The following is a 43,194-nucleotide window of genomic DNA, read 5'->3' on the forward strand; positions in this document are numbered from 1 at the left end:
ACACGAATTGCTTGATTCAGTTGTTAAAGAGCGGTTGGTTAAGATCTTTCGTCTCAACCGAGGCGCGCATTCTACAGCAGCCTCATTTGCTGTCAAGTGGTTATTTTCAGAAGTTTTCGAAGATTTCTTCAACAACTTCAACCACTTGCGCTTGCGATCTCTCGTAAGCGGGAGGCGAATTCTACAGCGTTACACGCTGCTGTCAACACCTCTTTTTCAACTTCCTTTTGGCTTCGATGAACTGAAGCAACTTGCTGCCGAAAACTGCATAACTCATTGTTTACCAAGGAGTTTTCCGTTTAGACTGCGCCGGAAGTGGGGCGAATTATAGACAGATATAATTCGCCGTCAACACCTATTTTCAGACTTGTTCGGATTTCAGCGTAATACGCGCAAATGCCTTCTTCCCCGCCTGGCAAACGTGAGTCGCGCCCAGCTCGTATATAAAGGTGCGATCAACCACCTCACCATCTATACGTACACCGCCCGAACCCAAGAGATCACGCGCGACCGCCGAATTCTTCACCAGGCCAGCCTTATTAAGCACAGCCGCAATCGGCATCGCCTCGGCAGCAGTCAATTCAATCTCCGGCAGATCGTCAGGCAGCTCGCCGTCTTTCATGCGATTACCTGCCGCGCGGTGAGCGCTGGCCGCAGCCTCCTCACCATGGAAACGCGCAACGATTTCTTCAGCCAGCTTAATCTTCACATCGCGAGGATTAGCGCCCGCCTCGACATCCGCACGCAGCGCATTGATCTCGTCCATCGAGCGGAAGCTCAACAGCTCGAAGTAGCGCCACATCAGCGCATCCGGAATAGACACCAACTTGCCGTACATCACACCTGGTGCTTCCTGGATACCGACATAGTTCCCCAGAGACTTGGACATCTTCTTGACGCCATCCAAGCCTTCCAACAGCGGCATGGTCAGAATGCACTGAGCCTCCTGACCATAGGCGCGTTGCAATTCACGCCCCATCAGCAGGTTGAACTTCTGATCGGTGCCACCCAACTCAACGTCCGCGCGCAGCGCCACCGAGTCGTACCCTTGAACCAGCGGGTAAAGGAACTCATGGATGGCGATTGGCTGATTGGTCGAGTAGCGCTTGTCGAAGTCATCGCGCTCGAGCATGCGTGCCACGGTGTACTGGGACGTCAGACGAATGAAATCTGCCGGCCCCATTTTGTCCATCCAAGTGGAGTTGAACGCCACCTCAGTCTTGGCTGGATCAAGGATCTTGAATACCTGGGTCTTGTAGGTCTCGGCATTATCGAGCACCTGCTCACGAGTCAGCGGCGGGCGCGTAGCGCTCTTGCCGCTTGGATCACCGATCATCCCAGTGAAGTCACCTATAAGGAAGATGACCTGATGGCCCAACTCCTGAAACTGACGCAGCTTATTAATAAGCACGGTATGACCCAGGTGCAGATCCGGCGCAGTCGGATCAAAGCCAGCCTTGATACGCAGGGGTTGGCCACGCTTGAGCTTTTCGATCAGCTCGGCCTCGACCAACAGTTCTTCCGCACCACGTTTTATCAGCGCTAGCTGCTCTTCAACCGACTTCATAACAGACCCGCAAGGCTCAGATTCAAAAGGGAACCAACCATACAAGATCAGGGACTAATTACAAGTTTTGCCCTGCGCACGGACACCGTTCAGCAAGCCCAGCGTTCGCGAGCTTGCGCCACAGATGATTTGGTTATATTTTATACAGTTATTTCATCTTCATCATGTCATTCATCTTTTCCATTTCATCTTCAAAGTCAAAATTACTTATGACCACTGAACCGTCTAAAGCGCCGCCGCTTTACCCGAAGACCCACCTGCTCGCCGCAAGTGGTATCGCCGCCCTTCTCAGCCTGGCACTGCTGGTATTCCCTTCCAGTGACGTTGAAGCCAAACGAACATCCCTGAGCCTCGATCTGGAAAGCCCAGTTGAACAACTGACACAAGATCAAGACGCTTCCGACGCTCAACAAGCCACAAATGCTCCGGCCGAATCACCTTTCGCACAGATCGAAAGCGCTCCAGAAGACACTCAACAAGCCACCCAGGAAGCACCTGCGGCAGCCGCAGCCAAGAATCCCCAGCACCGCGAAGTCATCGTGGGCAAAGGCGACACACTATCTACCCTGTTCGAAAAGGTTGGATTGCCTGCCGCCGCTGTAAATGAAGTGCTCGCCAGCGATAAGCAAGCCAGGCAATTCACTCAGCTCAAACGTGGCCAAAAGCTCGAGTTTGAGCTGACGCCAGACGGCCAGCTGAACAACCTGCACACCAGTATCAGCGACTTGGAAAGCATCAGCCTGAGCAAAGGCGCCAAAGGCTTCGCATTCAACCGAATCACTACCAAACCCGTCATGCGTTCCGCCTACGTACATGGCGTGATCAACAGCTCCCTGTCGCAATCGGCCGCGCGTGCGGGCCTGTCGCACAGCATGACCATGGACATGGCCAGCGTTTTTGGCTACGACATCGACTTCGCCCAGGACATCCGTCAAGGCGATGAGTTCGACGTGATCTACGAGCAGAAAGTAGCCAACGGAAAAGTCGTGGGCACTGGTAACATCCTGTCTGCACGCTTCACCAACCGTGGCAAAACCTACACCGCCGTGCGCTACACCAACAAACAAGGCAACAGCAGCTACTACACAGCTGATGGCAACAGCATGCGCAAGGCTTTCATCCGTACCCCCGTTGACTTTGCTCGTATTAGCTCGCGTTTCTCCATGGGCCGCAAGCATCCAATTCTGAACAAAATTCGCGCACACAAGGGCGTCGACTATGCCGCGCCGCGTGGCACGCCAATCAAAGCGGCGGGCGACGGCAAGGTCTTGTTGGCAGGGCGCCGGGGTGGCTACGGCAATACGGTGATCATCCAGCACGGCAACACTTACCGCACGCTGTACGGCCACATGCAAGGCTTTGCCAAGGGCGTCAAGACTGGCGGCAACGTGAAACAGGGGCAAGTGATCGGCTACATCGGCACTACCGGCCTCTCCACCGGCCCGCACTTGCACTACGAGTTCCAGGTCAACGGCGTACACGTCGACCCATTGGGCCAGAAGCTGCCGATGGCTGACCCGATTGCCAAGGCCGAACGCGCGCGCTTCATGCAGCAGAGCCAGCCGCTGATGGCACGCATGGATCAAGAGCGCTCCACCATGCTGGCTTCGGCGAAGCGTTAAGGTATGCCGCTCTATATCGGTGTGATGTCCGGGACCAGCCTCGACGGCCTGGATATCGCCCTTATCGAACAAGGCGCGGCGGTCAATCTGATCGCCACCCATTACATCCCGATGCCTGACGCCTTGCGCACAGAACTGCTGAGCCTATGCGCCAGTGGCCCGGATGAAATCGCCCGCTCGGCAATTGCACAGCAACAATGGGTAACGCTCGCTGTGCAAGGCATCCACGCCTTGCTGGATCAACAGAACCTCAAGCCTCAGGACATTCGGGCGATTGGTAGCCATGGTCAGACGATTCGCCATGAACCCGCCCGAGGCTTTACCGTTCAGATCGGCAACCCTGCCCTTCTCACCGAGCTGACAGACATCACCGTCGTCAGCGACTTCCGCAGCCGCGATGTCGCTGCCGGCGGCCAAGGCGCTCCATTGGTTCCAGCCTTTCATGAAGCCTTGTTCGGCGAGCAGACGGGCAAACGCGCGGTATTGAATGTCGGCGGGTTCAGCAACCTCAGCCTGATCGAGACGGGCGAGCCTGTCGCCGGTTTCGACTGCGGCCCGGGGAACGTCCTCCTCGATGCCTGGATTAACCTGCAGCGCGGCGAACACTTTGATCGGAACGGGCAATGGGCGGCCAGCGGCAAGGTCCAACCCCAACTGCTCAATACGTTGCTCAGCGATCCGTTCTTCATGACCAAAGGCCCAAAAAGTACGGGCCGCGAAGTGTTCAACCTGGCCTGGCTGCAGCAGCACCTTGGCCGTTTGCCCGCCTTTGAACCCCAAGACGTACAGGCCACCCTGCTGGAGCTGACCGCCCTGACCATCGTCGAGTCCCTGCAAAGCGCCCAGACTGACACAACAACCTTGCTGATCTGCGGGGGCGGCGCCCATAACGGGGCACTGATGAGCCGGCTGACAACGTTGCTGCCTTCCACTCATGTCAGCACTACAGCGGCCTACGGCGTAGATCCTGACTGGGTAGAAGCAATGGCCTTCGCCTGGCTGGCACATTGCTGCCTGGAAGGCATCGCCGCCAATCGCCCCAGCGTCACTGGCGCACGTGGGCTTCGAGTGCTTGGCGCGATCTACCCCGCCTGACCCCAGACAGCAAAACGCCGCTTGGCCCGTAAAAGCCAAGCGGCGTTTTTGTACCTGCTACCGATCAGATCGAGAACGAAGACCCGCAACCACATGTCGTGGTGGCATTAGGGTTCTTGATCACGAAACGCGAGCCTTCCAGACCTTCCTGATAATCCACCTCGGCACCTGCCAGGTATTGGAAGCTCATCGGATCCACGACCAGGCTCACACCCTCGCGCTCAACGATAGTGTCGTCATCGGCCACATCTTCATCGAAGGTAAAACCGTACTGAAACCCTGAACAACCGCCGCCCGTAACGAATACGCGCAGCTTCAAGCGATCATTACCCTCTTCATCGACCAGGCTCTTCACCTTGTGCGCAGCACCGTGGGTGAATTGCAAAGCCGTGGGGGTGAAGGATTCAACGCTCATGCTGATAATCTCCCGGCGTAGCGCCGCCATATGCGTAATGGCCGGTATTATCCGCTTCTCCTAGAAAAGCGGTCAACTATTGTTACGGTATATCAATCCGCCCAGCGACCATTAAAAATGCAAAAGGCCCGATCAACGGGCCTTTTGCGCAACGGTAAGCCCGCGCTAAGGCAACATCCCCGCGTGGGACAGGCCCAACTTCTCGTCCAGGCCGAACAGGATGTTCATGTTCTGCACCGCCTGGCCCGAAGCGCCCTTGACCAGGTTATCGATCACCGACAACACCACCACCAGGTCGCCATCCTGCGGACGATGCACCGCAATACGGCACACATTGGCACCACGCACGCTACGCGTTTCCGGATGGCTACCGGCCGGCATCACATCGACGAACGGCTCATTGGCATAACGCTTTTCAAACAGCGACTGCAGGTCTACCGAGCGATCGGTGACGGTCGCATACAGCGTGGAGTGAATCCCGCGGATCATCGGTGTCAGGTGCGGCACGAAGGTCAGTCCCACATCCTGGCCGGCAGCGCGACGCAAACCCTGGCGGATTTCCGGCAAGTGCCTATGACCTTTTACCGCATAGGCTTTCATGCTTTCCGACGTTTCGGAGTAAAGCGAACCTACCGCCGCACCACGGCCCGCACCACTGACGCCCGACTTGCAGTCCGCGATCAGGCGCGACGCATCCGCCAAGCCAGCCTCCAGCAATGGCAGAAAGCCCAATTGCGTCGCCGTCGGATAGCAACCCGGCACGGCAATCAGGCGCGCTTGCTTGATCTGCTCACGATTGACTTCCGGCAGGCCGTAAACCGCCTCTTCCAACAGCTGCGGCGCACCATGGGGCTGACCGTACCATTTGGCCCACTCATCGGCGTCTTGCAGACGGAAGTCTGCCGACAAGTCGATAACCTTGGTGCCGGCCGCCAGCAGCTCGCCGGCCAACGCATGAGCCACACCGTGAGGCGTGGCGAAGAACACCACGTCGCAGGCAGCCAGGGTCTTGGTGTCCGGCACACTGAACGCCAGGCCGTCATAGTGGCCTCGCAGGTTCGGGTACATATCGGCCACGGCCAGCCCGGCTTCGGATCGGGAAGTGATGACCACCACCTCAGCCTGCGGATGCTGAGCCAACAGACGCAGCAATTCGACACCGGTGTAACCCGTGCCGCCGACGATACCGACCTTGACCATAAACCTGCCCTCAACGAACCCACTGGAAAGCCGTCGATAATAGGGGCCGTATCGTCCTGCGACAACCGTCAACGTGACGTACGGGCGCATGAGCCACTACTATCTTCGCTACCGTGAACCTGGGAATAACTAAAATGCTCTATCTATGGGTCAAAGCCTTCCATATCGTCAGCATCGTTTGCTGGTTTGCCGGGCTGTTCTACCTGCCGCGCCTGTTCGTCTACCACGCCCAAAGCGAAGACACCGTCAGCAAGGAGCGCTTCAGCATCATGGAGCGCAAGTTGTACCGTGGCATCATGGGCCCGGCGATGGTTGCCACACTGGTCTTCGGCATCTGGATGCTGGCCCTCAACCCAGGCATTTTCCAGTCGGGGGCCTGGATCCACGCCAAGCTGACCCTGGTCGTCCTGCTGATCGGCTATCACCACATGTGCGGCGCACAGGTAAAACGCTTCGCCCGTGGCGAAAACACCCGCAGCCATGTCTTTTATCGCTGGTTCAATGAGGTCCCGGTTCTGATATTGCTGGCTATCGTAATTTTGGTCGTGGTCAAACCGTTCTAACGTCAATTACTCGGGGAACCTCCAATGTCGCTGCCCGCTCTGCTGGAACAACGTCTGCGCCTGCCCGTGGTGGCCGCGCCGATGTTTCTGATCTCCAATCCGCAACTGGTCCTGGCCTGCTGTCGCAACGGGGTAGTGGGGAGTTTCCCGGCGCTCAACCAACGCGAAAGCAGCGGCTTCAAGGCCTGGCTGGAAGAAATCGAAGCGGGCTTGGCGCTGCTGGACAATCCTGCGCCCTATGCCGTGAACCTGATCGTGCACAACAGCAACCCGCGGCTGGAGGCTGACCTGGCGATCTGCGTCGAGCACAAGGTGCCCATCGTCATCACCAGCCTCGGTGCGGTAAAGGAACTGGTGGACGCGGTTCACAGCTACGGCGGCCTGGTATTTCATGACGTTACTACCCGACGCCATGCGGAAAAAGCCGCTGAAGCCGGCGTAGACGGCCTGATTGCCGTAGCCGCTGGCGCGGGTGGCCACGCAGGCACCTGGAGCCCCTTTTCGCTGATTGCCGAAATTCGCCAGTTCTTCGACAAAACCCTGCTGCTGGCGGGCTGCCTTAACCATGGGCACGAAATTCTTGCCGCCCAGATGCTGGGGGCAGACCTGGCATATTTCGGTACGCGCTTTATCGGCACCACCGAAAGTCAGGCACCGGATGCCTATAAGGAGATGCTGCTCACATCCCGCGCTGCCGACATCGTGCACACTCCTGCAGTCTCCGGCGTACCTGCAAGCTTTATGCGCCAGAGCCTGGAAAATGCCGGTTTTGACCTTGCTGCGCTTCAAGGCAAGGGTGAAGTCAATTTCGGTTCCAAGCTCAAGCCATTGAGCGATGAGGCCAAAGCGTGGAAAACTGTATGGTCTGCTGGCCAAGGCGTCGGTGAGATCAATGATGTACCCACTGTGGATGAGCTCATAGCGCGCCTGGATGCCGAATACCGCAAAGCACGCGAGCACGCCGCGCAACTGCGCTGGCCACGCTGACCCACTGCAGGGCCTGCCAACTGGACAGGCCTGCATACTCTCCCTGATTAAGTGACAAGGATGCCCGCATGAGCGACAGCCGTTTCAAGATTGTGTTTGACGGAGCCTTGCGCCCAGGTGTCGAAAGCACCACCGCCAAGCTGAACCTCGCCGAGTTATTCAAAAGCGATGTCGAAGCAATCGAAAAACTCTTCACCGGCCGCCCCGTCGCGCTCAAGCGCGACCTGTCCCAGCCCGACGCGCAAACTTACCTGACGGCACTGCACAATGCCGGGATCGACGCTCGCATCGAGGCCGAACAACCCGTGGCGTTCAACCTTGCAGAAACCCACGAGACGGACTCGTCAACCTCTGACCGCGCCGCTGCGTCACCTTATGCACCGCCACGCGCCGCAGTTGGCGACGACCTGCCGGAGTTCGCCACCCTAAAGGTGTTCACCATCCACGGGCGCATCGGGCGCCTGCGCTACCTGGCTTGGACGCTGGCACTGACCGTCGCGATGCTGGTGGCAGCGGGCATCATCAGTACGGTGGGCTTCGCGGTGGCGACAGCCTCGCCAACCATCGCCATCATTATTGGCTCGCTGCTGGGTTTCGCGCTGTTTGTGGCATTGGTAGTGGTGAGCGTGCAAATCGGCGTGCAGCGCCTGCATGACCTGGGCTGGTCTGGCTGGCTGTACCTGCTCAACCTGGTTCCGCTGGTAAACAGCGTATTCCCACTGTTGTTGCTGGTATTGCCAGGCAATACGGGCGCCAACCAGTACGGCGCGCCACCACCACGCAACTCCACTGCGGTGAAAATCCTGGCCTCGCTGTGGCTGGCGTTCATTCCCTTGATGCTCATCATCGTCGTCACCCTGGGCATGAATGGCTACCTGGACCAGCTTGAAGCCAACATGGACAGCAGCTACGAAAGCAGCTCCATTACCTCCGACGCAGACGCCGATCAAAGCGCTATCGTTGACGAAGCCGAAGCGCAAAGTGCTGACGATGCAGCCGAACCTGTAGACTCTCCAGAACAGTGAAGAAACGCCCGCCGCCTGTGACGCACTGTCATAGGCCGGTGGCGTTGCGATGGAGAAAGGCATGACCCGTTACGCTCTGATCACCGGCGCCTCCAGTGGCATCGGCCTGGCATTGGCCGAGGCCTTGGCACGGCGCGGCCGTAGCTTGATTCTGGTGGCCCGCCAGCGTGATCAGTTGGAAAGCATTGCATTGGAGTTGACCCAACGCTTCGGCGTCGAGGTGCTGTTTCGTGCCTGTGATTTGGGCGAGCCGCTGCGTTTGTCCGGCTTTTTGCTGGAGCTCGAAGAGGGTGAGCGACAGATCGACCTGCTGGTCAACTGCGCCGGCATCGGCACCAGCGGGCCGTTCCTGGCCCAGGACTGGATGACCGAGCAGGACCTCATCGAGGTCAACATCCTGGCCTTGACCCGCATGTGCCACGCACTGGGCAATGCGATGGCCCTGCATGGCGGCGGGCAAATCCTCAATGTGGCTTCGGTCGCCGCCTTCCAGCCTGGGCCGTGGATGAGTAGCTACTACGCCAGCAAAGCCTACGTATTGCACTTCTCCGAAGGGCTGCGTGAAGAATTGAAGACCTGCGGCATCAAGGTTTCAGTGCTGTGCCCCGGCCCCACGCGCACCGCATTCTTCGGCACCGCGCAGATGGATACGGCGAAACTCGACCGCAGCCAGCAACTGATGAGCCCGGAAGAAGTCGCGCTGTACACCGTGCGGGCGCTGGAAAAGAACAAGGCCATCATCATTCCCGGGCGCCGCAATCGTTGGCTGACGTTCAGCCCACGCCTGAGCCCCCGCTGGCTCACCCGCAAAATTGCCGGCGCCATCAACAAGGCCTATTGCCCACGCTGATGGCCTACGTACACTCACCTCACCTTTCACGATGGAGATACAGCTGTGGATACTCTGTTCACCAAGATCATCAACAGGGAAATACCGGCGAAGATCATCTATGAAGATGACCAAGTCCTGGCTTTTCACGATATCGCCCCGCAGGCGCCAGTGCATTTCCTGGTTATCCCGAAAAAGCCCATTCGTACCCTCAACGACCTGACCGAGGACGACAAGGCGCTGGCCGGCCATATCCTGTTCACCGCCCAACGCCTGGCCGTGGAACAAGGCTGCGAAAAAGGCTTTCGTGTGGTGATGAATTGCAATGAAGACGGCGGGCAAACCGTTTACCACATCCATATGCACGTGCTGGGTCAGCGCCAGATGAACTGGCCACCGGGCTGAGTGCACAAGGGCAAATTGACTCAGCACAAACGCTGGACGCTCTCTTGCGGTAAACTGGCCGCCGAGATTCTTCCCGGAGGTCAGCATGACTACCCAACGTCACTACTCGCCGATTGACCGTCTGTTGCTGCAAGCCGACACGGCCATGCGCACCCTGCTGCCGTTCAGCGGCCAGCCCTACCGTCCCTCGCCCGCCATCGTGCAGCCGGATGTACAGCTGAGCGACACCGATACCCGTCACGTCGCTGGCCTGATGCGCATTAACCATACCGGTGAAGTCTGTGCCCAGGCGTTGTACCAGGGCCAGGCGCTGACCGCCAAGTTGCCACAGGTACGCACGGCGATGGAGCATGCGGCCGAGGAAGAGATCGACCATCTGGCCTGGTGCGAACAACGCATCCGCCAGTTGGGCAGCCATCCCAGCGTGCTCAACCCACTTTTTTATGGCTTGTCGTTTGGTATCGGCGCGGCTGCCGGGCTGATCAGCGACAAAGTCAGCCTGGGGTTTGTGGCCGCGACAGAACATCAGGTGTGCAAGCACCTGGACGAACACCTGGAGCAACTGCCGGCCGAAGACGAAAAGTCACGGGCCATTCTTGAGCAGATGCGCATCGATGAAGAACACCACGCAGAGAGCGCGCTGGACGCGGGCGGCTTCCGCTTTCCAGCCCCGGTACGGTTCGGCATGAGCCTGCTGGCCAAGGTCATGACCAAAAGCACCTATCGAATCTGAACCGAAAAAAAGGGCGCCCGAAGCGCCCTTTCTTTTGCCTGCTGCAATCAACCCAACTCGATGATTTCGTAGTCGTGGGTAATGACCACGCCCGCGGCCCCCAGCATGATCGATGCTGAGCAGTACTTCTCGGCCGACAGCTCGATGGCCCGCTTGACCTGGGCTTCTTTCAGCGCCCGGCCCTTGACCACGAAATGCATATGGATCTTGGTAAAAACCTTGGGGTCTTCAGTGGCGCGCTCGGCTTCCAGGAAGGCTTCGCAGCTTTCCACGGCTTGCCGGGACTTCTTCAAGATGCTGACCACGTCGAAATTGCTGCAACCGCCCACACCCAGCAGCAACATTTCCATGGGGCGTACACCCAGGTTCCGACCGCCGGCTTCCGGCGGGCCATCCATAACCACCACGTGGCCGCTGCCCGACTCACCGAGGAACATGGCTTCGCCCGCCCATTGGATGCGTGCCTTCATCGCCCAGACTCCACTGCTAAAAAAGGGTCGCCAGCTTAGCACAGGGCCTTGAAACAGCAGCGCCCTGCATAAAATCGATAAATGACAGCGTTTGCCCGCTAAATTGGCTAATCGCGACAGAAGGTGTCTGGTAAGCTGGCGCCAAATGAATGGCGCATTGCCATGTCTTGTACGGCGTGTATCAATGAGATGCCGCTGGATAAAAACAACGCCAACGACACCGCGCAGTCTTTTTCGGGATACAACCATGGTTGCTCTTACTCCCACATCCAAGATCAAGAACCTCGACAAGCTGCTGCTGCACTGCCAGCGCCGGCGTCATCCGGCCAAGCACAACATCATCTGCGCCGGCGAGCGTTCGGAAACACTGTTCTTCATCATCAAAGGCTCGGTCACCATCCTGATCGAGGATGAGGATGGCCGTGAGATGATCATTGCCTACCTCAACGCCGGAGACTTCTTCGGTGAGTTGGGTTTGTTTGAACAAGCAGGCAAAGAGCAGGAACGTAGTGCTTGGGTACGGGCCAAAGTTGAGTGCGAAGTGGCCGAAATCAGCTATGCGAAATTTCGCGAATTGGCCCAGCATGATCCGGACATCTTGTACGCCCTGAGCGGTCAGATCGCCCAGCGCCTGCGCGACACCACCCGCAAAGTCGGCGACCTGGCGTTCTTTGATGTCACCGGCCGCGTCGCTCGCTGCCTGCTGGAGCTATGCAAGCAACCCGATGCCATGACCCATCCCGACGGCATGCAGATCAAAGTCACGCGCCAGGAGATCGGACGTATTGTCGGGTGTTCGCGGGAAATGGTCGGCCGCGTGCTCAAGGATTTGGAAGAACGCAACCTGGTGCACGTCAAAGGCAAGACGATGGTGGTGTTCGGTACTCGCTAGAGCGGCAGGAAGCCAGCCAGCATCTGCCGATACAACGTGTCGAGCCGACGGATCGCGTCCGGCGCGGGAAACGCTTCGTGCAGTGCGATATGGCTATCGGCGCGAACCCGCTGCTCCAAGCCGCAGGCTTGATTGAAGCGGTTGACCGCCGCAATCAATTCCTCACGATCATTCTCCAGCAACATCGCCCCGTGCACCAACCCGACCGGGCGGCCACCGCTTTGCCGCCAACGCTGGGCAGTGCCCACCATTTTGCGGCCATTGAGGTTGACGTTGTAACGACCGTCGCAAAACGCACCGTCAATTTCGCCGACGGACGCATCGCCACCCAACTCGATCAACAGATCACAGATCGGTTGGCACAAGCGCTGATAGCCGGTTTCGATGCGCCCCTGGTCGCCTTCGCTACGGGGCGGGGCATAGACCAGGGCGATGTTGACCGTGGCACCGGACTGCGGCACCGGCTCACCGCCGGTTTCACGCAGCAATACCGGCCAACCCGCATCGGCCGAGACCTGGCTCGCCGCCGCGAATGCCGGCAGCCGGCTCAAACGGCGCGGCATGACCAGCGCTTGGTCACTGGGCTGCCAGAACAGCAATCCGAATACCTGCTCACCCGCGCAAACCGCTGCCAATAGGTCTTGCTCGGCGGCAAGGCCTGCTTCGACAGTCATGATCACGGGCTGGAGCATCGAACACCTACCTACCTGAATAAACACAAAACCAATGTGGGCGCTGGCTTGCCTGCGATAGCGGTGTGTCAGCTACACAGAGGTTGGCTGACTCGCTGCTATCGCAGGCAAGCCAGCGCCTACAGTTCCGAACGTATTTCAAATCAGTCTAGTGTCGAACCGCTGATCGTCGTACCGCGCTCCGGGAAGAACAAACGCTGCAATTCCGCCCCCGGGTTCTCGGCGCGCATAAAGGTCTCGCCCACCAGGAACGAGTACACACCACTGATTTCCATCAATTCCACATCGGCGCGATTGACGATGCCACTCTCGGTAATCACCAAGCGATCGCGCGGAATACGCGGCAGCAGGTCGAGGGTAGTTTCCAGGCTGACGTCGAAGGTATGCAGGTTACGGTTGTTGACGCCCACCAGCGGAGTATCGAGGGTCTTCAATGCGCGCTCCAGCTCGTCACCGTCATGCACTTCGACCAGCACGTCCAGGCCGACGCTTTTGGCCACGGCCGCCAGCTCCGCCATCTTCACGTCATCCAATGCCGAGACAATCAGCAAAACGCAGTCGGCACCCAAGGCACGAGCTTCGACGATTTGGTACGGGTCGACCATGAAGTCCTTGCGGATCACCGGCAGCTTGCACGCAGCGCGCGCCTGTTGCAGGAACGGGTCGGAACCCTGGAAGTAGTCAATATCCGTCAGCACAGACAAGCAGGTTGCCCCACCCTTCTCGTAACTGACGGCGATCTCAGCGGGTACGAAGTGTTCGCGAATCACGCCTTTGCTCGGCGAGGCTTTCTTGACCTCGGCGATCACGGCCGGCTGCTTGAGCTTGGCCTGGGCGATCAAGGCATTGGCAAAGCCGCGTGGCGCATCGGCGGTTTTCGCCCGCGCTTCCAACTCGGCCAGGCTCACACGGGCGCGGCGCTCAGCCACTTCTTCAGCCTTGCGGGCCAGGATCTTTTCCAGAACGGTTGGCACACTCATCCTTCATTCTCCATCTTGAATACGGCGGTGAATGCTCCCAGCTCTTCGAGCTTCTCACGAGCCAGGCCGGTGTGCAGCGCATCGTGGGCCAAGGCGACACCTTCCTTGAGACTATAGGCATGGTCGGCGGCGTAAAGGGCTGCGCCAGCGTTGAGCACAATCATTTCCGCAGCTTTCTGACCGTTTTCGGTCTTGCGACGCCCCAGGGCATCACGAATCAATTCCAACGAAGCTGCCGGGCTTTCCACCGCCAGGCCGTGCAAGCTCTGGCTTTTCATACCAAGGTCTTCGGGCTCGACCCAATATTCGGTGACCTCGTCGTTCTTCAGCTCCGCCACGAAGGTCGGCGCCGCCAGGCTGAACTCGTCGAGGCCATCCTTGGAATGCACCACCAGCACATGCTTGCTGCCCAGGCGTTGCAAGACTTCGGCCAGCGGCCGGCACAGCGCCTGGCTGAACACGCCTACCACCTGGTGCTTCACACCGGCCGGATTCGTAAGCGGGCCGAGCATGTTGAACAGGGTACGCAAGCCAAGGTCCTTACGCGGGCCGGCAGCGTGTTTCATTGCGCCATGATGGGACTGGGCAAACATGAAGCCGATACCAACGCTGTCAATGCAGCGCGCTACTTGCACCGGCGTGAGGTTCAGGTAAATACCGGCCGCTTCCAGCAAGTCGGCACTGCCGCTCTTGCCAGACACTGCACGGTTACCGTGCTTGGCGACGGTGCAACCAGCGGCGGCCACCACAAAAGATGAGGCGGTCGACACGTTGAAAATATTCGCACCGTCACCGCCGGTGCCCACCACATCGACGACGCCGTCGAGAGTCTTGAGCTCGACCTTGTCCGCCAGCTCACGCATCACCGACACCGCACCGACTATTTCGTCGATGCTTTCGCTCTTCATGCGCATCGCCATCATAAAGGCGCCGATCTGGGCATCGGTGCATTGGCCGGTCATGATCTCGCGCATCACATCGCTCATTTCCGCGGTGCTAAGGTCCAGATGGCCGACGATACGGCTCAGGGCAGTCTTGATATCCATGAAAAGTCCTTAGCGCGTGCCGCCGCTCTGCTTGAGAAAGTTGGCGAACAGCTCGTAGCCCTGCTCGGTCAGGATTGATTCAGGGTGAAATTGCACCCCTTCGATGTTCAGCGTCTTGTGACGCAAGCCCATGATCTCGTCGACCGAGCCGTCTTCCAATTGGGTCCAGGCGGTCAATTCCAGGCATTCGGGCAAGGTTTCACGCTTGACCACCAGTGAGTGGTAACGGGTCACGGTCACCGGCAGGTTCAGGCCGTGGAACACACCCAGGTCACGATGGAACACCGGGCTGGTCTTGCCGTGCATGACCTCCCGCGCGCGCACCACATCACCGCCAAACGCCTGGCCGATGGACTGGTGGCCCAGGCAGACGCCCAGGATCGGCAGCTTGCCGGCGAAATACTGGATAGCTTCCAGAGAGATGCCCGCTTCGGTCGGCGTGCACGGGCCAGGTGAGACGACGATGCGCTCGGGGTTCAACGCGGCGATTTCGGCAACAGTGAGTTCATCGTTGCGCACCACCTTGACCTCGGCACCCAGCTCGCCCAGGTACTGCACAACGTTGTAGGTAAAGGAGTCGTAGTTATCAATCATCAGCAACATGTGGGTTCAAACCTCTTGAATTCACTGATTTCAAATGACCGCCTTCCAAGAGTGTGACCCGCTGCCAGACGCACGTTCCGGTTGCCAGGGTGAGTTGGCAAGGGGCGTCAGGCAACGGGTGAAGAAGGCAAATCGGTACAGGTCCGGCCAGGCCGGCAGAGAAAAATGTCAGGCGCGCCAACGCCAACGGGCGTGTGCCTTGACTACTCGCATCAAGAGTTTGCTGATGATCAACACGGGGAGGGTCTCATTCATACGTTCAGGCACAGTAACGTAGGCTCGCCAGCGGTGCAATATGGAGCCGCAAATACGGGGGCCAACGTAGGCAGATTCCACATATCCCTACAGAAAATGCTAGAAATTTTGCTAGTGTTTCACTTCCAACATAAAAACAACCGAATGGAATCTTGCATGCTCAGACCAGCGTTTTTCACGCCCCTTGCCGGCTGCCTCCTGTCATTGGCCTGCGCCCAGGCGTTCGCAGCCCCGTCACCTTATTCAACTATGGTGGTTTTCGGCGACAGCCTGGCTGATGCAGGCCAGTTTCCCGACGGTTCGGCCGGTGCCACGTTGCGCTTTACCAATCGAACCGGGGCGAACTTCCAGGGTGAGTACGGCCCGGTCTCCTCAACCCTATTGGGTGCCAAATTGGGGGTAGCCCCCAATGACCTGAATGCCTCCACCTCACCCGTTCGCGCAGCCCAAGGTTTGCCAGACGGGAACAACTGGGCAGTGGGTGGTTACCGTACCGACAATATCCTCGACTCTATTACCTCAGTCTCCGATGCTGCGATTCCCCCCGGCAATGCCGGTGGTGGCACCGTGTTGCGCAGCCGGCAGGGCTATTTGCCGGCCAATGGTGGGAGAGCTGACCCGAACGCGCTCTACTTCCTTTCCGGTGGGGGCAACGACTTCCTCCAAGGCCGGGTACTCAGCCCCGCTCAAGCGGTCGCCGCAGGTGGGCGTCTGGCGGACAGCGCCCAGGCTCTGCAACAGGCCGGCGCACGCTACATCATGGTCTGGATGCTACCCGACCTGGGGCTGACGCCGGCCATCAACGGCACCCCACAGCAAGCAGCGACCTCGGCCCTGAGCAATATTTTCAACCAGTCCCTGGTACAGCGCCTGTCACAAGTGGATGCGCAGGTTATCCCGCTGAACATCCCGCTGTTGTTGAACGAGGCTTTCGCCGATCCGGCCCGCTTCGGCCTCGCCACCGGCCAGAACCTGACCGGCACCTGCTTCAGCGGCAACAGTTGCACCGCCAACCCAACCTACGGCATCGGCGGTACCAATCCGGACCCGACCAAGCTGATCTACAACGACTCGGTCCACCCTACTGTGGCCGGGCAACGCTTGATTGCCGACTACGCCTATTCGCTACTCGCCGCGCCGTGGGAACTGACCTTGCTGCCGGAAATGGCCCAAGGCACATTGCGCGCCCACCAGGACGAGTTGCGTAACCAATGGCAAGCAGACAACGGCAGTTGGCAAGCCGTCGGCCAATGGCGCGCCATAGTGGCCGGCGACGGCCAACGCCTGGATTTCGATGATCAGAGCAGCTCGGCCAGTGGCGACGGCAGCGGCTACAACCTGAATATCGGTGGCAGCTACCGGCTCGATGAAAACTGGCGCGTGGGCGTTGCCGCTGGCCTGTATCGGCAGACCCTCGAAGCCGGTGCCAATGATTCGGACTACAAGCTCAACAGCTATATGGGCACGGCTTTCGCTCAGTATCAGCAAAATCACTGGTGGGCCGATGCCGCATTGACCGGCGGCAAGCTGGACTTCGACAGCCTCAAGCGCAAGTTCGCCCTGGGTGTCAGTGAAGGCTCGGAGAAAGGTGATACCGATGGCTGGCTCTGGGCACTGAGCGGCCGCGTGGGGTATGACATCGCCACACCGGGCGGCGACTGGCACCTGTCGCCGTTCATCAGCGCCGATTACGCGCGGGTTGAAGTCAATGGTTACTCGGAGAAAAACAGCCGCTCCACCGCCCTGACCTTTGATGATCAACAACGCGACTCCAAGCGCCTGGGCGTCGGCCTGCAAGGCAGCTACCGCATCGCGCCGCAAACCCAGGTTTTTGGCGAAGTTGCACACGAGCATGAGTTTGAAAATGACACCCAGAAGGTGAACATTTCGCTCAACAGCGTCCAGGGAATCGACTTCAAGCTGGACGGCTATACGCCTCGCAGTAACTCTGACCGCTTGAGCCTGGGTGTCAGCCACAAGCTGACTCAGGACCTGGCACTGCGCGCGGCGTATAACCTGAGGAAGGATGACAATTTGACCCAGCAAAGCATCAATGTCGGGGTCAGTCTGGATTTCTAAATACTGCGCAAAACAAATGTGGGAGCTGGCTTGCCTGCGATGGCGGTGGATCAGTCACTGAATATCTCAAGTGACACACCGCCATCGCGGGCAAGCCCGCTCCCACATTTTTTATTCCAGCTTCAGTCTTGTGGCGTTTGCTCTGCCAATGCCACGGCACGGAACATCGCTCGGCGCTTGTTCAGGGTTTCTTCCCACTCAAGGGCCGGCACCGAGTCCGCCACAATCCCACCACCAGCCTGCACATGCAGTTCGCCATCCTTGATCACGGCCGTGCGGATCGCAATGGCGGTGTCCATATTGCCGTTCCAGGCAAAATACCCGACGGCGCCGCCGTAGACACCACGCTTGACCGGCTCCAGTTCGTCGATGATTTCCATCGCACGGATCTTCGGCGCCCCCGACAATGTGCCCGCCGGCAAAATCGCCCGCAGTGCGTCCATCGCCGTCAGCCCGGCCTTCAGCTCGCCGGTGACGTTGGACACGATATGCATCACATTGGAATACCGCTCAATGACCATCTTCTCGGTCAGTTTCACCGAGCCGATTTCCGAGACACGCCCGGTGTCGTTGCGCCCCAGGTCGATCAGCATCAGGTGTTCGGCGATTTCCTTGTCGTCGCTGAGCAGGTCTTCTTCCAGCGCCACGTCGGCTTCTTCGGTCGCGCCACGGGGGCGCGTGCCGGCAATCGGGCGCACGGTGATCAGGTTGTCTTCAACCCGCACCAGCACTTCCGGCGAACTGCCGACGACGTGGAAATCGCCAAAATTGAAGAAGTACATATACGGCGTCGGGTTGAAGCAACGCAGTGCGCGGTACAGGTCAATCGGCGCCGCCTTGAAGTCGATGGACATGCGTTGCGATGGCACCACTTGCATGCAGTCACCGGCGAGGATGTATTCCTTGATGGTATCGACGGCACGCTCGTAGTCATCCTGGGTAAAGCTTGAGCGGAACACCGGGTCGGCCGCGGGTGGGCGGCTGAGGTCCAGGCCGCGACGCGGGGTGATCGGCTGGCGGAGTTTCTCAAGCAGCGCTTCCAGGTTGGCCTGGCCTTGCTCGAAGGCATCAGCCTGGGCAGGGTCGGCAAGGACAATCGCATGCATCTTGCCGGCGAGGTTGTCGAACACCACCACCGCGTCGGACACCATCAGCAAAATGTCCGGCACGCCCAGCGGGTCCGGGTTCGGGCATTTGCCCAAGCGCTTCTCCACATAGCGCACGCAGTCATAGCCGAAGTACCCCACCAGGCCGCCATTGAAGCGCGGCAGGCCAGCGATGGTCGGCACGTTGTAGCGCGCCTTGAAGGTTTCGACAAAAGCCAGCGGGTCTTCTACGTCATGGCTTTCGATCTCCACGCCATCATGGGTGATGCTCACATGATGGTCGTGTACCCGCAGCACCGTGCGGCATGGCAGGCCAATGATCGAGTAACGACCCCACTTCTCACCGCCCTGTACCGACTCGAGCAGGTAGGAGTTGGGCTCGTCGGCCAGCTTCAAGTAGATCGACAGCGGCGTATCGAAGTCGGCCAGGGTTTCGCAAGCCATGGGGATACGGTTATAGCCGGCAGCGGCCAAACGCAGGAATTCTTCGCGGGTCATGAGGTGCCTCGTGGTGTGAGGGTCAAACAGTCAGGTAGGCAAACGTGCCGCAAACGCGGCCAGGATCAGTCAGGCGCGCCAACGCCAGCGGGCCAGGGCCTTGATGACTTTCATCCAGAGTTTGCGAGTGACCACCACGATGGAATTTCCAGAAGGGGACGAATCAATGTCGGGCAACGTTATCTCAGCGCCAGCGCCCAGGCAACCGGGGATTAGCAGTCGCAGGTCATCAATGACCAGCGCTGGGGACTCCTCCGCAATCGGCCGGCCATGGTTGTAACCATAACTCAAGGCCACACACTGCACGCCCGCCGCTTTGGCCGCCAGCACATCACTGCGTGAATCGCCGACAAACAGCGACTGAGATGCCGGAATATTGGCCATTTTCATTACGAAAAACAGCGCCGCAGGGTCGGGTTTTTTCTGCGGCAAGGTATCGCCGCCGATGATCCAGCGGAAGTAGCGACCGATTTTCATCTGGTCCAACAACGGCGCAACGAAGCGCTCCGGCTTGTTGGTGATCAGGGCCATTTCCACGCCCTGCTTGCTCAACCACTTGAGGGTGTCGCGCACACCGGGGTAAACCACGGTCAGTTCGTGGCTGCTTTCATAAGCGGCATTGAACAGTTCCAAGGCATGCTCTGCCTCTACCTCATCCACACCCGTGGCATCGATGTCGTTGGCCAGGGCCCGGCGCACCAACATCGGTGCGCCATTGCCGACCCATTCGCGCACCGACTCGACACCTGCCGGCTTGCGCCCCAGCTTGAGCAGCATCTGGTCCACCGCGGCCGCCAGGTCAGGCACCGAGTCGATCAAGGTACCGTCCAGATCGAACATCACCAGCCGTGGCAATTTGCCGGGGAACAACTGCTCAAAACCGCTCATGGACGCGCCAGCGCCAGTTCGGCACGCATCTTGTCGATGACGGCCTGGTAGTCCGGGGCGTTGAAGATAGCAGAGCCGGCCACGAAGGTATCGGCGCCCGCTGCGGCGATCTCACGGATATTGTTGACGTTGACCCCGCCGTCGATTTCCAGGCGAATGTCACGCCCCGACGCATCAATCAGCGCACGGGCCTCACGCAGCTTGTTCAAGGTGCCAGGGATGAACTTCTGCCCGCCGAAGCCTGGGTTGACGCTCATCAGCAAGACCATGTCGACCTTGTCCATCACGTACTCAAGCACGCTCAGCGGAGTAGCCGGGTTGAATACCAGGCCCGCCTTGCAGCCGCCTTCGCGGATCAGTTGCAGTGTGCGGTCAACGTGCAGCGTGGCTTCAGGGTGGAAGGTGATGTAAGTCGCACCCGCCTCGATGAAGTCACCGACGATACGGTCCACCGGGCTGACCATCAAGTGCGCATCAATCGGCGCAGTGATGCCGTACTTGCGCAACGCGGCGCACACCATCGGGCCGATGGTCAGGTTGGGTACGTAGTGGTTGTCCATGACATCGAAGTGCACGAAGTCGGCACCGGCGGCCAACACCTTGTCCACTTCCTCACCCAGGCGGGCGAAGTCGGCAGAGAGAATCGATGGAGCAATGACGAAGGGCTGCATGACGCACCTTTTTTGAGCTAAATCACGATGGCGCGCATTGTATACCTCATGCTTTGCTGCGCGCACCGTGACCTATCTCAACGGTTAGTAAGCTGCGCGGTAGATTTTTTCGATATCGGCGGCGCTGAGCTTGCGCGGGTTGTTGCGCATCAAGCGCTCAATGCCTGCGGCTTCACTGGCCATGGCCGGGATGGCGTCCTCGGGCACGCCGAAACTGCGCAGGCCGGACGGGATCTCCACCGCCGCACACAGCCGCGTCATCGCCGCTACAGCCTGGTCAGCAGCGTCATTCACACTCAGCCCGGCGATATTGACGCCCATGGCCTGGGCGATGTCCTGCATGCGCTCGACGCAGGCCAATTTGTTCCAGTGCATCACATACGGCAACAACAGCGCATTGCTTACGCCATGGGCAATGTTGAAGCGCCCACCCAACGGGTACGCCAGCGCATGCACGGCACCGACGCCAGCGTTGCCAAAGGCCATGCCGGCCATCAGGCTGGCGGTGGCCATGTCGTCACGGGCCTGCAGGTTGGCCGGGTTGGCGTAAGCCTTGGGCAACGCGCTGGCAATCAGCTTGATCGCACCGATGGCCAGGGCGTCGGTAATCGGCGAGGCATTCAGCGACAGGTAGGACTCGATGGCGTGCACCAAGGCGTCCACGCCACTGGCGGCCGTGACACCGCGTGGGCAGGTCAAGGTCATTTGCGGGCTGATCAGCGCAACGTCCGGCAGCAAGTAATCGCTGACGATGCCTTTTTTCAGCTGCGCCGCCTTGTCGGACAGTATCGCTACATTGGTCACCTCCGAGCCGGTGCCGGCCGTGGTGGGGATGGCGATCAACGGCGGGCCTTTGCGCGGCACCTGATCGACGCCAAACAAGTCCGCCAGTGCGCCGTGATAACCGGCATAGGCCGCCACGCTCTTGGCGATGTCAATGGCACTGCCGCCGCCCACACCGATCAGGCCGTCATGCCCGCCTTCGCGGTACGCACGCATGCAGTCTTCGACGATGGCAATTTCCGGATCGGGCAGCACGCGGTCGAAGATTTCGTAGGCTCGATCACCCAGATGCTCCAGGGCCAGCGCCACGGTGCCGGACTGGACCAGCGCGGCGTCGGTGACGATCAACGGATTATCCACATCCAGGCGCGTGAGTTCGGCAGCCAGTTGTTCGATGGCACCTGCGCCGGTCAGCAGTTTGTGGGCGATCTTGAATGAGGAAGTACTCATGTGCGCGGCCTCTTATGAATGATGGGCTGGCACAAGAATAGCCGCACCTGGCGTGTTGTCTGCCATTCATTGGCTGAATGGCCGCGCCGCGCTCATCAAGGCAGCCAACAAACCGCCGATAACCTGTTGGTAATGAGAACCGCGCCTCATACCCCTGACAAATACCGACCAACCCATTAGGCTGCTGGAATCACTTCTGGCCGGGAATCAACGATGCTTTTTCTTCACCGTTCGGCACTGCCAGCACTGTGCCTGTCACTCCTGTTTACCAGTGTCTTGCCTGTTCAGGCCGAGGATGCGCCCTCGCCTGCCGTCGAAAAACCGGCTGAACGCCAGCCACTGTCCGAGCGTAGCCAACAAGAAGCCAGTGCGCTCGAACGGCAGGTGCCGCTGCAAGAGCAACAGCAATTGCAGGCGGGTAGCGAGTCGTTCCTGGCGCTGTGGAAACCCGCCAACAGCGCCGAAGCCGAGGGTGTGGTGATCCTCATACCAGGTGCTGGGGAGAACGCGGACTGGCCGCAAGCAATCGCGCCTCTGCGGCGTAAGTTGCCGGACGCCGCCTGGGGCACCCTCAGCCTGTCATTGCCTGACGTCAGTGTGGATACCCTGCCGCCACGGCTCATCGAACCGCCGAAAGCGGCGGTCGATACCAGCAGCAAGGAAGGCAGCACCGCTGCCAAGCCGGTCGAACAGGCCGCCAGTGCCGAGGCCGAAGGCACTGACCCGGCGGTGGTGCCGGGGGCGGATGAACAGGACAAGACCGACGCCAAGCGCATCTTCGACCGCATCGACGCCGCCGTCGCCTTCGCCCAGACCCAAAGCGCCCGCAGTGTGGTGTTGCTCGGCCATGGAACCGGGGCCTGGTGGGCGGCCCGCTACCTGAGCGAGAAACAACCCTCCCAGGTGCAGAGGTTGGTGATGGTGGCCGGCAAGACGCCCGCAGCTCGCCAACCGGACCTGCAGCAACTGGCGCCGGCCTTGAAGGTACCCACGGCGGACGTGTTCTATCAAGAAGGCGCCCTGGAACGCAAAAACGCCCAGGAACGACTCCAGGCGGCCAAGCGCTCGAAGAATGACAGCTATAAACAGGTGTCGCTCACGGCGTTGCCCGGTAATAGCGCGGCGGAGCAAGAGCAGTTGTACCGCAGGGTTCGCGGGTGGTTGAGCCCGCAGGGCGGCGCAGACTGACACTCCGCTATAGGGGGCAACATCGCTTTCTGTAGGAGCGAGCTCGCTCGCGAAAAACGTCAACGATAATGCGTGCTTCCTGAATAAACGCGGCGCCTGGGAGTTTTTCGCGAGCAAGCTCGCTCCTACAATTAGGGCTTGCCACTGCCACATAGAGTTGAGTGGCGATAGCCTCAGCGAAAATCGCGCCGCTCACGAATCAACGCATAGGCGTTATGCAACTCACGGGTTCGTTCAGTCGCTTCCCGCACTTGCGCGGGGCTGGCTCCCGTGCCGGCGATCTTGTCCGGATGGTGACGGCTGAGCAGGCGGCGGTAGGCGTGCTTGATCACCGAAGGCTCAGTGGTTGCCGTCACCCCCAGGATACGCAACGCCTCCTGATAGGCCCCCCCACGATTGGCCACTGGCTTGCGCTCCGGCGCGTAATCGGTCGCCAATGCCTGCAGCTGCTGCGGCGTCCAGCCCAGCCACTTGCCCCACTGGTCGATCAGGTCGCGCTCGGCAGCATCCGCCCGACCGTCCGCCCACGCCATGCGCCAACAGGCGCGCAGCACGCCTTCCGCCGCATGGGGCTGCGTCTTGAGCACCCGCAGGTAACTGCGTACACGGTCACTGCCGGACTTGCCACGGTTGAAGGCGCTGATCGCGCGGCGCTGGGCCGGCTCACTCATATCCAGTGCGCGCATTTCCTGGCGCGCTTGCTGGATATGTCCGTCGACAACCCGGCCATTACTCTTGGCCAGGCGTCCCAGCAGCACAAACAACAGTTCGTCGTTGCGCAAGGCCGGACGCCCACTCAGGCGTTCACGTAACTGCGCCCAACTGTGCAATTGCAAGCGACGATCCAAGGCCTGCCCCAGCAATGCCCCCAACAATGCCCCCGGAATACTGGCAATGGCAAAGCCAGCCCCGGCGCCGATCAGCGTCCCTGGCCACAACATCCTAGCGTCCCTTTGTCAGCAAGGTTTCGACCTGCGCCAGTCGCTCCAGCGTCCCCACATCCACCCAGCGTCCCGCCATGTGCTCCCCCGTTACCAGACCTTTGGCCATCGCCTCGCGCAACAGCGGGGCCAGCTTGAAGGCACCGGCGCTGCAACCCGCGAACAACTTGGGGTCGAGCACTGAAATGCCACTGAAGGTCAGGTTATCGGCACCGGGCGCGGCATCATGAAGCACACCGTGATCCAGGTAGAAATCCCCACCCGACGGGTGGTGCGCTGGGTTGTCGACCATCACCAAGTGCGCCAGCCCCCGGATCGGCTGCTTGAGCTGGGTGAAATCGTAGTCAGTCCAGATATCGCCATTGACCACCAGAAACGGTTCGTCGCCCAACAGCGGCAACGCCTGAAATATGCCGCCCCCCGTTTCCAGCGGTTCACCTTCCGGGGAGTAGCGGATGCGCAGACCGAACTGGGCACCGTCGCCCAGGTAGCTTTCGATCTGCTCGCCGAGCCAGGCGTGGTTGATCACGATCTCGGTAAAGCCGGCCTTCGCCAAGGCTTCAAGGTGATACTCGATCAGCCGCTTGCCGCCGGCTTGCACGAGCGGCTTGGGCGTATGCAGGGTGAGCGGGCGCATGCGCTCGCCCTTGCCCGCCGCCAGGATCATCGCCTTCATACGCTGGCCTCGGCAGGTTCGCGCAGGCTGGCGAGCAATTCGCCCAGGTCACTCAACTCAGGTCTGTCGGCCAGCACCGCTTCTATATAAGTGAAGAAGCGCGGCACGTCGGCCAGGTAGCGTGGCTTGCCGTCGCGGTGGCAGATACGCGAAAAAATGCCGATAACCTTGAGGTGACGCTGCACGCCCATCAGGTCGCTGGCACGCAGGAACTCTTCAAAGTCGTCCTGTACGGGAATCCCCAGCTGCCCGGCGCGCTGCCAATAGCCGCGCTGCCATTCACGAACGCGGGCCTGGGGCCAACTGAGGAAGGCGTCCTTGAACAGGCAGGTAATGTCATAGGTCACCGGGCCGTAGACCGCGTCCTGAAAATCCAGCACGCCTGGGCTTGGCTCACTGACCATTAGGTTGCGCGGCATGTAGTCGCGGTGCACCAGCACCTTGGGCTGGGCCAGCGCGCTGTCGATCAACTGCTGGCTGGCACGTTGCCAGAGGGCTTGTTGCTCAGGGTCGAGGTCGATGCCCAGGTGACGGCGCACGTACCATTCCGGGAACAGTTCCAGCTCGCGACGCAATAAGGCCACGTCATAGCTGGGCAACGACGCATCCATCGGCAATTGCTGGAAAGCCAGCAGCGCTTCGATGGCATCGGCAAATAATTGATCAGCATTTTCACCGTCAATCACGTCCAGATAGGTTTTTCTGCCCAGATCATTGAGCAAAAGAAAGCCACGGGGCAAATCTTCTGCATAAATTTTTGGCACATTTATTCCCGATTTCGCGAGCAAATGCGCAATATCGACGAAAGGTTTGCAGTTTTCCTGGGGGGGTGGCGCGTCCATGACGACGAACGTATGGGCACCGCCCTCCCATCGAAAATAACGCCTGAAACTCGCGTCGCTGCTGGCCGCGGTCAATGTGGCCGGGGGCACGGGGCCCCAGTCCTGAGCGTTGAAGAGGATCGGCAACTGCTCATCCAGCCAGACTTCCAGCTGTTGTAAACGTAGATCTTGCTCGGGCATTACAAGGGTCTCCGACGGCGCTAGCCGTCAAGCGGGGCATGCTTTATTATCACGCATCTTGTGCGACACGCGTAGCGTGTCTCCAGGTTGGCGGTGAGACGTCACCGTCAATGGTTTTCCCTAAGAAAACCGATAGCCCGGTAGCCAATCCGGGAAACAAAACAGCCCAGGGGTCCCACTGCTTAGAAGGACTCGTTGTCGCTGCGGCGACAATAGCGAACCCCAAAGCCGCTTAGCACTCAGAAGCGCGGCTATGGTCCGAATTTCGGACTGGGAGTGCCTACTTCACTACTGATGAGGTCTCTATGCGGAAACGTCTAGCCCTTAAAGCTGATGTATCGGCAAGTCAGACAGATATCTCCAAAGCTCTCGATGACGTCTTGTATCGACTGACTTGGAAATTTGCGGGAATGATATCGGCCTTTACGGTCGTCATTATTTGCGCCGTCTTCTACATCAGATAGCGAATCCACTCAGGCCCTAGGCCTACCCTTGCGGGATGAATCCCCGCAGGGATTCCTCCTGCCTTAAAACAGGAGGAAATACTCTTTGAGCGTGCTGCCTTGCAGTCCTCCGCTCACATCAAACCGGAGACACGAGCGAAAACTCTGTCTGTCATTGTCCAACTATCTTATTTTGAGATAGCAGCGGACTCGTTGTGCGACCAACGATAGCCTAGGAAAACATGCGTCACTGGTAACGGTGGGGTGTGAAGCTTTTCCGACAATGTAGTCCCCATCAGGGTGTGCTTTTGCCGTGAGGCAAAGTACAGACGCTCGGAGCAGTACCGGGTCGAGACGCTAGGCTGGTTGGCATGGGTAACGTAAGTGAACTGCTGATAAACGCCGTAATGATAAACATGCCAAAACTGCTGTCAGGCATGGACCAAAAGGTATGGGGCCAGTTATTCCTGTGGGATGTGGGAATACGTCGCTACAAGGCCTCCGGTGAAAAGGCAGACCCTAAACCAATCGTGTGACAGGTAGGGAACGTGGTAAGCCCGTATGGCCGCCTTCGGGCAGGTGAACCGCAAGGGGATCTGTTGGCTGTGCGGGTATGGGATCGCAGAAAAAGCGAACGCCGAGCTGTAATGGCGCGGATAGGGGTTGGAACATTACCCCACGGGAAACCGGGCAGACTTCTGCGTGGTCTTTTATCGCATGAACGCTGAGTAAACCTGTCTCAATCATCTTCGAAGTCCGGCAGTAATGGGCTTCTTATTCATCCACTCCTGACGGGAGCGTCCATTCCCGTCAGGGGATGCGTACGTCTTCTGCTCGGGAAACTTGAGAGGAAGGCAGCATGTTAGTACCTAGCCAACTGGCCGGGTCTGCGCCTTCCGGCGTTCCGCAGCATTGGCATGACATCGATTGGTGTCGTGTGCAGCAGAACGTACGGGCGATGCAGATACGGATTGCGAAGGCTTGTCGGGAAGGCAACTGGCGCCGGGTGAAAGCCCTGCAACGGATGTTAACCCGCTCTCGTTCGGCCAGATACTTGGCCATACGGCGAGTCACTGAAAACCAGGGCAAGCGCACGGCGGGAGTCGACCGCGTGCTCTGGGATACACCCGATGCCAAATGGAAAGCGGCAAATGGGTTGAAGCGCCACGGGTATAAGCCACGGCCACTACGGCGTGTGTTTATCCCGAAATCGAATGGAAAAGAACGCCCTCTGGGCATTCCAACCATGACTGACAGAGCTATGCAGGCGCTATACCTGCTAGCCCTGGCACCTATCGCTGAGACCACCGGCGATCCAAACAGCTACGGCTTTCGGATCGAACGCTCCACGGCGGATGCGATGGGACAGTTGTTCGTTTGTCTATCCAAGAAGGCTTCGGCCCAATGGGTATTGGAAGCGGACATCAAAGGCTGCTTTGATCACATCAACCATGACTGGCTGATCGAAAATGTCCCAACGGACAAAGAAATCCTCCGAAAATGGTTGAAAGCTGGAGTGATTCACAAAGGCCAGCTACAGGCAACGAATGCCGGTACACCACAGGGCGGGATTATCTCGCCCACCTTGGCTAATTTGGTGCTGGATGGACTGGAATCACAGCTCAAGCAACATCTGGGCGTGACGAAGGCGAAGAAGCTGAAAATTAACGTGGTGCGATATGCGGATGATTTTGTGATTACCGGTAGCTCGAAAGAGATGCTCGAAAATGAGATCAAACCTTGGGTTGAGCAGTTTCTCGCGGTGCGAGGATTGCAGCTGTCGCTTGAGAAAACCCACGTCGTCCACATAGATGAAGGCTTCGACTTCCTTGGTTGGAATTTCCGCAAATACGGCGGAAAACTCCTGATCAAACCTGCCAAAAAGAACGTGAAAGCGTTCTATAGGAAGGTAAAAGAGGTCATCAGCACTAACAAAGCGGTGAAACAGGAGGAGTTGATCCGCCTGCTTAATCCGATACTGCGAGGCTGGGCGCTGTATCACCAGCCTGTGGTCGCCAAGAAGGCGTACAGCCGCATGGACCACCAAATATTCCAAGCGCTTTGGCGTTGGGCGAAAAGGCGGCACCCAAACAAAAGTCTCGATTGGGTAAGGGAGAAGTATTTCCAAACCTACGAAAATCGAAGCTGGGTGTTTGCCACCACGGTCATAACGGAGTCAGGAGGCAAAGAGGCAATTCGGTTATACGCCCTAGAGGCCACGCCGATTGAGAGGCACAGGAAGATCAGCGGGGATTTCAATCCGTTTGATCCCTCTATGGAAGAAATGGGAGAGGCATTGCGGATGTCCCGGATGCTCGGGAAATTGAAGTACCGCAAACAAATTCTTCATCTATTTCAATCCCAAAAAGGACTGTGCGTACTATGCAAAAGCCCAATATCTAGGGAGACTGGGTGGCACGACCACCACATCATTTATCGCTCACAAGGCGGTGGTGACTCGCTGGACAACCGGGTACTATTGCATCCCATTTGCCACCAGCAGCTTCACGCTCGTGGACTAACAGTGTACAAACCGGCTCCCCCAAGGGGGGGCTTCGTAAAGACTTGAGCCGTATGCGCTGAAAGGCGCACGTACGGTTTTTAGGGGGGAGCAGACCAGAAATGGTCTGTTCCTACCCAACTTTCAGACCATCGAGAGGCGTGCGGCCCAAACCGCGGGCAGATGGCACGCAGGAAGCCCGGACTAATAAGATGGCATTGAAATCCCCCGCGTTTCGTAGAAAATTTCCGTTGCTGGTAACCGGCAGTCTGCTGGCCTTGCAACCTTTCGCCACCTCATTCGTGGTCGCCGCGGAACAGTATGACTGCTCAGTCTCTGCTTCGGGTGCCTGGGATTGCGCGCCGAAGACCGCCGCCGCCCCATTGCCACCGCGCCCGGTGCATGACGGTGCTGCCGTCAGCTCGGCCAACAGCACGCCGCAAGGCAAAGCTGGCGGCAGCGTCGACGCCGAACCCAAGACCATGCTGGTCACCGAAGCCAAGGGCCGTGGCCTGCGTTCGCGCAGTGCCGACTACAGCCACCTTGACTGGGTACCTCGCGACAAGCTGACCGCAGCACAGCTGGCCGAAACCGGCCCTTACTGCGGCGGCGCCTACATCGAGCCGACTCGTCCTGGCATGAACGACAAGACGAACAAGAGCGATGCGCCGACCTTCATCGGCGCCAAGGCTTCTCGTTACGAGCAGGAGCAGCAGGTCGCTACCCTGGCCGGTGACGTGGTCATGCGCCAGGGCAGCATGCAGTTGGAGTCGGACGAAGCCAGCCTGTACCAGGCGGAGAACCGTGGCGAACTGAATGGCAAGGTGCGCCTGCGCGATAACGGCGCCCTGATCGTGGGTGACCATGCCCAGGTCCAGCTCGACACCGGTGCCGCCCAGATCGACAACGCCGAATACGTGATGCACAAGTCACGCATCCGCGGTAACGCGCTGTACGCCAAGCGTGCAGAAAACGCGATCATCCGTCTCAAGGACGGTACGTACACCACCTGCGAGCCGGACAGCAACGCCTGGCAGCTCAAGGGCAACAACATTACGTTGAACCCGGCCACCGGTTTCGGTACGGCGACCAACGCGACGTTGCGGGTCAAGAACATCCCGATCCTGTACACCCCGTACATCTACTTCCCGATCGATGACCGTCGTCAATCCGGCTTCCTGCCGCCGAGCTTCAGCACCGGCAGTGAGACTGGCTTTACATTGGTAACGCCGTACTACTTCAACCTGGCACCGAACTACGATGCCACGTTGTACCCGCAGTACATGACCAAGCGCGGCTTGTTGATGGAGGGCGAATTCCGCTATCTGACCAAGTCGAGTGAAGGGCAGTTTGGTGGGGCGTATCTCAATGATGATAGCGACGAGCGGAAGAAGCAGACTGATTACGAAAAGACCCGCTATATGCTCAATTGGCAGCATAAAGGTGGGCTGGATTCGCGTCTGACGACCCAGGTCGATTACACCAAGATCAGTGATCCGTTCTACTTCCAGGATTTGAAGTCGTATCAGGAAGGCATCCAGAGCCAGGACTTCCTGAACCAGCAGGGCTCCGTGACCTATAATGGTGATAACTATCAAGCTCGCGTGAACCTGCAGTCATATCAACTGGCGACGATTTCGCAGATCACTCCGTATGACCGTTTGCCGCAGATCACCTTCAATGGTCAGTTGCCGTACCATCCGGGGGGGCTCAACTTCTCCTACGAGACTGAAGCCGTAAGATTTGACCGAGACCTTCGAAACGGTAATGTGGTTAACGAAGACGGCGGGCCGTTCAATCCTGATGGCACTATAGGTGAACGACGCCTGGACACCTACGTAAACGGCCTGACCCGTGCAAACGGAACACGCTTGAACGTAGCTCCCGCTGTCGAGTACCCAATGAACTGGAGCTATGGCTTTATTACGCCGAAGCTCAAATACGTCTATACCAAATATGATCTTGACCTGGACAGCAAAGGCAAGGATGACATTGTCGCCGCGCAACTGGCCGCTACCCGGCCCGGCGCAGCGCCTTACGCTGGCGGAGTGTTCAAGAGTTCGCAAGATCGCGCTGTTCCTATCGCGAGCGTCGACAGCGGGCTGTACTTCGACCGCAAAACTAACTGGTTCGGTAAAGACTATAACCAGACCCTTGAGCCGCGAGCCTTCTACCTCTACGTACCGAACAAAGACCAAAGCGATATTCCGGTTTTCGACACCAGTGAATATTCGTTCAGCTATGCCTCTCTATTCCGTGATAACCGCTTTGCCGGTAACGATCGGATTGGAGACGAGAACAAGTTATCCCTGGGCGTAACCAGCCGCTGGATCGAAGAAAATGGCTTTGAACGCCAGCGTGTTTCCGTGGGTCAAGCACTGTACTTCAAGGATCGCGAGGTTCAACTGCCAGGAGTCCTGGCCGCTGACCGAGATGACTCCCAAACAGATGTCTCGCCTATCGCTTTGGAATACGCTTTCCGCTTCAACCGCGATTGGCGCGCCACGGCCGACTACAACTGGGACACCGAAAGCCATGCCCCACGCTCCGGTAGTGCGATGTTCCACTATCAGCCAGAAGACAACCCGAACAAGGTCGTCAACCTCGGCTATCGCTACCGCAATGACCAAGTGGTCTACAACCAACTGACCGGCAAATGGCAGTTCGGTGGGGACTACGGCACGCCAGGTCAAGAGAACTACGTGAAGGATTACTACAAAATCCAGCAACACGACTTCTCGATGATGTGGCCGATCATTCCGCAGTGGAATTTGATCACTCGCTGGCAGTATGACTATGCACGCAACCGCACCCTGGAAGCCTTCGGTGGTTTCGAGTACGACAACTGCTGCTGGAAACTGCGCGTCATCAACCGCTACTGGGTTTCCAACGACGAGTACAGCCAGATCGCCCCGCTCAACGAAAAGGGTGACCACGGGCTCTTCTTCCAGATCGTCCTCAAAGGACTCGGCGGCCTGACCGGCGCCAAGGTAGAGAGCTTCCTCGACAAAGGCATTGAAGGTTATCGTGAACGTGAAGACAAAGCTTTCTGAGTGTTTGCGCCCGCTAGTGCTGGGCGCGCTGTTCCTGGGTACTGTTTCGGCACACGCCGCAGTTCAACAGCTGGATAAAGTAGCGGCCATCGTCGACAACGACGTGATCATGCAGAGCCAGCTGGACCAGCGGGTCAAGGAAGTTCAGCAGACCATCGCCAAACGTGGCGGTGGGGTGCCACCGACCAGCGTCCTGGAATCTCAGGTACTGGAACGCCTGATCGTCGAAAACCTGCAACTGCAGATTGGCGAACGTTCCGGCATCCGTATTTCGGACGAAGAACTGAACCAGGCTGTTGGCACCATTGCTCAACGCAACAACATGAGCATTGATCAGTTCCGCGCCGCCCTGGCCCACGATGGCCTGTCCTATGAGGACGCCCGTGACCAGATCAAGCGCGAAATGATCATCAGCCGTGTGCGCCAGCGCCGTGTGGCCGAACGGGTTCAGGTGTCCGAGCAGGAAGTGAAGAACTTCCTGGCTTCGGACCTGGGCAAGATGCAGCTCTCCGAAGAGTTGCACTTGGCCAATATCCTGATTCCAACCCCGGACGGGGCCAACTCTGAGCAGCTCAATGCCGCTGCCGCTAAAACCCAGGCGATCTACGAGCGCCTGAAAGCGGGTGCAGATTTTGCCCAGATGGCCATTGCTCAGTCCGGCAGCGATAACGCCCTCGAAGGCGGTGACATGGGCTGGCGTAAAGCCGCTCAATTGCCACCTCCGTTTGATCGCGAATTGAGCGCCATGGAAGTCGGCGGCATCACCCAGCCAGCCCGCACCCCGGGTGGTTTCATCATCCTCAAGCTGCTGGAACGTCGCGGCGGCGAAACCTCGTTGAAAGACGAAGTTCATGTTCGTCACATCCTGGTCAAACCGAGCGAAATCCGCACCGAAGCACAAACCAAGGAACTGGCCCAGAAGATCTATGACCGCATTGAAAGCGGTGAAGACTTCGCCACCCTGGCTAAAAGCTTCTCGGAAGACCCGGGCTCTGCCCTTAACGGCGGCGACCTGAACTGGATCGACCCGAGGGCACTGGTGCCCGAGTTCCAGCAGGTCATGGCCGACACGCCACAAGGTGTATTGTCCAAGCCGTTCAAGACCCAATACGGTTGGCATGTCCTGGAAGTCCTTGGCCGTCGCGCCACGGACAACACCACCCAGGCCCGCGAGCAACAAGCCCTGACCGTGTTGCGTAACCGCAAATACGACGAAGAGCTGCAAACCTGGCTGCGTCAGATCCGTGACGAAGCGTATGTAGAGAACAAGCTGCCAGGCGCCGAGCAAACAGGCACCGACCAGGCAACCCAGTGAAACCCCAGCGTTTCGCAGTGACACCCGGCGAGCCGGCCGGCATTGGTCCAGACCTGTGCCTGCTGCTCGCCTCGCAACCCCAGCCACACCCCCTGATTGCCATTACCAGCCGCGACCTGCTCCTTGAGCGGGCCGCGCAGCTGGGTATGGCCGTCAACCTGCTGGACGTGGCGCCAGGCAACTGGCCCGACCTGGCGGCCCCCGCTGGTAGCCTGTATGTGTGGGACACCCCGCTACAGGCCAAGGTGGTTGCCGGGCAGTTGAACACGGCCAACGCGGCATTTGTGCTGCAGACGTTGACCCGTGCGGGCCAGGGCTGTATCGACGGCGACTTTGCCGGCATGATCACCGCACCGGTGCACAAAGGCGTGATCAACGAATCCGGCATCGCCTTTTCCGGCCATACCGAATTCCTCGCGGAACTGACCCATACCGCTCAAGTGGTGATGATGCTCGCCACCCGTGGCCTGCGTGTGGCGCTGGTGACCACCCACTTGCCGCTGCGTGAAATCGCCGATGCCATCACTGCCGAGCGTGTGGAGCGTGTCACGCGCATCCTGCACAGCGACCTGCAACACAAATTCGGCATTGCCCAACCGCGCATCCTGGTCTGCGGGCTCAACCCCCACGCCGGTGAAGGCGGCCACTTGGGCCATGAAGAAATCGACATCATTGAACCAACACTAGAGCGCCTGCGCCAAGAAGGCATGGACCTACGCGGCCCATTGCCTGCAGACACTCTGTTCACCCCCAAATATCTGGAGCACTGCGATGCAGTGCTGGCGATGTACCATGACCAGGGGCTGCCCGTGCTGAAATACAAAGGCTTCGGCGCCGCAGTCAACGTGACACTGGGCCTGCCGATCATCCGCACCTCCGTCGACCATGGCACCGCCCTGGACCTCGCAGGCAGCGGCAAGATCGATACCGGCAGCCTGCACGTGGCCCTGGAAACCGCCTATCAGATGGCCGAGACCCGTATATGACTGAGCATTACCAACACCGGGCGCGCAAGCGTTTCGGGCAGAACTTCCTGCACGACGCTGGCGTGATCGATCGCATCCTGCGCTCAATCCACGCCAAGCCAGAAGACCGCCTGCTGGAAATCGGCCCGGGCCAGGGCGCGCTGACCCAGGGCCTGCTGGCCAGCGGCGGGCAACTGGACGTCGTGGAACTGGACAAGGACCTGATCCCGATCCTCAACCAGCAGTTCGCCGGCAAAGCCAACTTCAACCTGCACCAGGGCGACGCGCTGAAGTTCGACTTCAACAGCCTTGGCGCTGCGCCCAACAGCCTGCGGGTGGTGGGTAACCTGCCGTACAACATTTCCACGCCGCTGATTTTCCACCTGCTGAACAACGCCGGAATCATCCGCGACATGCACTTCATGCTGCAAAAGGAAGTGGTGGAGCGCCTGGCCGCAGGCCCTGGCGGTGGTGATTGGGGTCGTTTGTCGATCATGGTCCAGTATCACTGCCGCGTGGAGCACCTGTTCAACGTCGGTCCGGGCGCGTTCAACCCGCCGCCGAAGGTCGATTCGGCCATCGTACGCCTGGTGCCGCATGCCGTGCTGCCGCATCCGGCCAAGGACCACAAACTGCTGGAACGAGTGGTGCGGGAAGCGTTCAACCAGCGCCGCAAGACCTTGCGTAACACCCTCAAGGCCCTGCTGAGCAATGCCGAGATCGAAGCTGCCGGCGTTGATGGAAGCCTGCGCCCCGAGCAACTGGACCTGGCCGCGTTCGTACGCCTGGCCGACCAACTTGCCATCCAACCTGCATCCGTAGTGGAATAGGCCGTAAGAACTCGATGCAATCCAATGTGGGAGCGGGCTTGCTCGCGAATGCGCAGTGTCAGTCACCAAATGTGTAACTGATGCACCGCCTTCGCGAGCAAGCCCGCTCCCACATTTGCTCCGCGTTATACCGATAACGCTTGCCGGCTGCCCGACACATGTCTGGCCTAGCGCCCTCCTCTTGGCCTAGACTGACCCGCATCTGCTGTCCTTCGCTTTTAAGGCCTCTTGCATGTCCGACCCTCGCTATCAGATAGACGTCAGCGTCGTCACCCGCTTCCTGGCGGACCAGTCGCAACCCGAACATAACCGCTTCGCCTTTGCCTACACCATTACAGTGAAGAACAACGGGCTGGTGCCGGCCAAGCTGCTGTCGCGCCACTGGGTCATCACCGATGGCGACGGCCAGGTCGAGGAAGTGCGCGGGGCAGGCGTTGTCGGCCAGCAACCGTTGATCGACAGCGGCGCCAGTCACACTTATAGCAGCGGCACGGTGATGACCTCCAAGGTCGGCACCATGCAAGGCTCGTATCAAATGAAGGCCACTGACGGCCAACTGTTCGATGCAATCATCAAGCCCTTCCGCCTGGCCGTGCCAGGAGCCCTGCACTGATGGCGACGTACGCTGTCGGCGACCTGCAAGGCTGCCTGGACCCTCTCAAGCGCCTGCTGGATCGCGTAGCCTTCGACCCGGCAAATGATCGCTTGTGGTTGGTGGGCGACCTGGTCAACCGCGGCCCGCAGTCCCTGGAAACCCTGCGCTACCTCTATAGCCTGCGTGATTCTTTGGTATGCGTGCTGGGCAACCATGACCTGCACTTGCTTGCGGCCGGCAACAACATCGAGCGCCTCAAAAAAGGTGACACCCTGCGGGAAATCCTCGAAGCCCCGGACCGCGCTCAACTGCTCGACTGGCTGCGCCGGCAAAAACTCATGCACTACGACGAGGACCGCAACATGGCCTTGGTGCATGCCGGTATCCCGCCGCAGTGGACGCTGAAAAAAGCCCTCAAGTGCGCCGCCGAAGTTGAAAGTGCATTGGCCGATGACAACCTGTACACCGCTTACCTCGACGGCATGTATGGCAACGACCCGGTGAAGTGGGACAACGAGCTCACCGGCGTCGCCCGCCTGCGAGTGATCACCAACTATTTCACACGCATGCGCTTCTGCACGGCCGAAGGCAAACTGGACCTCAAGAGCAAGGAAGGTGCCGACAGCGCCCTCCCCGGCTATAAGCCCTGGTTCGCCTACAAGGAACGCAAGACCCGTGACACGAAGATCATCTTTGGTCATTGGGCCGCGCTGGAAGGCAAGTGCGATGAGCCCGGCGTGTTCGCCCTCGACACCGGTTGCGTGTGGGGCGGCGCCATGACCCTGATGAACATCGACACGGGCGAGCGCCACGACTGCCAGTGCGAATCCCCCCTTTCCATTACCCAGCCGGCCGCCACCAAGCCATAGGAGCCCGCCATGACCGAATTCAAACGTATCCCCCCCGAACAAGCCCAGGCCCTGCGCGAGCAAGGTGCTGTAGTCGTCGACATCCGCGACCAGCCTACTTACGCCGCCGCCCACATCAGCGGCGCGCAGCATCTGGACAACGTCAACATCGCCGACTTCATACGCGCCGCCGACCTCGATGCGCCGTTGATCGTCGCCTGCTACCACGGCAATTCCAGCCAGAGCGCAGCCGCGTACTTGATCAGCCAGGGTTTCTCTGACGTCTATAGCCTGGACGGCGGGTTTGAGCTGTGGCGTACGACCTATCCTGCGGAAATTTCTTCAGGCGATTCGCAATAATTTTTTTCACACCCCGCTACCCCGCGTGACGCTTGGGCTTGCGCCGTTTCTGACGAACGGCGCAGCCAAACTAATTGCGCATCGCGCCTTGACCTCCCGGATTCCGAACTATCCTTAAGCGCAGGCCATCCGAATCAGGGGAGAGCCGGTACACCGGCGTACGGGTCATCGGTAACGTTTCAGGGTGTTCTGGGGGGAAAACAGCCATTGGCGTGCGCCAATGACTGCCAGCATCGACTGATTGATCCGGCGTCGGCTCCACGTATCGAGCGAGGTGACGACGTCATGAGTATCTTTAGCCACTTCCAACAACGCTTCGCGTCCACACAGCAGGAAGAACTCACGCTTCAGGAGTATCTCGAGCTGTGCAAGCAGGACCGCAGCACCTACGCCTCTGCCGCCGAACGCCTGCTACTGGCGATTGGCGAGCCAGAACTGGTGGAAACCGCCAATAATTCGCGCCTGTCGCGGATATTTTCCAACAAGGTGATCCGCCGCTATCCGGCCTTTGAAGACTTCCATGGGATGGAAGAATGCATCGACCAGATCGTTTCCTACTTCCGCCATGCCGCCCAAGGCCTGGAAGAGAAGAAGCAGATCCTCTATCTGCTGGGCCCGGTCGGCGGCGGCAAGTCGTCCCTGGCGGAAAAACTCAAGCAATTGATCGAAAAGGTGCCCTTCTATGCGATCAAGGGCTCGCCCGTCTTCGAGTCCCCCTTAGGCCTGTTCAACGCCACGGAAGATGGCGCGATCCTCGAGGAAGACTTCGGTATCCCGCGGCGCTACCTCAACACCATCATGTCGCCCTGGGCCACCAAGCGCCTGGCCGAGTTCGGCGGTGATATCAGCCAGTTCCGCGTGGTGAAACTCTACCCGTCGATCCTCAACCAGATCGGCGTGGCCAAGACCGAACCGGGCGATGAAAACAACCAGGACATTTCTGCGCTGGTGGGCAAAGTCGATATCCGCAAGCTGGAAGAATTCCCGCAGAACGACGCCGATGCCTACAGCTATTCGGGCGCACTGTGCCGGGCCAACCAGGGCCTGATGGAATTCGTGGAGATGTTCAAGGCCCCGATCAAGGTGCTGCACCCACTGCTCACCGCTACCCAGGAAGGTAACTACAACAGTACCGAAGGCCTTGGGGCGATTCCGTTTACCGGGATCCTGCTGGCTCACTCCAACGAATCGGAATGGCATACCTTCCGCAACAACAAGAACAACGAAGCCTTCATCGACCGGATCTATATCGTCAAGGTGCCGTACTGCCTGCGGGTCAGCGACGAAATCAAGATCTACGACAAACTGCTGTTCAACAGCTCCCTGGCCAAGGCCCATTGCGCGCCGGACACTCTGAAGATGCTTGCCCAGTTTACCGTGCTGTCGCGCCTCAAGGAGCCGGAGAACTCGAACATCTACTCAAAAATGCGGGTGTATGACGGCGAGAACCTCAAGGACACCGATCCCAAGGCCAAGTCGATCCAGGAATACCGTGACACGGCGGGTGTAGACGAAGGCATGAACGGTCTGTCGACGCGCTTTGCGTTCAAGATCCTGTCCAAGGTTTTCAACTTCGACCCCCACGAGATTGCCGCCAACCCGGTGCACTTGCTCTACGTGCTGGAACAGCAGATTGAACAAGAGCAGTTCCAGGCCGAAACCCGTGAGCGCTACCTGCGCTTCCTCAAGGAATACCTGGCGCCGCGCTACATCGAGTTCATCGGCAAGGAAATCCAGACCGCCTATCTGGAGTCCTACAGCGAATACGGCCAGAACATCTTCGACCGCTATGTCCTGTACGCCGATTTCTGGATCCAGGATCAGGAATACCGCGACCCGGAAACCGGCGAAATCCTCAATCGCGTGGCCCTCAACGAAGAGCTGGAAAAAATCGAGAAACCCGCCGGCATCAGCAATCCGAAGGATTTCCGCAACGAAATCGTCAACTTCGTACTGCGCGCCCGTGCCAACAACAACGGCAAGAACCCCACTTGGCTCAGCTACGAGAAGCTGCGGGTGGTCATTGAGAAGAAAATGTTTTCCAACACCGAGGACCTGCTGCCCGTCATCAGCTTCAACGCCAAGGCCAGCAAGGAGGATCAGCAAAAACACAACGACTTCGTCACACGCATGGTCGAGCGAGGCTACACCGACAAACAGGTACGACTGCTCTCCGAGTGGTACCTGCGGGTTCGCAAATCGCAGTAAGGCAGCGGCAAGCGCGCACTGCCAGGCATCCGGCCTGGCAGTTGACCGCTTGTCTCTAAGCTTCCAGCCCGCGGCTTGAAGCTTGTAACGTGAAGCTGCCCGGAGGGCTCCCCATGAGCTATGTGATCGACCGACGCCTCAATGGCAAGAACAAGAGCACGGTAAACCGTCAGCGTTTCCTGCGGCGTTACCGTGACCACATCAAAAAGGCGGTAGAAGAGGCCGTCAGCCGCCGCTCCATCACCGATATGGAGCATGGCGAACAAATCAGCATTCCCGGACGGGACATCGACGAACCGGTGCTTCACCATGGCCGCGGCGGCAAACAGACCGTGGTGCATCCCGGCAACAAGGAATTCACCACCGGCGAACATATCCAGCGCCCACAAGGCGGTGGCGGCGGCAAAGGTCCGGGCAAAGCCGGCAACTCTGGCGAAGGCATGGATGAATTCGTATTCCAGATCACTCAGGAAGAATTCCTCGAATTCATGTTCGAAGACCTCGAACTGCCCAACCTGGTCAAACGCAACCTGACCGGCACCGATACCTTCAAGACCGTACGCGCAGGGATCAGCAACGAGGGCAACCCGTCGCGCATCAACATCATCCGCACCCTGCGCTCAGCCCATGCACGGCGTATCGCCCTGTCCGGCAGCAGCCGCGCCAAACTCAAGCAGGCCAAGGAAGAGTTGGCACGCTTGAAGCGCGAAGAACCGGACAACTTCGGCGATATCCAGGAAATAGAGGCGGAAATCGAAAAACTCAGCGCGCGCATCCACCGCGTGCCGTTCCTCGATACCTTTGACTTGAAATACAACCTGCTGGTCAAGCAACCCAACCCCAGCTCCAAGGCTGTGATGTTCTGCCTGATGGACGTTTCCGGCTCCATGACCCAGGCCACCAAGGACATCGCCAAGCGCTTCTTTATCCTGCTGTACCTGTTCCTGAAACGGAACTACGACAAGATTGACGTAGTGTTCATCCGCCATCACACCAGCGCGCGAGAGGTGGACGAAGAGGAGTTTTTCTACTCGCGGGAAACTGGCGGCACCATTGTTTCCAGCGCACTGAAGCTGATGCAGGAGATCATGGCCGAGCGCTACCCCGCCAACGATTGGAACATCTACGCCGCCCAAGCTTCCGACGGCGATAACTGGAACGACGACTCCCCAATCTGCCGGGACATTTTGATCAACCAGATCATGCCGTTCGTGCAGTACTACACTTACGTCGAAATCACCCCCCGTGAGCACCAGGCCCTGTGGTTCGAATACGAGCGCATCGGCGAAGCCTTTGCCGACACGTTCGCCCAGCAGCAACTGGTCTCGGCCGGCGATATCTACCCGGTCTTCCGTGAACTCTTCCAGCGCAGGTTAGTGACATGACCGCCAAAAAAGAGAACAAGCGCCAACCCATTTCCACTGGCTCCGAGTGGACCTTCGAACTGATCCAGGCCTATGACCGGGAAATCAGCCGTATCGCGGCGGGTTATGCCCTGGACACTTATCCCAACCAGATAGAAGTCATCACCGCTGAACAGATGATGGATGCCTATGCCTCGGTGGGCATGCCCTTGGGCTATCACCATTGGTCCTACGGGAAACACTTCCTCAGTACCGAGAAGTCCTACACACGCGGCCAGATGGGCCTGGCCTACGAGATCGTGATCAACTCCGACCCGTGCATCGCGTACCTGATGGAAGAAAACACCATCTGCATGCAGGCGCTGGTAGTAGCCCATGCCTGCTATGGGCATAACAGTTTCTTCAAGGGCAACTACCTGTTTCGAACCTGGACCGATGCCAGTTCGATCATTGATTACCTGGTGTTCGCCAAGCAATACATCATGCAGTGCGAGGAGCGCCACGGTATCGATGCGGTAGAAGACCTGTTGGACTCCTGCCATGCGCTGATGAATTACGGCGTTGACCGCTATAAACGCCCCTATCCGATTTCCGCCGAAGAGGAGCGCCTGCGCCAGAAGGAACGCGAGGAGCACCTGCAGAAACAGATCAACGACCTGTGGCGCACCATCCCCAAACGCGCCGACAAGAACAGCGACAAAGACAATGCACGCTTCCCCGCCGAACCTCAGGAAAACATCCTGTATTTCCTGGAAAAACACGCACCGCTGCTGGAGCCCTGGCAGCGTGAAATCGTGCGGATCGTACGCAAGATCGCGCAATATTTTTATCCACAGCGCCAAACCCAGGTGATGAACGAGGGCTGGGCAACCTTCTGGCATTACACCCTGATGAACGACCTGTACGACGAGGGCCTGGTCACTGACGGCTTTATGATGGAGTTCCTCACGTCCCATACCAGCGTGGTCTTCCAGCCAGGCTTCGACAGCCCGTATTACAACGGCATCAACCCCTATGCACTGGGTTTTGCCATGTACCGCGATATCCGCCGCATGTGCGAGCACCCCACCGAGGAAGATCGCCGCTGGTTCCCGGAAATCGCCGGCAGCGACTGGCTCTCGACCATCAAGTTCGCCATGAGCAGCTTCAAGGATGAGAGTTTCATCCTGCAGTACCTGTCGCCCCAGGTGATCCGCGACCTCAAGCTGTTCAGTATCCTGGACGACGACCTCAAGGACGATCTGGTCGTACCCGCCATCCACGACGAACCCGGCTACCGCATCATTCGCGAAACCCTGGCCGCGCAATACAACCTCGGTAACCGCGAACCTAACGTGCAGATCTACAGCATCGATGTGCGTGGCGACCGTTCGCTGACCTTGCGTCACCAGCAGCACGACCGCAAACCCTTGGGCGAATCCACTGAGGAAGTGCTCAAGCATCTGCATCGGCTCTGGGGCTTTGATATTCATCTGGAAACCCTTCAGGGCGACCAAGTGATGAAAACCCATCATGTGCCACCGCGCAGCGATCATAACGACAACGACTACGGCCGCCTCGACATGGCCGTCGTTCATCTCTGAAACAGCAAAGCCTCCATTGGCCAAGCTCAGGCGTTATCCTGTGCCGCTAATGGAGGCTTTTTCATGAAAATCTACAAAGTCGGCGGCGCCGTGCGTGATCGCCTACTGGGCATCAAGGTCACCGATATAGACCGCGTCGTCGTTGGCGCGACGGCCGAAGAGATGCTCGCCAAGGGTTATAAACCGGTAGGCGCCGATTTCCCGGTATTTCTCGACCCGAAGAACGGTGACGAATACGCCCTTGCTCGCACCGAACGCAAGAATGGCCGGGGTTACGGCGGCTTTATATTCCATGCGAGCCCCGACGTTACGCTGGAAGAAGACCTGATTCGGCGTGACCTGACCATCAACGCCATGGCGGAGGACGACGAGGGTAACCTGACCGATCCTTATCAGGGCCAACGCGACCTTGAAGCGCATATTTTACGGCATGTTTCTCCGGCGTTCGCCGAAGATCCCCTCCGTGTACTGCGCGTTGCGCGTTTCGCCGCGCGCTATGCGCCTCTTGGCTTCACAGTCGCCCCTGAGACCCTGGAGTTAATGCGCCAACTCAGTGAGTCCGGCGAGTTGGAGGCCCTTACCCCCGAGCGTAGCTGGAAGGAAATCTCACGGGCGCTGATGGAAGATCAACCCCAGGTATTTATCCAAGTACTGCGTGACTGCGACGCGCTGAAAACCTTGATGCCGGAGGTGGATGCGCTGTTCGGCGTGCCGCAGCCCGCAGCTCACCACCCGGAAATTGACACCGGCGTGCACACCTTGAGCGTGCTGGAACAAGCTGCCCTGCACAAGCAACCGCTGAGCGTGCGCTGGGCCTGCCTGCTGCACGACCTGGGCAAGGGCCTGACACCTGTGGATAAGTTGCCGCAGCACATTGCCCACGAACATCGCGGCTTGAAGCTGATCAAAGCGGTGAACGAGCGTTTCAAGGTGCCGAGGGATTGCCAGGAGTTGGCCTTGCTGGTGGGGCAATATCATACCCACGGCCATCGTGCGCTTGAGCTCAAGGCCTCGACATTGCTGGAGTTGCTGCAAAGCTTCGACGTGTACCGTCGGCCACAACGCTTTGAGGAGTTCGTGGTGGCCTGCGAAATGGACGCCCGTGGCCGCAAGGGTTTTGAACAGCGCAGTTATCCACAGGCCGATTATTTGCGCGGAGCGGCAAAGGCTGCACGCGAAGTGCCGGTCGCGCCGCTGCTAGAAAAGGGTTTCAAAGGTCCCGAACTGGGCGATGCGCTCAAGCGCGAACGGTTAAGCGCATTGAAAGCCTACAAGGAAAACCCCTCTCCTTAGGCGATGGCCGTTGTGGCGAGGGAGCTTGCTCCCGCTGGGCCGCGAAGCGGCCCCCCGTGGGAGACCCCCCAACAAAATGGGGGGGGTGGGGGGCCCCCCGGGCGCGAGCGCCCCCCCCCCCACCAACTCCGCGCCCACCCCACACCACGCGGCGGC

At 59.0% G+C, this 43,194-nt stretch carries 39 protein-coding genes; 24 read left to right on the forward strand and 15 right to left on the reverse strand.

The genetic code is table 11. From position 1 onward, the window contains the following. The coding region (locus GIW79_RS23110) for a hypothetical protein (RefSeq protein ID WP_236477418.1) at nt 1–331 on the forward strand (331 nt) is incomplete at its 5' end. Nucleotides 332–361: 30 nt separating this feature from the next. Here GIW79_RS23110 and tyrS read toward each other — a convergent pair. After that, nucleotides 362–1,567, reverse strand: a complete 1,206-nt coding sequence (gene tyrS, locus GIW79_RS23115; RefSeq protein WP_054896812.1) for a tyrosine--tRNA ligase — start codon at nt 1,565–1,567, stop codon at nt 362–364. Nucleotides 1,568–1,776: 209 nt separating this feature from the next. On the opposite strand from tyrS, the gene GIW79_RS23120 reads away from it, so the two are divergent. After that, complete coding sequence (locus tag GIW79_RS23120; protein ID WP_236452355.1) at nt 1,777–3,189, forward strand: peptidoglycan DD-metalloendopeptidase family protein; 1,413 nt, start codon at nt 1,777–1,779, stop codon at nt 3,187–3,189. A gap of 3 nt (nt 3,190–3,192) precedes the next feature. Further along, entirely contained in the window at nt 3,193–4,284 is a 1,092-nt protein-coding gene (locus GIW79_RS23125; protein ID WP_072445539.1) for an anhydro-N-acetylmuramic acid kinase, read from the forward strand. Nucleotides 4,285–4,348: 64 nt separating this feature from the next. Here GIW79_RS23125 and erpA read toward each other — a convergent pair whose 3' ends face one another. Beyond that, a complete protein-coding gene (gene erpA / locus GIW79_RS23130; protein ID WP_003176443.1) occupies nt 4,349–4,699 on the reverse strand; it encodes an iron-sulfur cluster insertion protein ErpA in 351 nt (116 codons plus the stop codon). A 165-nt stretch (nt 4,700–4,864) separates the two neighbouring features. Continuing rightward, a complete protein-coding gene (gene argC, locus GIW79_RS23135) occupies nt 4,865–5,899 on the reverse strand; it encodes an N-acetyl-gamma-glutamyl-phosphate reductase (protein ID WP_096144476.1) in 1,035 nt (344 codons plus the stop codon). A gap of 134 nt (nt 5,900–6,033) precedes the next feature. Between argC and hemJ the strand changes: the two genes are divergently transcribed. The 6 genes from hemJ to coq7 all read left to right on the forward strand — a co-directional run bounded on the left by hemJ (nt 6,034) and on the right by coq7 (nt 10,441). Further along, nucleotides 6,034–6,462, forward strand: a complete 429-nt coding sequence (gene hemJ, locus GIW79_RS23140) for a protoporphyrinogen oxidase HemJ (protein ID WP_003194674.1) — start codon at nt 6,034–6,036, stop codon at nt 6,460–6,462. A 24-nt stretch (nt 6,463–6,486) separates the two neighbouring features. Next, nucleotides 6,487–7,449 carry an NAD(P)H-dependent flavin oxidoreductase gene (locus tag GIW79_RS23145; protein ID WP_054920666.1) on the forward strand — a complete coding sequence of 321 codons (963 nt, stop codon included), beginning with the start codon at nt 6,487–6,489 and terminating at the stop codon, nt 7,447–7,449. Between the two features lie 68 nt (nt 7,450–7,517). Continuing rightward, nucleotides 7,518–8,474, forward strand: a complete 957-nt coding sequence (locus tag GIW79_RS23150; protein ID WP_054896807.1) for a DUF805 domain-containing protein — start codon at nt 7,518–7,520, stop codon at nt 8,472–8,474. Between the two features lie 61 nt (nt 8,475–8,535). After that, nucleotides 8,536–9,324 carry an SDR family NAD(P)-dependent oxidoreductase gene (locus tag GIW79_RS23155; RefSeq protein WP_003194680.1) on the forward strand — a complete coding sequence of 263 codons (789 nt, stop codon included), beginning with the start codon at nt 8,536–8,538 and terminating at the stop codon, nt 9,322–9,324. Nucleotides 9,325–9,369: 45 nt separating this feature from the next. Beyond that, nucleotides 9,370–9,708: a histidine triad nucleotide-binding protein gene (locus GIW79_RS23160; protein WP_003194682.1), complete on the forward strand. Its 339-nt coding sequence runs from the start codon at nt 9,370–9,372 to the stop codon at nt 9,706–9,708. An 85-nt stretch (nt 9,709–9,793) separates the two neighbouring features. Next, a complete protein-coding gene (gene coq7, locus GIW79_RS23165; protein WP_054920673.1) occupies nt 9,794–10,441 on the forward strand; it encodes a 2-polyprenyl-3-methyl-6-methoxy-1,4-benzoquinone monooxygenase in 648 nt (215 codons plus the stop codon). 47 nt (nt 10,442–10,488) lie between these two features. On the opposite strand, the gene GIW79_RS23170 is transcribed toward coq7, so the two are convergent. Further along, entirely contained in the window at nt 10,489–10,911 is a 423-nt protein-coding gene (locus GIW79_RS23170; RefSeq protein WP_003194686.1) for an OsmC family protein, read from the reverse strand. 247 nt (nt 10,912–11,158) lie between these two features. On the opposite strand from GIW79_RS23170, the gene crp reads away from it, so the two are divergent. Next, entirely contained in the window at nt 11,159–11,803 is a 645-nt protein-coding gene (crp, locus tag GIW79_RS23175; protein WP_054920677.1) for a cAMP-activated global transcriptional regulator CRP, read from the forward strand. Here crp and GIW79_RS23180 read toward each other — a convergent pair. The 4 genes from GIW79_RS23180 to GIW79_RS23195 all read right to left on the reverse strand — a co-directional run bounded on the left by GIW79_RS23180 (nt 11,800) and on the right by GIW79_RS23195 (nt 15,124). Then, nucleotides 11,800–12,495 carry a lipoate--protein ligase family protein gene (locus GIW79_RS23180; protein WP_034128810.1) on the reverse strand — a complete coding sequence of 232 codons (696 nt, stop codon included), beginning with the start codon at nt 12,493–12,495 and terminating at the stop codon, nt 11,800–11,802. The two genes, crp and GIW79_RS23180, sit on opposite strands and share 4 nt — an antisense overlap. Nucleotides 12,496–12,638: 143 nt before the next feature. Next, nucleotides 12,639–13,475 carry an indole-3-glycerol phosphate synthase TrpC gene (trpC, locus tag GIW79_RS23185; protein ID WP_057978475.1) on the reverse strand — a complete coding sequence of 279 codons (837 nt, stop codon included), beginning with the start codon at nt 13,473–13,475 and terminating at the stop codon, nt 12,639–12,641. Continuing rightward, entirely contained in the window at nt 13,472–14,521 is a 1,050-nt protein-coding gene (trpD, locus tag GIW79_RS23190) for an anthranilate phosphoribosyltransferase (protein WP_003194694.1), read from the reverse strand. The genes trpC and trpD overlap by 4 nt, the downstream gene beginning before the upstream one ends. Nucleotides 14,522–14,530: 9 nt before the next feature. Continuing rightward, nucleotides 14,531–15,124, reverse strand: a complete 594-nt coding sequence (locus GIW79_RS23195) for an aminodeoxychorismate/anthranilate synthase component II (protein WP_032895052.1) — start codon at nt 15,122–15,124, stop codon at nt 14,531–14,533. A gap of 411 nt (nt 15,125–15,535) precedes the next feature. Between GIW79_RS23195 and estP the strand changes: the two genes are divergently transcribed. Next, entirely contained in the window at nt 15,536–17,458 is a 1,923-nt protein-coding gene (gene estP / locus GIW79_RS23200; protein WP_236452364.1) for an esterase EstP, read from the forward strand. Nucleotides 17,459–17,580: 122 nt separating this feature from the next. On the opposite strand, the gene trpE is transcribed toward estP, so the two are convergent. The 4 genes from trpE to GIW79_RS23220 all read right to left on the reverse strand — a co-directional run bounded on the left by trpE (nt 17,581) and on the right by GIW79_RS23220 (nt 21,854). Further along, nucleotides 17,581–19,062: an anthranilate synthase component I gene (gene trpE, locus GIW79_RS23205; protein ID WP_034128814.1), complete on the reverse strand. Its 1,482-nt coding sequence runs from the start codon at nt 19,060–19,062 to the stop codon at nt 17,581–17,583. A 69-nt stretch (nt 19,063–19,131) separates the two neighbouring features. Further along, nucleotides 19,132–19,950 carry a phosphoglycolate phosphatase gene (locus GIW79_RS23210; protein ID WP_034128815.1) on the reverse strand — a complete coding sequence of 273 codons (819 nt, stop codon included), beginning with the start codon at nt 19,948–19,950 and terminating at the stop codon, nt 19,132–19,134. Beyond that, nucleotides 19,947–20,621 (reverse strand): ribulose-phosphate 3-epimerase, encoded by a 675-nt coding sequence (gene rpe, locus GIW79_RS23215; protein WP_003194703.1) that lies wholly within the window; start codon nt 20,619–20,621, stop codon nt 19,947–19,949. Before rpe ends, GIW79_RS23210 begins: the two co-directional genes overlap by 4 nt. Nucleotides 20,622–20,705: 84 nt before the next feature. Next, nucleotides 20,706–21,854, reverse strand: a complete 1,149-nt coding sequence (locus GIW79_RS23220; protein WP_003194705.1) for an iron-containing alcohol dehydrogenase — start codon at nt 21,852–21,854, stop codon at nt 20,706–20,708. 213 nt (nt 21,855–22,067) lie between these two features. On the opposite strand from GIW79_RS23220, the gene GIW79_RS23225 reads away from it, so the two are divergent. Next, entirely contained in the window at nt 22,068–23,042 is a 975-nt protein-coding gene (locus GIW79_RS23225) for an alpha/beta hydrolase family protein (RefSeq protein WP_236452366.1), read from the forward strand. Nucleotides 23,043–23,215: 173 nt separating this feature from the next. On the opposite strand, the gene GIW79_RS23230 is transcribed toward GIW79_RS23225, so the two are convergent. Genes GIW79_RS23230 through GIW79_RS23240 form a run of 3 tightly spaced genes read right to left on the reverse strand, consistent with a single transcriptional unit; the run spans nt 23,216 to nt 25,681 of the window. Next, a complete protein-coding gene (locus GIW79_RS23230; protein WP_236452368.1) occupies nt 23,216–23,983 on the reverse strand; it encodes a TerB family tellurite resistance protein in 768 nt (255 codons plus the stop codon). Between the two features lies 1 nt (nt 23,984). Next, complete coding sequence (gene murU, locus GIW79_RS23235; protein WP_089041431.1) at nt 23,985–24,659, reverse strand: N-acetylmuramate alpha-1-phosphate uridylyltransferase MurU; 675 nt, start codon at nt 24,657–24,659, stop codon at nt 23,985–23,987. Then, nucleotides 24,656–25,681 (reverse strand): aminoglycoside phosphotransferase family protein, encoded by a 1,026-nt coding sequence (locus GIW79_RS23240; protein ID WP_236452370.1) that lies wholly within the window; start codon nt 25,679–25,681, stop codon nt 24,656–24,658. Before GIW79_RS23240 ends, murU begins: the two co-directional genes overlap by 4 nt. Nucleotides 25,682–26,983: 1,302 nt before the next feature. Between GIW79_RS23240 and ltrA the strand changes: the two genes are divergently transcribed. The 12 genes from ltrA to GIW79_RS23300 all read left to right on the forward strand — a co-directional run bounded on the left by ltrA (nt 26,984) and on the right by GIW79_RS23300 (nt 43,038). Continuing rightward, on the forward strand, nt 26,984–28,693 hold the full coding sequence (ltrA, locus tag GIW79_RS23245; RefSeq protein WP_033938807.1) for a group II intron reverse transcriptase/maturase: 1,710 nt from the start codon (nt 26,984–26,986) through the stop codon (nt 28,691–28,693). A gap of 143 nt (nt 28,694–28,836) precedes the next feature. Then, nucleotides 28,837–31,677: an LPS-assembly protein LptD gene (locus tag GIW79_RS23250; RefSeq protein ID WP_054920695.1), complete on the forward strand. Its 2,841-nt coding sequence runs from the start codon at nt 28,837–28,839 to the stop codon at nt 31,675–31,677. After that, nucleotides 31,658–32,992: a peptidylprolyl isomerase gene (locus GIW79_RS23255; RefSeq protein WP_136624693.1), complete on the forward strand. Its 1,335-nt coding sequence runs from the start codon at nt 31,658–31,660 to the stop codon at nt 32,990–32,992. The genes GIW79_RS23250 and GIW79_RS23255 overlap by 20 nt, the downstream gene beginning before the upstream one ends. Continuing rightward, nucleotides 32,989–33,978 (forward strand): 4-hydroxythreonine-4-phosphate dehydrogenase PdxA, encoded by a 990-nt coding sequence (gene pdxA, locus GIW79_RS23260; RefSeq protein WP_236452372.1) that lies wholly within the window; start codon nt 32,989–32,991, stop codon nt 33,976–33,978. The genes GIW79_RS23255 and pdxA overlap by 4 nt, the downstream gene beginning before the upstream one ends. After that, on the forward strand, nt 33,975–34,787 hold the full coding sequence (gene rsmA / locus GIW79_RS23265) for a 16S rRNA (adenine(1518)-N(6)/adenine(1519)-N(6))-dimethyltransferase RsmA (RefSeq protein WP_034128823.1): 813 nt from the start codon (nt 33,975–33,977) through the stop codon (nt 34,785–34,787). The genes pdxA and rsmA overlap by 4 nt, the downstream gene beginning before the upstream one ends. A gap of 232 nt (nt 34,788–35,019) precedes the next feature. After that, nucleotides 35,020–35,400, forward strand: a complete 381-nt coding sequence (apaG, locus tag GIW79_RS23270) for a Co2+/Mg2+ efflux protein ApaG (RefSeq protein ID WP_003194726.1) — start codon at nt 35,020–35,022, stop codon at nt 35,398–35,400. Then, nucleotides 35,400–36,251 carry a symmetrical bis(5'-nucleosyl)-tetraphosphatase gene (locus GIW79_RS23275; RefSeq protein ID WP_034128824.1) on the forward strand — a complete coding sequence of 284 codons (852 nt, stop codon included), beginning with the start codon at nt 35,400–35,402 and terminating at the stop codon, nt 36,249–36,251. The genes apaG and GIW79_RS23275 overlap by 1 nt, the downstream gene beginning before the upstream one ends. Nucleotides 36,252–36,260: 9 nt before the next feature. Next, entirely contained in the window at nt 36,261–36,590 is a 330-nt protein-coding gene (gene glpE / locus GIW79_RS23280; protein WP_034128825.1) for a thiosulfate sulfurtransferase GlpE, read from the forward strand. A gap of 285 nt (nt 36,591–36,875) precedes the next feature. Continuing rightward, the gene (locus GIW79_RS23285; protein WP_003194732.1) at nt 36,876–38,798 is read left to right on the forward strand and encodes a PrkA family serine protein kinase; all 1,923 of its coding nucleotides are present in this window, start codon (nt 36,876–36,878) and stop codon (nt 38,796–38,798) included. A 113-nt stretch (nt 38,799–38,911) separates the two neighbouring features. Continuing rightward, entirely contained in the window at nt 38,912–40,183 is a 1,272-nt protein-coding gene (locus tag GIW79_RS23290) for a YeaH/YhbH family protein (protein ID WP_034116083.1), read from the forward strand. Beyond that, on the forward strand, nt 40,180–41,745 hold the full coding sequence (locus GIW79_RS23295; RefSeq protein ID WP_003194736.1) for a SpoVR family protein: 1,566 nt from the start codon (nt 40,180–40,182) through the stop codon (nt 41,743–41,745). The genes GIW79_RS23290 and GIW79_RS23295 overlap by 4 nt, the downstream gene beginning before the upstream one ends. Nucleotides 41,746–41,808: 63 nt before the next feature. Then, entirely contained in the window at nt 41,809–43,038 is a 1,230-nt protein-coding gene (locus GIW79_RS23300) for a multifunctional CCA addition/repair protein (RefSeq protein ID WP_054896794.1), read from the forward strand. Nucleotides 43,039–43,194 lie beyond the last annotated feature (156 nt).

Source organism: Pseudomonas sp. PA-7-1E (assembly GCF_021605325.1).
Classification (GTDB): Bacteria; Pseudomonadota; Gammaproteobacteria; order Pseudomonadales; family Pseudomonadaceae; genus Aquipseudomonas; species Aquipseudomonas fluorescens_BV.

What these genes read in the sequence shown, in the direction of transcription:
- GIW79_RS23220 (WP_003194705.1), bottom strand. Translation starts at nt 21,854, where the DNA reads ATGAGTACTTCCTCATTCAAGATCGCCCACAAACTGCTGACCGGCGCA.
- glpE (WP_034128825.1), top strand. Translation starts at nt 36,261, where the DNA reads ATGACCGAATTCAAACGTATCCCCCCCGAACAAGCCCAGGCCCTGCGC.
- GIW79_RS23275 (WP_034128824.1), top strand. Translation starts at nt 35,400, where the DNA reads ATGGCGACGTACGCTGTCGGCGACCTGCAAGGCTGCCTGGACCCTCTC.
- apaG (WP_003194726.1), top strand. Translation starts at nt 35,020, where the DNA reads ATGTCCGACCCTCGCTATCAGATAGACGTCAGCGTCGTCACCCGCTTC.
- GIW79_RS23125 (WP_072445539.1), top strand. Translation starts at nt 3,193, where the DNA reads ATGCCGCTCTATATCGGTGTGATGTCCGGGACCAGCCTCGACGGCCTG.
- tyrS (WP_054896812.1), bottom strand. Translation starts at nt 1,567, where the DNA reads ATGAAGTCGGTTGAAGAGCAGCTAGCGCTGATAAAACGTGGTGCGGAA.
- rsmA (WP_034128823.1), top strand. Translation starts at nt 33,975, where the DNA reads ATGACTGAGCATTACCAACACCGGGCGCGCAAGCGTTTCGGGCAGAAC.
- GIW79_RS23210 (WP_034128815.1), bottom strand. Translation starts at nt 19,950, where the DNA reads ATGAGCGGTTTTGAGCAGTTGTTCCCCGGCAAATTGCCACGGCTGGTG.
- argC (WP_096144476.1), bottom strand. Translation starts at nt 5,899, where the DNA reads ATGGTCAAGGTCGGTATCGTCGGCGGCACGGGTTACACCGGTGTCGAA.
- trpC (WP_057978475.1), bottom strand. Translation starts at nt 13,475, where the DNA reads ATGAGTGTGCCAACCGTTCTGGAAAAGATCCTGGCCCGCAAGGCTGAA.
- GIW79_RS23155 (WP_003194680.1), top strand. Translation starts at nt 8,536, where the DNA reads ATGACCCGTTACGCTCTGATCACCGGCGCCTCCAGTGGCATCGGCCTG.
- GIW79_RS23240 (WP_236452370.1), bottom strand. Translation starts at nt 25,681, where the DNA reads ATGCCCGAGCAAGATCTACGTTTACAACAGCTGGAAGTCTGGCTGGAT.
- GIW79_RS23225 (WP_236452366.1), top strand. Translation starts at nt 22,068, where the DNA reads ATGCTTTTTCTTCACCGTTCGGCACTGCCAGCACTGTGCCTGTCACTC.
- hemJ (WP_003194674.1), top strand. Translation starts at nt 6,034, where the DNA reads ATGCTCTATCTATGGGTCAAAGCCTTCCATATCGTCAGCATCGTTTGC.
- crp (WP_054920677.1), top strand. Translation starts at nt 11,159, where the DNA reads ATGGTTGCTCTTACTCCCACATCCAAGATCAAGAACCTCGACAAGCTG.
- coq7 (WP_054920673.1), top strand. Translation starts at nt 9,794, where the DNA reads ATGACTACCCAACGTCACTACTCGCCGATTGACCGTCTGTTGCTGCAA.
- erpA (WP_003176443.1), bottom strand. Translation starts at nt 4,699, where the DNA reads ATGAGCGTTGAATCCTTCACCCCCACGGCTTTGCAATTCACCCACGGT.
- ltrA (WP_033938807.1), top strand. Translation starts at nt 26,984, where the DNA reads ATGTTAGTACCTAGCCAACTGGCCGGGTCTGCGCCTTCCGGCGTTCCG.
- murU (WP_089041431.1), bottom strand. Translation starts at nt 24,659, where the DNA reads ATGAAGGCGATGATCCTGGCGGCGGGCAAGGGCGAGCGCATGCGCCCG.
- GIW79_RS23180 (WP_034128810.1), bottom strand. Translation starts at nt 12,495, where the DNA reads ATGCTCCAGCCCGTGATCATGACTGTCGAAGCAGGCCTTGCCGCCGAG.
- GIW79_RS23290 (WP_034116083.1), top strand. Translation starts at nt 38,912, where the DNA reads ATGAGCTATGTGATCGACCGACGCCTCAATGGCAAGAACAAGAGCACG.
- GIW79_RS23150 (WP_054896807.1), top strand. Translation starts at nt 7,518, where the DNA reads ATGAGCGACAGCCGTTTCAAGATTGTGTTTGACGGAGCCTTGCGCCCA.
- GIW79_RS23145 (WP_054920666.1), top strand. Translation starts at nt 6,487, where the DNA reads ATGTCGCTGCCCGCTCTGCTGGAACAACGTCTGCGCCTGCCCGTGGTG.
- rpe (WP_003194703.1), bottom strand. Translation starts at nt 20,621, where the DNA reads ATGCAGCCCTTCGTCATTGCTCCATCGATTCTCTCTGCCGACTTCGCC.
- GIW79_RS23300 (WP_054896794.1), top strand. Translation starts at nt 41,809, where the DNA reads ATGAAAATCTACAAAGTCGGCGGCGCCGTGCGTGATCGCCTACTGGGC.
- GIW79_RS23250 (WP_054920695.1), top strand. Translation starts at nt 28,837, where the DNA reads ATGGCATTGAAATCCCCCGCGTTTCGTAGAAAATTTCCGTTGCTGGTA.
- GIW79_RS23285 (WP_003194732.1), top strand. Translation starts at nt 36,876, where the DNA reads ATGAGTATCTTTAGCCACTTCCAACAACGCTTCGCGTCCACACAGCAG.
- GIW79_RS23195 (WP_032895052.1), bottom strand. Translation starts at nt 15,124, where the DNA reads ATGTTGCTGATGATTGATAACTACGACTCCTTTACCTACAACGTTGTG.
- estP (WP_236452364.1), top strand. Translation starts at nt 15,536, where the DNA reads ATGCTCAGACCAGCGTTTTTCACGCCCCTTGCCGGCTGCCTCCTGTCA.
- GIW79_RS23120 (WP_236452355.1), top strand. Translation starts at nt 1,777, where the DNA reads ATGACCACTGAACCGTCTAAAGCGCCGCCGCTTTACCCGAAGACCCAC.
- trpD (WP_003194694.1), bottom strand. Translation starts at nt 14,521, where the DNA reads ATGGATATCAAGACTGCCCTGAGCCGTATCGTCGGCCATCTGGACCTT.
- GIW79_RS23230 (WP_236452368.1), bottom strand. Translation starts at nt 23,983, where the DNA reads ATGTTGTGGCCAGGGACGCTGATCGGCGCCGGGGCTGGCTTTGCCATT.
- GIW79_RS23170 (WP_003194686.1), bottom strand. Translation starts at nt 10,911, where the DNA reads ATGAAGGCACGCATCCAATGGGCGGGCGAAGCCATGTTCCTCGGTGAG.
- trpE (WP_034128814.1), bottom strand. Translation starts at nt 19,062, where the DNA reads ATGACCCGCGAAGAATTCCTGCGTTTGGCCGCTGCCGGCTATAACCGT.
- GIW79_RS23295 (WP_003194736.1), top strand. Translation starts at nt 40,180, where the DNA reads ATGACCGCCAAAAAAGAGAACAAGCGCCAACCCATTTCCACTGGCTCC.